This window comes from Pseudoalteromonas sp. NEC-BIFX-2020_015 (genome assembly GCF_012952265.1).
GTDB classification, from domain to species: Bacteria; Pseudomonadota; Gammaproteobacteria; order Enterobacterales; family Alteromonadaceae; genus Pseudoalteromonas; species Pseudoalteromonas neustonica.
Map to the genome: position 1 here is coordinate 57,672 of NZ_JABCJL010000018.1, position 46,334 is coordinate 104,005.

40 protein-coding genes, 5 tRNA genes and 2 pseudogenes (1 of these 47 only partly in view) are annotated in these 46,334 nt (G+C 38.7%); 34 read left to right on the forward strand and 13 right to left on the reverse strand.

Annotated features, from left to right (window positions below):
• Both HH219_RS13960 and bcp read left to right on the forward strand, forming a co-directional pair.
• Positions 1-229, forward strand: partial view of an ACT domain-containing protein gene (locus HH219_RS13960; RefSeq protein WP_054205743.1) — the final stretch only. It extends 305 nt beyond the left edge of the window; 229 of the gene's 534 nt are visible here — the last part of the coding sequence; its start codon lies off the left edge, out of view; its stop codon occupies positions 227-229.
• A 10-nt stretch (positions 230-239) separates the two neighbouring features.
• Positions 240-719, forward strand: coding sequence for a thioredoxin-dependent thiol peroxidase (bcp, locus tag HH219_RS13965; protein ID WP_054205742.1), 480 nt, complete (start codon positions 240-242; stop codon positions 717-719).
• Between the two features lie 435 nt (positions 720-1,154).
• Here the strand turns inward: bcp and HH219_RS13970 are convergent, their stop codons facing one another.
• Positions 1,155-1,307 carry a hypothetical protein gene (locus HH219_RS13970; protein WP_161803887.1) on the reverse strand — a complete coding sequence of 51 codons (153 nt, stop codon included), beginning with the start codon at positions 1,305-1,307 and terminating at the stop codon, positions 1,155-1,157.
• A gap of 694 nt (positions 1,308-2,001) precedes the next feature.
• On the opposite strand from HH219_RS13970, the gene HH219_RS13975 reads away from it, so the two are divergent.
• From HH219_RS13975 to HH219_RS14025, 11 genes are all read left to right on the forward strand, one after another.
• Positions 2,002-3,111 carry an ATP-binding protein gene (locus HH219_RS13975; protein ID WP_169327816.1) on the forward strand — a complete coding sequence of 370 codons (1,110 nt, stop codon included), beginning with the start codon at positions 2,002-2,004 and terminating at the stop codon, positions 3,109-3,111.
• Positions 3,112-3,246: 135 nt separating this feature from the next.
• Positions 3,247-3,852, forward strand: a complete 606-nt coding sequence (locus HH219_RS13980) for an RNA polymerase sigma factor (RefSeq protein WP_054205734.1) — start codon at positions 3,247-3,249, stop codon at positions 3,850-3,852.
• 208 nt (positions 3,853-4,060) lie between these two features.
• Positions 4,061-4,681, forward strand: a complete 621-nt coding sequence (locus HH219_RS13985; RefSeq protein ID WP_054205733.1) for a hypothetical protein — start codon at positions 4,061-4,063, stop codon at positions 4,679-4,681.
• 15 nt (positions 4,682-4,696) lie between these two features.
• Positions 4,697-5,317, forward strand: coding sequence for a hypothetical protein (locus HH219_RS13990; RefSeq protein ID WP_169327817.1), 621 nt, complete (start codon positions 4,697-4,699; stop codon positions 5,315-5,317).
• Between the two features lie 254 nt (positions 5,318-5,571).
• On the forward strand, positions 5,572-6,078 hold the full coding sequence (locus HH219_RS13995; protein WP_169327818.1) for a hypothetical protein: 507 nt from the start codon (positions 5,572-5,574) through the stop codon (positions 6,076-6,078).
• Between the two features lie 59 nt (positions 6,079-6,137).
• Positions 6,138-6,758 (forward strand): hypothetical protein, encoded by a 621-nt coding sequence (locus HH219_RS14000; RefSeq protein ID WP_169327819.1) that lies wholly within the window; start codon positions 6,138-6,140, stop codon positions 6,756-6,758.
• 62 nt (positions 6,759-6,820) lie between these two features.
• Positions 6,821-7,441, forward strand: a complete 621-nt coding sequence (locus HH219_RS14005; protein WP_054205729.1) for a hypothetical protein — start codon at positions 6,821-6,823, stop codon at positions 7,439-7,441.
• Between the two features lie 248 nt (positions 7,442-7,689).
• Positions 7,690-7,839 (forward strand): hypothetical protein, encoded by a 150-nt coding sequence (locus HH219_RS14010; RefSeq protein ID WP_169327820.1) that lies wholly within the window; start codon positions 7,690-7,692, stop codon positions 7,837-7,839.
• 261 nt (positions 7,840-8,100) lie between these two features.
• Complete coding sequence (locus HH219_RS14015; protein WP_169327821.1) at positions 8,101-8,337, forward strand: hypothetical protein; 237 nt, start codon at positions 8,101-8,103, stop codon at positions 8,335-8,337.
• Positions 8,338-8,579: 242 nt separating this feature from the next.
• On the forward strand, positions 8,580-9,437 hold the full coding sequence (locus HH219_RS14020) for a glycosyl hydrolase family 18 protein (protein ID WP_169327822.1): 858 nt from the start codon (positions 8,580-8,582) through the stop codon (positions 9,435-9,437).
• Positions 9,438-9,791: 354 nt separating this feature from the next.
• Positions 9,792-10,160 (forward strand): LysM domain-containing protein, encoded by a 369-nt coding sequence (locus HH219_RS14025; RefSeq protein WP_169327823.1) that lies wholly within the window; start codon positions 9,792-9,794, stop codon positions 10,158-10,160.
• 528 nt (positions 10,161-10,688) lie between these two features.
• Here the strand turns inward: HH219_RS14025 and HH219_RS14030 are convergent.
• Together HH219_RS14030 and queE are read right to left on the reverse strand one after the other, a co-directional pair.
• Complete coding sequence (locus tag HH219_RS14030) at positions 10,689-11,432, reverse strand: class I SAM-dependent methyltransferase (RefSeq protein ID WP_169327824.1); 744 nt, start codon at positions 11,430-11,432, stop codon at positions 10,689-10,691.
• 272 nt (positions 11,433-11,704) lie between these two features.
• A complete protein-coding gene (gene queE / locus HH219_RS14035; protein WP_169327825.1) occupies positions 11,705-12,370 on the reverse strand; it encodes a 7-carboxy-7-deazaguanine synthase QueE in 666 nt (221 codons plus the stop codon).
• 130 nt (positions 12,371-12,500) lie between these two features.
• Between queE and queC the strand changes: the two genes are divergently transcribed.
• A complete protein-coding gene (gene queC, locus HH219_RS14040) occupies positions 12,501-13,181 on the forward strand; it encodes a 7-cyano-7-deazaguanine synthase QueC (protein ID WP_269432724.1) in 681 nt (226 codons plus the stop codon).
• A gap of 349 nt (positions 13,182-13,530) precedes the next feature.
• Here queC and HH219_RS14045 read toward each other — a convergent pair whose 3' ends face one another.
• On the reverse strand, positions 13,531-13,980 hold the full coding sequence (locus tag HH219_RS14045) for an isoprenylcysteine carboxylmethyltransferase family protein (RefSeq protein WP_054205720.1): 450 nt from the start codon (positions 13,978-13,980) through the stop codon (positions 13,531-13,533).
• 203 nt (positions 13,981-14,183) lie between these two features.
• On the opposite strand from HH219_RS14045, the gene HH219_RS14050 reads away from it, so the two are divergent.
• A complete protein-coding gene (locus HH219_RS14050; RefSeq protein WP_054205719.1) occupies positions 14,184-14,426 on the forward strand; it encodes a hypothetical protein in 243 nt (80 codons plus the stop codon).
• On the opposite strand, the gene HH219_RS14055 is transcribed toward HH219_RS14050, so the two are convergent.
• From HH219_RS14055 to HH219_RS14075, 5 genes are all read right to left on the reverse strand, one after another.
• A complete protein-coding gene (locus HH219_RS14055; protein WP_169327826.1) occupies positions 14,421-15,437 on the reverse strand; it encodes a hypothetical protein in 1,017 nt (338 codons plus the stop codon). The genes HH219_RS14050 and HH219_RS14055 overlap by 6 nt on opposite strands.
• A 92-nt stretch (positions 15,438-15,529) precedes the next feature.
• Positions 15,530-16,204, reverse strand: a complete 675-nt coding sequence (locus HH219_RS14060; RefSeq protein ID WP_169327827.1) for a tRNA (adenine(22)-N(1))-methyltransferase TrmK — start codon at positions 16,202-16,204, stop codon at positions 15,530-15,532.
• Positions 16,205-17,140 carry a class I SAM-dependent methyltransferase gene (locus HH219_RS14065; RefSeq protein WP_169327828.1) on the reverse strand — a complete coding sequence of 312 codons (936 nt, stop codon included), beginning with the start codon at positions 17,138-17,140 and terminating at the stop codon, positions 16,205-16,207.
• Positions 17,133-19,133, reverse strand: coding sequence for an excinuclease ABC subunit UvrB (gene uvrB / locus HH219_RS14070; RefSeq protein WP_054205715.1), 2,001 nt, complete (start codon positions 19,131-19,133; stop codon positions 17,133-17,135). Before uvrB ends, HH219_RS14065 begins: the two co-directional genes overlap by 8 nt.
• The gene (locus HH219_RS14075) at positions 19,130-20,509 is read right to left on the reverse strand and encodes an MATE family efflux transporter (RefSeq protein ID WP_169327829.1); all 1,380 of its coding nucleotides are present in this window, start codon (positions 20,507-20,509) and stop codon (positions 19,130-19,132) included. The genes uvrB and HH219_RS14075 overlap by 4 nt, the downstream gene beginning before the upstream one ends.
• A gap of 1,086 nt (positions 20,510-21,595) precedes the next feature.
• Here HH219_RS14075 and HH219_RS14080 point away from each other — a divergent pair.
• The 13 genes from HH219_RS14080 (at position 21,596) to HH219_RS14140 (ending at position 32,400) form a co-directional block, all read left to right on the forward strand.
• Positions 21,596-21,672, forward strand: a tRNA-Asn gene (locus HH219_RS14080).
• Positions 21,673-21,693: 21 nt separating this feature from the next.
• Positions 21,694-21,770 (forward strand) — tRNA-Asn (locus HH219_RS14085).
• A gap of 23 nt (positions 21,771-21,793) precedes the next feature.
• Positions 21,794-21,870 (forward strand) — tRNA-Asn (locus HH219_RS14090).
• Between the two features lie 21 nt (positions 21,871-21,891).
• Positions 21,892-21,968, forward strand: a tRNA-Asn gene (locus HH219_RS14095).
• 157 nt (positions 21,969-22,125) lie between these two features.
• A complete protein-coding gene (locus tag HH219_RS14100; protein ID WP_054205713.1) occupies positions 22,126-24,069 on the forward strand; it encodes a GGDEF domain-containing protein in 1,944 nt (647 codons plus the stop codon).
• Between the two features lie 516 nt (positions 24,070-24,585).
• The gene (rsxA, locus tag HH219_RS14105; RefSeq protein ID WP_054205712.1) at positions 24,586-25,167 is read left to right on the forward strand and encodes an electron transport complex subunit RsxA; all 582 of its coding nucleotides are present in this window, start codon (positions 24,586-24,588) and stop codon (positions 25,165-25,167) included.
• Between the two features lies 1 nt (position 25,168).
• Positions 25,169-25,723 carry an electron transport complex subunit RsxB gene (gene rsxB / locus HH219_RS14110; RefSeq protein ID WP_054205711.1) on the forward strand — a complete coding sequence of 185 codons (555 nt, stop codon included), beginning with the start codon at positions 25,169-25,171 and terminating at the stop codon, positions 25,721-25,723.
• 8 nt (positions 25,724-25,731) lie between these two features.
• Positions 25,732-28,281, forward strand: a complete 2,550-nt coding sequence (rsxC, locus tag HH219_RS14115; protein WP_169327830.1) for an electron transport complex subunit RsxC — start codon at positions 25,732-25,734, stop codon at positions 28,279-28,281.
• A complete protein-coding gene (gene rsxD, locus HH219_RS14120; protein WP_054455009.1) occupies positions 28,278-29,336 on the forward strand; it encodes an electron transport complex subunit RsxD in 1,059 nt (352 codons plus the stop codon). Before rsxC ends, rsxD begins: the two co-directional genes overlap by 4 nt.
• Positions 29,333-29,971, forward strand: coding sequence for an electron transport complex subunit RsxG (gene rsxG / locus HH219_RS14125; protein WP_169327831.1), 639 nt, complete (start codon positions 29,333-29,335; stop codon positions 29,969-29,971). The genes rsxD and rsxG overlap by 4 nt, the downstream gene beginning before the upstream one ends.
• Complete coding sequence (locus HH219_RS14130) at positions 29,968-30,678, forward strand: electron transport complex subunit E (RefSeq protein ID WP_054455005.1); 711 nt, start codon at positions 29,968-29,970, stop codon at positions 30,676-30,678. The genes rsxG and HH219_RS14130 overlap by 4 nt, the downstream gene beginning before the upstream one ends.
• 36 nt (positions 30,679-30,714) lie before the next feature.
• Complete coding sequence (gene nth, locus HH219_RS14135) at positions 30,715-31,347, forward strand: endonuclease III (protein ID WP_169327832.1); 633 nt, start codon at positions 30,715-30,717, stop codon at positions 31,345-31,347.
• Between the two features lie 222 nt (positions 31,348-31,569).
• A complete protein-coding gene (locus HH219_RS14140; protein WP_169327833.1) occupies positions 31,570-32,400 on the forward strand; it encodes a DUF2971 domain-containing protein in 831 nt (276 codons plus the stop codon).
• A 75-nt stretch (positions 32,401-32,475) separates the two neighbouring features.
• Here the strand turns inward: HH219_RS14140 and HH219_RS14145 are convergent.
• Positions 32,476-32,878: pseudogene (locus tag HH219_RS14145) on the reverse strand (Mobile element protein); the annotation flags it as partial.
• A gap of 333 nt (positions 32,879-33,211) precedes the next feature.
• On the opposite strand from HH219_RS14145, the gene HH219_RS14150 reads away from it, so the two are divergent.
• Positions 33,212-34,690: a hypothetical protein gene (locus HH219_RS14150; RefSeq protein WP_169327834.1), complete on the forward strand. Its 1,479-nt coding sequence runs from the start codon at positions 33,212-33,214 to the stop codon at positions 34,688-34,690.
• Between the two features lie 486 nt (positions 34,691-35,176).
• Here the strand turns inward: HH219_RS14150 and HH219_RS14155 are convergent, their stop codons facing one another.
• Complete coding sequence (locus tag HH219_RS14155; RefSeq protein ID WP_169327835.1) at positions 35,177-36,073, reverse strand: MipA/OmpV family protein; 897 nt, start codon at positions 36,071-36,073, stop codon at positions 35,177-35,179.
• Between the two features lie 454 nt (positions 36,074-36,527).
• On the opposite strand from HH219_RS14155, the pseudogene HH219_RS22060 reads away from it, so the two are divergent.
• The 5 genes and pseudogenes from HH219_RS22060 to HH219_RS14175 form a co-directional block, all read left to right on the forward strand.
• Positions 36,528-36,653: pseudogene (locus HH219_RS22060) on the forward strand (endonuclease III); the annotation flags it as partial.
• A 170-nt stretch (positions 36,654-36,823) separates the two neighbouring features.
• On the forward strand, positions 36,824-38,734 hold the full coding sequence (locus HH219_RS14160; RefSeq protein WP_054206916.1) for an aminotransferase class V-fold PLP-dependent enzyme: 1,911 nt from the start codon (positions 36,824-36,826) through the stop codon (positions 38,732-38,734).
• A gap of 516 nt (positions 38,735-39,250) precedes the next feature.
• Positions 39,251-40,300, forward strand: a complete 1,050-nt coding sequence (locus HH219_RS14165; protein WP_169327836.1) for a serine hydrolase domain-containing protein — start codon at positions 39,251-39,253, stop codon at positions 40,298-40,300.
• Between the two features lie 53 nt (positions 40,301-40,353).
• On the forward strand, positions 40,354-40,752 hold the full coding sequence (gene gloA / locus HH219_RS14170; protein ID WP_169327837.1) for a lactoylglutathione lyase: 399 nt from the start codon (positions 40,354-40,356) through the stop codon (positions 40,750-40,752).
• Between the two features lie 440 nt (positions 40,753-41,192).
• The gene (locus HH219_RS14175) at positions 41,193-42,407 is read left to right on the forward strand and encodes a DUF642 domain-containing protein (protein ID WP_169327838.1); all 1,215 of its coding nucleotides are present in this window, start codon (positions 41,193-41,195) and stop codon (positions 42,405-42,407) included.
• Positions 42,408-42,666: 259 nt separating this feature from the next.
• Here the strand turns inward: HH219_RS14175 and HH219_RS14180 are convergent, their stop codons facing one another.
• Both HH219_RS14180 and HH219_RS14185 read right to left on the reverse strand, forming a co-directional pair.
• Positions 42,667-45,534: a pitrilysin family protein gene (locus HH219_RS14180; RefSeq protein WP_169327839.1), complete on the reverse strand. Its 2,868-nt coding sequence runs from the start codon at positions 45,532-45,534 to the stop codon at positions 42,667-42,669.
• Between the two features lie 686 nt (positions 45,535-46,220).
• A tRNA-Glu gene (locus HH219_RS14185) sits at positions 46,221-46,296 on the reverse strand.
• Between the last annotated feature and the right edge of the window lie 38 nt (positions 46,297-46,334).

A 46,334-nucleotide genomic window follows, 5' to 3' on the forward strand; every position in this document is an offset into this window, starting at 1 on the left:
TATAGACACCCCTGGCACACTTAGTAAAGTAACTCGCTTCTTTGCAGATAATCAAATTAGCATTTGTTCTCTAAAATCAGATACGTTTGATGAAGATGAGCATGTAAAAATGCGCTGTGAAATTGAGTTTAATATTCCCGTAGACGTTGACATTGATACCTTTAAAGTTCAATTTGAGGATCTATCACGCACCCTTAACGTAGACTATATTTTTAGACGCATTCGATAAGGAATAAACCATGAATACAATCAGTCCATTACAAGCAGGCGATAAAGCGCCTAGCTTTAGCTTACAAAACCAAGATGGTGAGCTAATCGTTCTTGAAGAGTTATTGAAAGACCAGCAAGTACTCGTGTACTTTTATCCAAAAGCATCAACACCTGGCTGCACTGTGCAAGCTGAAAACCTACGAGATGAAAAAGACGTATTAGCGCAATTAAATACCCGCGTTGTTGGTATAAGCCCTGATCCGGTTAAAAAATTAAAGAACTTTGAAACGAAAAAAGACCTTAATTTTGACCTACTCTCAGACGAAGATCACGCCATTGCAGAAGCATTTGGTGTATGGGGCTATAAAAAATTCATGGGCAAAGAATACGACGGTATTCACCGTTTAAGTTTCTTAATTGGTCAAGATGGCAAAATTACACACTTGTTTGATAAGTTTAAAACCAAAGATCACCATCAAGTGGTGTTGGATTATTTGACTAAAGACTGAGCTGTAAGCTGTTAAGAATATACATAAGCGTTGCCAATGTGCAGCGCTTTTTTATTGGCAATAGTAAAATAAGCCGTCCCTCTAAATTGATAGTTACAAAACAGAGTGGATGTTGAGCTATCGCTATCTAGCCACACAATCACGTATTTACTGTTAATGCCGGCTTGCGAATTGAATTTAATGATTAACGAGAAGTTATTAATACAAAACTCTCGTGTATCAGTCAAAATACAGTGATGATATTACCACCGTAGGTTGATTTGAGTAAAACCCAACGAAAATACAGGACCAAGCAACTTAATAGCATGAATAGGTGAAGTGTGTCGCGAGTAAAAGCGCAGATTCCCAGTGGTTATGATGTCTGAAGTCAAGATTTGTCACATTGGTCTTTTCCTCTTGGGGTCTACTTTATTCCTCTTATTTACTTAGCTACCGTTATTCACCAATAAACTCAATTGAGAAACCTTTGCCTTTTTCTCCTGACACATAAACTGTAATACTTTTTTCTTTATTCAAGAATTGATAATTGAGCTTTTTGGGGAAATCATTACTGGCAACTTTAGCAACATAGAAAATCTCCACAGACATTTCGACTAACCGTAAAGTTTCAGTACTTACAATTTTATCCTTTTCGATCGAATACTTTTAACCAGAGCCTTCAAAAGTTTTGTCACTTATCCGCTTCCATGATTCATTAATTTACTACTTTCAGAATTCCAATTACCAACAAGCCATGTTAATGATTCAACCGTATCACAAGCTTTTGATTCAATTAGTTACTCCTGTTTCACGTAAAATATAAAGTGAGGATTTGATGTTATTTTAGTTGGCATTTTGAAAGATATTACAGGTGCTTGAATGGCTTATTTGAGGTAAGTCAAACTTATGTAATGCTCTGTAATATTAAAAAACTCAACAAAAAAGTAGACTTATAATTCCAAAACTTTTGCACTATTAAGCGATCAATTATCGCTATTTTAATACAAATACAAGAGAGTTATGAGGAATAGCCTAATGGAAACGGAAACGCTTACGAACGGACGCATAAATATTAATGCGCATGCCCTACAGTTACTGAGAAAAAAAAGCTTTAAGTCAAGAGCAGCTGGCTCAAGAATGTACCGATAAAAGGCTGCCTATTTCAGTTTCATCAATAAAAAGAGCTGAAGCTGGGAAAAAAATACTCTTTAGAACATTATCTATATTTGCACGCTTCTTTCAAGTCAGCATTGACGTATTACTTCCTAATTCGCCTATCCCTGTTTGGTTATACACTCATTTAATGAAGCAATCAGTAGATCCCTGCCTAGGTAGAGAATGGGAATTACATCAATTACATTCATTATTGAGTTATGCTGAAAGTCAAAACTGCACCAAAACCATTTATATTTACGGTATAACTGGCAGCGGGAAAACCCATTTACTTAATCACTTTATTGATTGTGTTAAATCTGCAGGAAAACGTAATTTAGCGTTTAGCCAACCACATAATTGCCCTGCTCATAAACTCAAATTTTCGATCTTTAATTTTATAAAACAACTACTGCAAATTGAAAGTACTGCCACGGATATGGTGATTACAAAAAAAGTAAATTTAGTCGCAAGTTCTTCTCTAAGTTATTTAAGGACCCTGCAATTATTAGGGTTTTCTCTCAGTAAAAATCAACGTAACACGCTAGCAAAGCAAACACTCCAGCAAATGAATAAAATAGATCAGCAGATAGCCTATGATTTAATTGATTATGCAGTTCATAAAAGAATCGCACTAATTACTATCGATGATGTGCATCATTTAACCTATACACAGATTCAATTTTTACGCTTATTCATAGAAATACAATACGCACAGCCTATTTTATTTATTCTTATTGCCCAGCCAAAAGATCTACTGACCTCGCCACCTGATTGGTTGTCTCTTGCGCACACCATGCCATTAAAACAACTCAGTCTAGACGCCCAAACTCGCTTAGCAAAACATTGCCTTGCCAAAAAAGGGTTTGCTATTGCGAAATATCAAACTGAAGTAAAAGTGGCAATAGAGCGCGCTGCTGGCAACCCCGCTTTTTTACAGCAATTACTGCTCACTCCTGATTATCAAAGCTTCCAATCCACTAAGTTACAACAATTTATAGACAATACACTGGCCGATATGCCGGTCGAGCTTACTGAGCTTTTCCAATATGCGGCTTTACAAGGATTTCATTTTAGTGCCAGCCAATTAACTCAATTTACGCATAAAAAACATATTCATGCACCGCTGTGTTTAGCCCAAAAAATGTTGAGCAGCGGCTTAGTCGTACGTGAATCGGATCATTACAGTTTCTCACATCCGTTAATTTGGGAAGGCATTAAAAACCATCAGCCTCTATTGATTAAAAATTCAGTTAAATAATACAAGTGAGCCGGATCTGAGCCGGTATAAGCAACGATAAAAAAATATCTTTTCGTTGAACTAAACAATATGCGCATTCACATACCCAAAATTTTGCATGCGCATATTTACTTCTATTCAATGAAAGGAAAAATCATGTCTGCACAGTTGAAAACAACGCCAAATACGCTCTCTTGGATTGGCAATAATACTGATGACCTAAATTATAAACAAATTATTAGCCAACTCAAAACCGATCCCGAGCAGTTTTGGCAATACTGGTTAAGGTTGGAAAAAAAAGTATTTAATTACTGTTTGTATAGTTTAACTAAAAATTTCCATGATGCTGAAGATCTGTCTCATGACACCATGCTAAAAGCTTATCAAAAGTTGCCGGAAGCAAAATCAGATATAAAATTACAGGCTTGGTTATTTCAGCTTGCCCGTAATCATTATTTTGACCAATTAAGAAAAAATCAGACGTACTTTAAATACCAAACGGTGCTGTTAGCTGAAGAGCAAGATAACGAAGCTGAAATATTTAACGAGGTCGTTAATAAAAGCACCAGTTGTTTTATTGAAAAGACAATTAAAAATATGCCGGAGAAATATCGTATAGTCGCGTTAGATTATTTCTTTAATGACAAATGCTACAAGCAAATCAGTCAGGAACAAGCACAAACCGAATCTCAAATTAGAAAATTGATTTTTCGTACCCGCAAACATATCACTCCACTAATTGTTGATTATTTAGTTAATTAAGTTGGAACAGAACTTAAGTCTTAAACGTTTATATAACAGCACCACAAAACACTGAGTGAAATAAGATACTTTAAATTAAGTATCTTATTAATAACTTGGTAAAACGGCTGATTAATTATCCGAAACAGGATCTAGGTTCTAAACGCTTATATGACAGAGTAGTAAATGAACATAATCAGAAACTAATATTAACACTAAGGAATTCAATATGTTTTGTGATACTCAGATCACCTATATTAATAAATCATTGAATAAAGATATGCCTAAAATATTTGTCTTCGCGACTAACGAACTACCCTCGTTTAACGCGTTACAAGATGGTATTGCCTGGAAAGTCATTTCAAAGATAGGTAGAGAGTCAATGAGCCGTTTTACTTACCCGGCTCAAACTAAAATATTTGCAAGTTGGGGAGATGACTGTAACCAGACCAGATCTTTAAATTGTACCCAAGGTAAACGTTATACGGTGACAGAAACCAACACAGGAATAATATTAGTTGAAAATGGTAATGCCGTCAGAAGTGATGAAATAGAGCTAACCAATGAGATAAAAGTTCAAAATGGTGTAAGTGCTTACTTGAGTAAAAATGATAGCGTGTTAGTGCGGAAAAATATTGTTGCTTATGGTCAAAAAGCATCATTCCGTTTGTTACCTAAACTGTACTGGGGGATCGCATCTGAAATTAATCAATCGGATGCTATAGGTTCAGCCGTACTAGATTCAGATAACTTTTTTGTGCAAAACCTGGAAAGTGTTTCGATGGCTACTGTGTCATTAAACGGAAATGCAAAAGAAGGGTACACATTTAAGATCGAAGATCAAAAATAAAAGGTCGCACAGCTTATGAATACTCAGATCAAGTTCATTAATCAGTCGATGAATAAAAGCTTGCCACACGTTTTTATTTTTGCTGAAAGTGGCATGCATGATTTTAATCCAATTACAGACGGTATTGCCTGGCGGGTGCTGAAAAATGTTGGCCAAGGCTCAATCGCTTCACTTATTTATGAGCCTTATTTTACTATCAGAGCTGGTTGGAATAATGGTGCTGACATGACCAAAATGCTAGTTGCTGAAATTGGTAAACAATACCAAATAATTGAAGATAATACTGGCGTGATCTTGGAAAAATCCGGTAATGCCGCTACAAAAGACATCATTGAGCTTGTGAATAACATTCAAGTTGATAGCGGGATTTCTGCTCAACTTTGTAATGGTGGCAGAGCCATCATAGGAAAAAAAATAGTTGGTTATCAGCAAAGTGCCATTTTTAAACCAAGTAATAAACTTTATTGGGGATTAGCATCAGAAATTAGCGAAAGTAAAGGACTTGGGTCTAAATCGGTAGTGCTAAATTCAAATCGTTTTTTTGAGCTGGATTTAAGCGGTGCAACAGAGGTCTTAGTCTCACTCAATGGTAATGCCAAAGATGGTTATCATTTTCAGGTTGAGCAGTACAGCTAAAAAGACATAACAGATATGAATGCTTTTGAAATTAATAGACTTAACCCAGTTGCGCTTAAGCGACTATTAAACATGGATGGAACTTGGTATTACTGCCAATTAAAAAATGGTAATACAAAAATCAGCAGTCGACAACATAAACTGCCTATTACTCAGCTCAATGCGATAAAAAAAAAGTAACCCAATTGGGCGGTGAAATTGTGTCGTCCAATATTAAGCAAACCTTAGATAAACCCAACCAAAGGAAACAAAGAATGAGTAACTCTATTGTGATCACTTCGAGCTATAAAATTGTTGATCAAGGAGCTTTTAAGGCTTCATTGACTGAACATTTAGGCTCAGATGCTAATTTACAAAAAAATATTAAAACCAAACTGGATAAAGTCGCTGAAGAAGCGGAACAAAATAAGCTGGAAGGCAGCACTACTGTATCTATAGATTCAATGATTAAGACCGTATCAAGTGATGCTCAAGATGCTATTCAACTGACTGTTACAGATAGCACATCAACACTTACTATGTCTGAGTCATTTAATATGACACTGGAAGTTGTAGTAACCGATACGTTAAAAACCGCAAACGGTGTTGATTCTAAAGTTTCTTATACTAAAAGCTTCCCATTAAATGAGCCATCAGTTTCTGGCGTTACAAGTGTGATAGCTGCGTTAAATTCATTCCCTGAAGGGAAACTTTTTGATAAAACCTTAACGTCTGTGGAAGTAAAATCAGACGGCACAGATGTTAGCAGTAAAGCGAGTTAGCTGCCGTTTGCTAACCAAACTCATGTAAATAACCCTCAACAAACCCAAGTAGGAAAATTATGCCTTCAAATATTGAAATTACTTATGTAAACAATTCTATGAACAAAGACTTACCTAAAATTTTTGTTTTCACTAAAAACGAAACACCTACCTTTGATGCGTTAAAAGAAGGTGTGGCCTGGCGAGTGATCCCAGATATTGGCCGCGCATCTTCCAGCACCTTTGTTTTTCCAATTGAAACCAGTGTTGGAGCGACTTGGCAAGAAGGACAAAATAAAACGCAAGTTCTACCATCGGTGATTGGTAAGCGTTACACCGTCGATAAAGATGATACTGGCGTAGTATTAGCTGCAAATGGTAATGCGTCAGACACTAAGTCAATTGATGTTAATAACAGTGTTAATGTACCTAATGGGATCAGTGCTCAGCTATATAAAGACGGCAAGTTGATGATGGAAAAAAGAATCGTCGGGTTTGGTCAAAAAGCAACGTTTGTACTTAAACCTAAGTTGTACTGGGGCGTCGCTTCGGAAATTGAAGAAAGTCAGTTATTAAATTCAGCGGTACTTAATACCGATAGCTTCTTTGAGCAGGATCTGGAAGGTGTCACTAAAGCAACCATTTCACTTAATGGTAATGCCGAAGACGGTTACAGCTTTAAAATCGAAAGTCAACAATAAACCCATTATGGCAAAAAAGCCATTTATAATATTAAAACCACTTACTCAATGAGAGATAAATTATGCCTTCAAATATTGAAATTACTTATGTAAACAAATCTATGAACAAAGACTTACCTAAAATTTTTGTTTTCACTAAAAACGAAACACCTACCTTTGATGCGTTAAAAGAAGGTGTGGCCTGGCGAGTGATCCCAGATATTGGCCGCGCATCTTCCAGCACCTTTGTTTTTCCAATTGAAACCAGTGTTGGAGCGACTTGGCAAGAAGGACAAAATAAAACGCAAGTTCTACCATCGGTGATTGGTAAGCGTTACACCGTCGATAAAGATGATACTGGCGTAGTATTAGCTGCAAATGGTAATGCGTCAGACACTAAGTCAATTGATGTTAATAACAGTGTTAATGTACCTAATGGGATCAGTGCTCAGCTATATAAAGACGGCAAGTTGATGATGGAAAAAAGAATCGTCGGGTTTGGTCAAAAAGCAACGTTTGTACTTAAACCTAAGTTGTACTGGGGCGTCGCTTCGGAAATTGAAGAAAGCCAGTTATTAAATTCAGCGGTACTTAATACCGATAGCTTCTTTGAGCAGGATCTGGAAGGTGTCACTAAAGCAACCATTTCACTTAATGGTAATGCCGAAGACGGCTTCAGCTTTAAAATTGAAAGTCAGCAATAAACTTTTAAGTAAAGAATTAACCCATCACTAAACAATCAAATTAATCACTTACTTCCCCAACGTTATTTTACGTTCATCTTTGTAACAATAGAGCTGCAATTAAATTGCCTATTATTAATAAGAAAGGGCTACTCATCGCTCAAATATAGGGAAGGTATATCTTAAATTTGGTTGGTTAATGGGAGTTGATAGTGGCCTTTTAATGTTGAAAGGCCTGCAAATAAAACTAATTAATAGGAAAAATAAATATGTCACTCATCATCCAAAATAATCTAACCGAGATAGTAAAGCTAAAAACTAATTCAAAGGATGGTACCGGAGCAGCTACTTTAGCTCCTAGTAAACAAGCTACGTTCAAGGATGTTCCGACAGAGATGACCATTAATAAAGTGTATTAATACACTTTATTGCCTTTTAACGCTCAGTTACAGGCATGAAGAAGGTCTGTAGCTTTAAGCCAACAACCCCGTAGCAAGCTGTGGGGAATTAAACCCATAGAGATTAAATAAAATAATATATTGGTAATGCCAAAAAAATAGAAAACATAACTGATACCGGTTACGGAGTTTTAAACTTCTGTCGCTGGTTTTTTACACCCAATCGTTATAGGCAAAAAAAATAGTCTATAAATAATAAATAGTTAAAAAGAGGTAGATAAAATGGAAACATTAAAACCTGGTGAGTCATTTACTTTTCAAAAGACTTCAGATGTAACAGTAGAACATTTAGATCCCGTTCCTCATAATAAGCTTGCTGCATTTGAATTATCTACAGAACATAGCACGCCACACATTATCACTAATTCGCCATGGGTGGGAGGAGTAAGTGCGAATACAACATTGACAAATACTTCATCACCCGGCGTACGAATCACGGTTATATACAAATCGAGATAAACAATTCAAAGAATCTGTATGTGTTGTGATTTTCTAATAATGCCGTAAGCGAGTTTAGGTTAATCTATAACAAAACCTAAAACCCATTAAGACGGGTTTTAGGTAACTTGTCAAAACAAGTGGGTAAGTAATTCGACCCATTTTCCCCTTATTTGAACAAACTAGTACAACTCAATTCATTACAGTCAAAGTAAAACATCTAACATGCTTACTTGACCTAATATACACCAAAGGATATTTATATGAATAATAATGCACTTATGGTTGGCTATCTACAAAGCTGGTCAAACATCTCTTTTACACAAGCTGCAGAGCAAGGTTATACCGCGATTGTGTTAGCGTTTGGTAAAATTAATGGCTTAGATATTGGTATTGCAGACGGCGCTTCTTCCGTGTTTAGTTCACCAGCCCAGCTGAAAGCAGACATAAAAAAAGCCAAATCAAAGGGGGCAAAGCAGGTATTGTTTTCAGCCGGTGGTGCAAACAATACCTATAATCCAAATAACCTTCCAACAGTCGTGCTTGCTCAGAATCTAGTTGAATACCTAACAGATTATGGTTTCACTGGCGTAGATTTTGATTTGGAAATTAATGGTGATGGTAAATATTTGGATGAGCTTTGTCAGGCCATAAAACAACTTGCTCCAACATTGCTTATTACAGCTGCTCCTCAGGTAAATCAACGCGTTCCAGGTTCTGATTTATACTTGGTTTCGACTGGTCATTGTCGTATGTACGATCAGGCAATAAATAATAATCGTTTTGATTATTTGTTTATTCAGGCATACAACAATCCATCCCCTGATATTGATGGCAGTAAAGAAACAAATGTGGACTTTATATCTAAAAGTTTTATTAACTTTAAAAAGTCTATTCCTACAGAGACTCTAATTGTGATTGGTGAGCCAGCTAATAGAGATGCGGCCGGAACAAGTATTTTTACTGTTCCTGATGTTCCTGCAAATATTTACCCGTTAATTAGCGATCAATACCAAGCTATTTACAAAGACCCACAGTTTGGTGGTGCTATGGTTTGGAGTATTAATTTAGATGCACAAACAAACTATCAGTTTGTTAAAGCGGTAAAAGATACTATCTGACCTTTTGCTGTATTTCACAAATCCTATGCTTTACCGTAGTGTATTATAAGTAGGAACACTCCTTGTACACATTGATAACACAGTAAAGAAAAACACACTTCTCTTTTTTGCGTTTTTTGGTGTGTAAAATCAAGATTTAAGATCTGTGAATATTTCAGCCTATTTAATGAAGCAGAGTGGCGGGAAAATACGCAAAATGTCACTTTTACTAATAAAATCATTCATTTTACCATGTTGGTAAAATGAATGATTTATAGTAAACGCAGCTTATTAACCATGTGTAACCTAGCTCTTTGTTATCTTTAAAAATATATTTCCCCAACTAACTTTCCATACATATCAAGGATAAACGCTATGCATTCCGTATTACATTATACAGTTCAACCAGGTGACACCCTTACACTGATCACAATTTCAATAAGAGCCAGTGCAGGTGTTGGAGTTAAAGACGTTATAGCAGTTAACCCTGAAGTTAACTTCGACCCTCTATCAGAAAACACTTTGCTCAAAATACCTTACTACTCAGCAGGCGGGCATTTTATATATCAAACTCGGATAGGCGATACTACGAAGTCAATTTGTGAGGGGTTAGCCAATACTGCAACACTTACGGTACTCGATTTAATTAACCACAACTACGCAATAAGCAAACATAAAAAAACGCTAGATCTAAGCAAGTTAAAGGTGAACCAAGTTTTATCTATTCCCTACACACCGCATTGAATACCTTAACGGTAGCGCCATAATATACTAATAAACTACATCTATATACTAAGAGGAAATACACGTTTTTATACGCTAGACGAATAAAAACTAACTTAAATAAATGCTTTGTTGAAGAGTTTATTACTTAAGTTATTGATGGCACTGCAACTGCTCAGCCTACGCCTTTGTAGCATTTTACATCCTTGGTTGCGACTTCTAGTTTTAACTGTTGTTTACTACCTAAAAAACTTGAGTATTGATACCTAAATCATTTTATTGATTCAAGCCATTGCGCTTCCTCTATATTCAATATAGAGAGCTGTTTTTTTACGTTGCTTTTTTATATCTTTGGGCCTATATAATGGCCGCACCAGTCTACTATTCAATGCAGTCCTTTACACTGATCGTTGATGCTACTTAACTTAATTGCTAATAGGTAAGTATCTGATATGAGACTAACAAAGTTTGGCTTTACTTTTTATTTTCTACTTTCTACTTTCTACTTTCTACTTTCTACTTTCTACTTTCTACTTTCTACTTTCTACTTTAAATTTTTACACAAGCAAAAATAGCATTGCCTGATCTTTCATCCCAAGCGGTTATTTTTTCATAATCATGCGCAAACACATGTATTTCAAAGTAAGGCTTTAGGGCTTCTTTTAACTCGGCAAAGCCCAAAGCAACCATCGGATGTTCATCGTGCCATACGAGAGTGTCGTCTGCTGTTACTTTTGTAATACTGAGCTTTAATGACTGTTTTTCGCCACTGCCACTGTAGCTCCATCCTGAGCGAAATGTGAATAAACTATTTTCGTTTTCAGCGGTATGCTCTACAGATGAATCACTATCTATTTTATTTTTGTCAACGACGTTAAAGCAAAATATACCGCCATCTTTTAATGCCTTGTGTGCACTAACAATACATTCTTTTAATTTATCAATACCATCACAGTAATGGATTGAATACAAAAAGCAGGTAATTAAATCCAATTGCTCAGTGACAACAAATTCACTCATGTTTTGCAGTGAGAATTGCGCTTCTGGGCAGCGAATTGTTGCTCTGTCTAGCATTGGTTGATTTATGTCGAGTCCACTACTTTGATAACCGTAGTTAATAAAATGACGAACATGCGGGCCCGTGCCGCACGCTAAATCAAGATGCGTATTTCCCTTATTACCAAAGATTTGGTGCAACCTATGAATAGAAGAGCTTTGGGCTTGATAATCTATATCTGCGCACATTAAGTCATAGTAATCGGAGAGATCTGTGTATAGCGCGTTTGCGGACATATAAGCCTAGTCGTTTGTAGTGTGTATATTGAGTCGCGCATAATAAACTAATTATCACGATTTACGAAGTGGATATATCATACTAATCTGTATAAATATTCGAACAATTTAACGAATTAAGTAGACCCTATATCTAAGCTAGTTGGTATAAGTAAAGTGGTTTGTTGGGTTTCGTTGTACCCAACTCAACCTACTCAGCTTTATTTTAACACCAGGCTAAAATTAAGGCTTACGGATGAAAACTTACAGCCCCGCTAACCCGGCGCAGCCGCTTAGCTTATTCCTAAATATTTGTGTACTTGCACTGATAAGCGCCAGTTTTTTTCAATACAAGTTTCAATCGCCAGTTTTGTAGCTGATACCTTTTGGCTAATTGGTTGCAGGTAAACAAGTTTAGGGCTTACGCCTGTTTTAGCGAATAACTCTTCAAGTTCTTCTACGTGCTTTTGCATCGCGATGGGGTGTTTTATTTCATCAGCGCGCTTCATTGCTGCACTGAGCACCTCGTAGCCGCCACGCATATTAATTTTAGGTGAAACAGTAACCCACGTTTGTGCTGGGGCTAAAATCTCAAATGTGCCGCTGGTTTCAATCTGTGTACTAAAGCCATTTTCATGCAGTAAATTACAGACAGGATTTAAGTCGTACATACATGGCTCGCCACCAGTGATCACCACATGCTTTGCACGATAGCCACGCGCTGCAAATAGCGCTAAAATTTGTTCTGCAGATGCATCTGCCCAGTGATCTGAATCGGCTTTTTTTTCAACGGTTTCATCCAGAGAGACTTTAAATACATTGTCTACTTCCCACGTTTGTTTAGTATCACACCAAGCACAGCCCACAGGGCAACCTTGCAAACGCAAAAAGATCGAAGGCGTGCCTGTAAAACTCGCTTCACCTTGGATTGTTTCGAATATTTCATTAATTTTGTACAAAAGACATCTCACTTACTGCTTGGCATTTATTACGAGCACAGTACCCTGATTTGAAAAATCAAAAACCACGGTCAAAAATTGTTATTTATGCCCCAGCCGTGTAGTATATCGCGCCCTGATATAAACCTCTATTAAAACTAAGAGCAAAACAGTTATGACGCAAAAAGTAGTTGTGATTTATTCCGGCGGTATGGACTCATTTACCGTATTAAATAAAGCCCTGCAGCAAGGCCACGATGTTTATGCCCTGTCATTTGACTATGGTCAGCGTCATGTAAAAGAGCTTAAAGTTGCTGCAAATGTGTGTGAAAAATTAAACGTTCCGCACAAAATCGTTGATATTTCAGCAATTAATCAATTAATTGGCGGCTCGTCGTTAACTGACGATATTGAAGTCCCTGAAGGTCACTACGAAGCTGAGAACATGAAAAGCACCATAGTGCCTAACCGCAACATGATTTTGCTATCACTGGCCGTAGGTTATGCTGTATCGCTAAAAGCGAGCCAAGTTTATTATGGCGCTCACTCTGGAGATCATGCTATTTACCCAGATTGCCGTCCTGAGTTTGTACAAAAGATGGATGATGTTTGCCGTATTGCTAACTACGATGCAGTGGAAATTTTCAGCCCATACTTGAACAACACTAAAATAGATATTCTAACCGATGGTATCAAAATGGGTTTAGATTATAGCCAAACATGGACCTGCTATAACGGTCGTGAAAAGGCTTGTGGTAAATGTGGTGCTTGCCAAGAACGTTTAGAAGCATTTACTCTGAATAACATGACAGATCCAATTGAGTACGAATAACTAAATATTAGCCCAAGCAAGATTTATAAATTTACGATGTTTGGGTATATAGAGGCTATTATTTTATTATATACCCAAGCCACCTCAAGATGCAGTTTCAGTTGGAGTTAAAAGCGATTCAGGCAAGGCATTGATTGCAAATAATGGTTGTTCCCTTGTTAAAATCAATAACGCAGTATAAATCGCTTTTAAACCAACCCGTTGGGCGTTTCACAGGCGCTTACTCTCATCGTTGTTACTTCTTAAAAGGGACTGCCATTATTGCAAAGTAACGCCTTGATATTAAACACCTGTGAAACGCTGAAGTCTGCATATTGAGGTGGTTTGGGTATAACAATAGCCTTTTTACTTAAAGCCAACGCCTTACCCGCGCTTTGTAGTCACTGTAGTCTTGCCCAAATAACCTTTGTAGTGCATGTTCCTCTGGAATTATTTGAAACACCGTCAAATAAAAAACAAACCCAAACACACACAAAATAGCCCATAAAGAACCCAACCAGACACCCCAGCCTGCGAGTATAAATGCAAAACCAACATACATAGGGTTACGAGTGTATTTATAAATACCCTTGCTTACTAAGCGTGTGGCTTGCTCTGGCTTACTTGGATTAACCGTAGTTTTTGCTAAACGAAAACTCACTACACCCGCAATACAAAATATGCTGCCAATGACTACTAACACTACAGCTAAATAAACAATAAAAGTAGTAAAATCAATCACGCTGTAATGTGCAATGATCGCCATTAGTACGGCAAAAAACAGTACAACAATAACGGGGGGAATTTTATTTTTTAGCATAATTATTTATTCACTTTCGCTGATAAGCATAGATAAGTACGATTCAATAAATATGGGGCCATTGTATAATTTAACACGTGCTATTTCGCCAAAACCAGATCGAAACAAAGCATATTTACAAATTAAGTTACAATTGTCAGCTTTATACTCGCAAATATAAGGTTATACTTTGTGCTAACAACGGTATTTTAAGGAAAGAAGTTATGTCTGGTACTACGATGATAGTGTTAATCGTATTTATATCTGTAGGTTCAGGTGTGATTTACGATATGTATAAAAAGCACCTTGAGTTTAAACACAAGATGCAAAATAACAACAGTGATTCAAACAAACAACTGAGCGCGGTAAACGCTGAAGTGCTTGCACTCAAAGAACGAGTACAAACGCTTGAAGCTATCGTGACTGATTCTAGCTTTGCGGTAAAACAAGAAATAAATAAGCTATAACACGTTAAATTGGTATAAGTGCGCATTTTCTGGCTGCTCAATCCCATGAGCAGCTAAAAAACCACTGATAGCTTGATTACATCCTTGGGGCGCTCTACCACTGTCAATTTCAAAATTAAGTTGATTTGCAGACTGCTTACCTAATGAACACAAATTTAGTGCATTATGAGAGCGCAGCACAACACTTAGCAGCCCTATTTGCTCAGCTACAACGTGCTGGCTAAAACGCGCAAATCCATTGTATTTAAAATGCTCGTTAACATAATCATTACTGATTTTAATTAACGCATTTATTAAGCCATGTAAAAAACCGTTTGCTGAGCTATCTGATGCCAAAAATACAACCGTCTTAGCATTAAACTCACCTAACTGACACTCATCGCACGTAAGTTGTACTGTGTATAAGTAGTTATCGCTATTGATAGCCTGTATTGCAATTAAACGTAACTGCTCACCTGCAAATATACATCGCGCGACAATGGCATCAATGTCATTAACTTGATCATTTTGATTACAAATCAATTCCGAATTTTGCGCCATTAAAGGCAAATCATGATGGTTATTAAATGGCGTACTTAAACCACTTTCGTGTGTTAACTGAAAAAGTTCACGTACTTCGTGCTCTCTTGCAACTTTTAAAGCCAGCAAAACAGTTTGAATCAGCTCTGACGTAGGCAAGTTTTCTTCAACATACCAACGCCTACCAAACAGCAGTTTTTTAGCTTTGTTGCCGCTTTGGTAATTATCAGGGCTAAGTATCGCAACTTGCAGATAAATTTGATTGTCTTTTTTGGCTGCTAGTACCCTAAAGTGAGCTGAAAACTCAATATTACTTAGTACTTCATTAACACTGTCGAGAGAGTGTTGATAACGTAAAAAGTGCTGCGGTACAACCCAATTTTTATTAGCAAGTTGTACCAACGGTGCATATGAAATTGGCTGCTCAAAGCTTTGTGGCCATTTAGTGTTATTTTTTGGATGTGAACCAATCTGTGTGTTTTTATCGAGCATAAATAAACCAAATATATTTGCGCAAGGCAGGCGTAAATTATATGTACTCTACGAGAGTAATATGACAAATAGATCACACAAGACCTGTTATTTTAGGTTTTTAATTCAACTAATTGTTGATAATCATTAAGCACGTTTTGAAAATATGCAGGGTCTTTATTTATCATACGTGTGTAATGCTTAATTAACTGGCAAAGATACATTCTATGAGCTGTGTTGTTTTCTTCCCACATAATTGTACCTGTTGAGCTAATAGGTTGTTCGCTTTCAAAACTAACGTGTAAAACTTCATAAAAACGTTTATTTTCTAATACTATTTGCTCTGTAACTAAGCCTAAGCCTAATTCATGCAGCCCTTTTCTCAAGCTATAAGTATGATGTACTGGGCATAAAATAAAGCTTAATTTTGATAAATCATGATTGGTGTTATTTATTATTATTTGCTGTACTAACTTAAGCAATAATTCCCCTCCCACACCAGCAATAATAACAAGTTGCTTTGCTGAAGGAGTTAGTTCAAGACTGCCAACGTCCTGACACTTTACCTGCCACTGTTTAGCTGTTTGCGCGCAGCTAAAACGAGTTAATGTTTTGCTCAAATCAGCCATTAATGCAGGCACAATATCAACAAAAATAATTTTATCCGCAAGATTGCGCTTTAAAATCGCCATACCTAAAAACCCATGATCACAGCAACAATCCCAAATGACATCGTAAGACTCTGTGATCAATGTGTTTATAGTATTAAGGCGGTTACTCAATTTCATTTATAGTGACGATTGCGACGTTTTATAGATCAACACTTTTAAGCTTCTATCACTGTCTACATCAACAAAACCTTGCGTAGGTGCTAAACGTTTAACAAACTCAATTGCACCTTGCGTATGCTCGCTAATGAGCATTTTAAACGACTCTTCGCTTAATTCTGGGCTGTTAGCGCATAACAATAGCTGCGTGTTGCTATTGAGTACCTCTGGCAAGCGACGCAATACTTTTTGATAATCTTTAGTGAGTATAAAGCTGCCTTTTTGAAAGCTGGGTGGATCAACAATAATTAAATCAAAAGGCCCTGCTTTTTTGAGCTTGCCAAACGATTTTAAAATATCGTGCGGTAAAAAACTTACACCGCGATCAAAGCCATTTAATTGGTGATTTTGTTTGCCAGTGCGTAGCACTCCTTTATTCATATCCATGTTTACAACACTATCTGCACCACCATGCATTGCCGCCACTGAAAACCCACACGTGTACGAAAATAAGTTAAGCACCTTAGCGTGTTTACTCTGCGCTTGCACAAACTCTCGACCACTGCGCATATCAGGGAAAATACCGGTATTTTGGCGGCTCATTAAGTCAACTAAAAAGGTCGCAGCGCCTTCTTTTACTGTATGCGGTTGTGGTAACTCGCCATATAACAAGCTGTTTTTTGTTTGTAGGCCTGCGCGCTGTTGAAACACCAGCGACGTAACGAGTTCTTTTGCGTGCGTTTGTGACCACTGCCATACAAGCTCGCTTAACTGCGATAATGTTTGCTCATCCACTTCTTCATACGATACTAAAAATAAACATGGCGGATAAAAATCAATATTTAAATGACTTAATTGCGGCGTAGTGTGCCCACGGCCATGAAAAACACGGCAAAGTTCATTGTTTGCCAAAGGCGCACCTTCGAGTGCTGTAATAAGGGGTGTAAAATTATGCATTTTTAATTAACTGTTGTTGTAGTTCATGGATTTCATCACGTACAGATGCGGCTTTTTCAAATTCTAAGTCACTGGCATAGGCATGCATTTTTGCATCAAGTTGCTTGATTTGCACTGCAATCTCTTTAGCGCTTAGCACTTGTTTACTTTCTTTACGGATCAGTTTTAAATTGTCTTTTGGACCCGCTTGTTCGCCGGTATCCATAATATCGGTGATTTTCTTAATTAACGCTTGTGGCTCAAGGCCATGCTTTACATTATAAGCATGTTGGATCTCACGGCGGCGCTGCGTTTCGTCAATCGCTTTAGCCATTGATTTAGTCACGCGATCGCCATATAAAATTGCACGACCATTAAGATGACGAGCGGCACGGCCAATCGTTTGAATAATTGCGCGTGCTGAACGTAAAAAGCCTTCTTTATCTGCATCAAGTATCGCAACAAGCGACACTTCTGGCATATCTAAACCTTCTCGAAGTAAGTTAATGCCCACTAACACATCAAATACACCGGCCCTAAAATCACGAATTATCTCAATCCGCTCAACAGTATCTATATCCGAATGCAAGTAACGCACTTTTACATCATGCTCAGCAAGGTAATCGGTTAAATCTTCTGACATACGTTTAGTCAACGTGGTTACTAATACCCGTTCATCAATCTCAACGCGCTTGTATATCTCCGACAGTAAATCATCAACTTGTGTAGCTACTGGACGCACTTCAATTTGTGGGTCAAGTAAGCCCGTTGGGCGAATAACTTGCTCAGCAATGTCATCACCGCAGCGTTCAAGCTCAAAATCACCAGGGGTTGCTGAGACATAAATAGTTTGCGGTGCAATTGCTTCAAATTCTTCAAAACGCAGTGGTCGGTTATCCATTGCTGATGGCATACGAAAACCATATTCTACGAGGTTTTCTTTACGACTACGGTCGCCTTTATACATGGCGCCTATTTGCGACACTGTAACGTGGGACTCATCGATGATCATCAATGCATCATCAGGTAAATAATCGAGTAAAGTTGGTGGTGGATCGCCCGGTGTACGTCCTGATAAATAGCGACTGTAGTTTTCTATGCCTGAGCAATAACCCAGCTCGGTCATCATTTCAATATCGTACTGAGTGCGTTGTGCAACTCGCTGCTCCTCGACTAACTTATTCGCACTGAGCAACTGCGCACGACGATCTTTTAATTCAGCCTTGATATGCTCAACCGCATCAAGAATTTTTTCTCTAGGTGTCACGTAGTGCGTTTTAGGATAGATAGTTGCACGGACAATGTGTTTCTCAACAGCGCCCGTTAATGGGTCAAAAATGCTCAAGCGTTCTATTTCATCATCAAACATTTCTACTCGTACTGCAAACGTGTCTGACTCCGCAGGAAAAATGTCCACAACTTCACCACGAACGCGGTAAGTACCACGACTAAAATCAATATCGTTACGTGTATATTGAATTTCAGCTAAGCGACGCAGCATATCGCGCTGATCAACTTTTTCGCCTACTTTTAATAACAGCATCATCTTCATATATGATTTAGGATCGCCCAAACCATAAATAGCTGATACCGATGCCACAATAATCGTATCCCGGCGCTCTAATAACGCTTTTGTTGCACTGAGCCGCATTTGTTCTATGTGTTCGTTAATTGATGCATCTTTTTCAATAAATGTGTCACTTGAAACTACATACGCCTCAGGCTGATAGTAATCATAATACGATACAAAATATTCAACTGCGTTATGAGGAAAAAACTCTTTCATCTCGCCATATAGCTGCGCTGCTAACGTTTTATTATGTGCCATGATGATCGTTGGACGATTCAAATCACTTATTATGTTAGCCATTGTAAACGTTTTACCCGTGCCCGTTGCGCCTAACAAAGTTTGATGAGCAAGGCCAGCTTCTAGCCCTTCACACAACTGAGCAATCGCGCTTGGTTGGTCGCCACTAGGGGTAAATTTTGATACCAATTGAAAATGGTCACTCATGCATGGCACTCCTTAATTGGTTGATTACTTATTGCATTAAGCTCTTTCATAAACCATTTATATGCCACTATACCGGTAAAAACATTACCAATAGCTGCACCAATTAATAGCCCCTTCAGACCTGCAAGCTCATTACCTAAATAAGCAAAAGGGATATAAAATATAAATAATCTAATCACACTTAAAAACAATGCATTCATTGGTTTATGCAACGCGTTGAATGACGAATTTGATAAAATAATAACACCTTGAAAACCATAACTCAGCGGCAAAATATATATAAATAATTGTATAACATCGATAACCACTTGCTCTTTACCGAACAATTGACTGATTACCCCCGCGCATGCAATCAATACTAAATAAATAATAAATTGCCAGATCATCACAAACTTTAAAGTTGTTGTATAAGCTTCTTTAACTCGTCCAAGTTTACCTGCTCCAAAGTTTTGGCTGATAAACGGCGGTAAAGTCATCGATAAAGCTAACACCACTAAACTAGCAATTGACTCAATCCGACTTCCGACCCCAAATGCCGCAACGGCCTCTGGCCCATGAAACGCCACAAGCATCGTCATGATCGCCATTGCAATAGGAGTAAGCATATTAGCGCCCGCTGCTGGTAATCCAATTTTTAAAATTTTACGAATTGAACTTATCGCAGTTTGTTTTTTTGCTTTTAAACTGAGAAGCCTTTTTTTTACGGCTAGTAAATATAAAATGATCACTACAGCCACAGACCACGCAATGACACTGGCTATTGCTGCGCCTTGAATACCTAGTGCGGGAATGGGTCCGAAACCAAAAATAAGCATTGGATCAAGCACCGCATTAATCAGCCCTGCCCCGCCCATTACAATACTGGGTGTTGTTGTATCACCACTGGCCCTCAACACTGAGTTACCAACCATTGGCGTAATTAAAAATACACTACCAATAAACCAAACACTCATATAATCATGGATAAACGGCAATACCTGTTCACTGGCACCTAATAAAGTAAATATTGGATTGATCAGCACATAACCCAGCAACGATAAACACAACACCATTACCACTGCAATTAACAATGCCATGCTGGCATCAAAACGTGCTTCTTCTAATTTATTACTCCCCAGCGCTTTAGCAATAACAGCTGATGTACCAATGCCAAGCCCGATCGCCAAACTAATGACGGTAAACGTAACCGGAAAGGTAAAACTCACCGCAGCTAAGGGTTCTGTTCCAAGTAAACTAATAAAAAATGTATCAACGATATTAAACATCATTAACGTGATCATGCCGAATATCATCGGGATCGTCATTTTTTTCAATGTTGGTAATATGGGGGTATTTAATAAATCGGGAGATGTTTTGGTCTGCAAGGTTGCACGCATGAGAATAAATAAGCCTCTTTTACTAAGCAGACTATTTTAAAGCATCATCGCTTTGCAAGCCACGCATTTATACACTGAATGTAAATTGAGTTAGAAAACCGCTGATAAAGTAAGGAAAACTTACTTTTTTACGCCCTTCATAAATAAATTTGTATTAAACCCCTATTAAAACAATAAAAATACATTTAGATAACTAAAATTACAAAAACGCTGCGTGAAACGCTGATTTTTTACACAATAATTTTGTATATCAAATCGTCACGAATAAATTTACTCATCAAAGGCGCTACTTTTACAATGCTTTATTAAATCACTGTTTTATAAGTATTAAAAAAAACTGATTTTAATGCTTGATATCCTTACAGAGCCCTAGAACAGTAGTCCCGCAGATGTTCTTAAAGTTTCATAAACAGAGTTATCCACAGAAACCGTGGATAACTCTCTCAAAGCCGCATTTATAAAGGCTTCTGAAGCAACCTCAAATACTACTCTATAACTTAGTTGGCAAATACTAACTTTAACAGAATTGACTTAAACAGCTCAAAAAACAAACTTAGCGTGTAAATACACTATCTTTGAGTCTCACTAAACCTCTTTTCTATACACTCCATATAAGCTAGTTAGCTGTTTTTAAATATAACTACCACAATAATTTGAAATGAAAGCATGCCACCGCGTTACTAACGTATTTTTATTAAGGCTCTCTTTATTTTACTTGTTCATCTATAAATACAGTTCGGAACAAATCAAGAAGTTAATATTTAATCAATAAAAAGTACTGAACACATTATTTTAATTCTCATAGAAAAAGACTGGTTTTATAAATTTGACTCCATTTAAGTATCCAAATAATCATTTACGTGATTATTCAATTATCGCGTTTGTTTAAATAACAGCCGCTTTTGTGGTTTTGCCTGTTTTTAAACCGCGGGTAACTAATCAATAAACAGGCAATCTCTGTCATAAAACCATCAGATCGAACATAAAAACATCGAATAGACTTCTTTTTTTAATTTATGACTTTTATGTGTTGACAGTTTGCGGCGCGGTCATTAATATTTCGCCCCGTTGAAAGGCATATACGCTTCCCCCTTAGCTCAGTTGGTTAGAGCGACGGACTGTTAATCCGCAGGTCCCCCGTTCGAGTCGGGGAGGGGGAGCCAAGTTTTTCAACCATAAACGATTCCCCCTTAGCTCAGTTGGTTAGAGCGACGGACTGTTAATCCGCAGGTCCCCCGTTCGAGTCGGGGAGGGGGAGCCAAGTTTATGTAATATGATTGTAGTTCCCCCTTAGCTCAGTTGGTTAGAGCGACGGACTGTTAATCCGCAGGTCCCCCGTTCGAGTCGGGGAGGGGGAGCCAAATCATATAAGTTATTGTAGTTCCCCCTTAGCTCAGTTGGTTAGAGCGACGGACTGTTAATCCGCAGGTCCCCCGTTCGAGTCGGGGAGGGGGAGCCAACTTAACTCGAACAAATCAAATAGACTTTCCTGTATAATTCCACTACCCTACATATATAAAATTAATACACTCTGTTAATCATACTAACAAGTATAAGAAATTTTGATTGATCAAGGATTTGACTCCTTCCCTTTTGGACGACTGAAAGACTAAGACATGGCTGGCTTTAAAAAACTTATATTTATACAATTGTTATCTTGGCTACTATTTGCAAGTGTTGGCGGTTATTTTATAGCTGCGGCCTTCGACGGTGCTGCAAGTAATGCCCAAAAAAAAGCACAACTCGTAGTTAGTAACTATATTAACTCTCATTCTATCTCTGAAATAAACCCAGAGAAAATTCAGCGCGCACTTGCTGATGGAAATACATTTTCTTCTTTTATATTGCGTGATTACGACGGTAAAGAAGTAATCAATATCCAATCCCCTATTCAACTACCCGCTTTTGCTAAGTTTGTTGAATCAAGATTTAATTCTATCCGGCCACAATTTGCCGTTAATAGCGCCGCTGACATCAAAGTAGAATTTACAATCAACGCTGTTAGCCTTGCTTCCCTGTTACAACAAGCCCTATTTATCGTTATTTTGATTTCAGGCATTGTAGCAATCATCCCTGTTATTTTTATGAAAGCGATGTTCAAACGCTTAAATAGAAATATCAGTATGACAGTAGCAGAAGTTATTGATGTTTATATTAATCAAAACCAAGTAGAAGCAGGTCTTGAAACAGCGATTGATAACAGTAAGATAAAACGACTGGGCGCAGATTTAATTCCGAGCTTTAATCGTTTATCTCACTTTTTACAAAGTAAACATGACGATATTGAAAATGCCGCTCATTCTATAAAACAAGAAGCATATAAAGATGTAGTAACTGAGCTGGGCAATCGTAATATGTTTGTAGAGTATTATGAAAAGAATATCGAAAGCAGTGAAAAGAGCACCTTTGGTTCGTTAGCCATGATACGTTGTAGTGAATTACAATCAATAAACCAAACACGCGGTTACCAAAGAGGTGATGAATACATCAAAGCTGTTGCTGATATTATCAAGCATATTAGTGGCACATACACTGACAGCAAAGTGTTTCGCTTAAATAGCTCTGATTTTGCGGTTGTTTTACCCAATGTCCCGCTTAAAGAATCGGAACGTTTTGGTGATAATTTACAATCACGCTTTACTCAATACCAACAAAACCAAGAACTAAGCTCGGTGGCAAACACAGGTATTGTTGGTTACGAGAAAGGTAAACCATTGGGAGAGTTACTCTCAATTGTAGATAATGCTATGAGCATGGCACAATCAAAACAAACAAATGCATGGCATGTACAGCGCGAAACTGATTTAGTAAATAATGTGAGTGCTGGTTTTGGTAATCAAAATTGGCGTAAAGTTATAAATGAAGTAATAGAAGCCGAACGTGTTCATTTAGTAATGCAGAATATAATGCCAATTGGTAAAAGTATTAAAGCCTATGCTGAAATACAAGTGCGTTTTAAAACCGCTGAAAACCAAGTTCTTCCTACGGCCTCATTTTTAGCGATGGCTGAAAAACTGGATATGGCGATTGAAATTGATCGTTTAATTATTGATACTTCTCTTGAAAAAATCAAAAGTCGTAATTTCTCTGAAAAATATTTTGGGCTCAACGTTACTGCATCCAGTGCCCATAATGATCAATTTGTTATTTGGTTAGAAAGGCGCTTACTTAAAGAGACGAATATTGCTTCAAAGCTGGTATTTGAAGTCAGTGAGTTTGGCTTACAACAAAATATTAAAGCCAGTAAACGCTTTATTGATATGATACATCGTGTTGGTGCGCGTATTACAGTTGAGCGGTTTGGTGTTGGTTTAACCTCATTTAAATTTTTCCGTGATTTGAAACCTGATTTTATCAAAATGGATGCAAGTTATACTCGCGGCCTTGAAGAAGATAAAAACAATCAGTATTTCATGCGTTTAATGGTAGATTTAGCACACCGAATTGGGGTTAGCGTTTTCGCTGAAGGTGTTGAAAGCCAAGAAGAAAAACACATTGTTGAAACTTTATGTTTAGATGGCGTACAAGGTTATTACATCGAAAAACCAAAAGATATATAGAAACACCTTAAAAGATTCAACGCTTAGTTATATAAAAAGGGCTCCAGCATATGCAGAGCCCTTTTTGCTATCTCAGGGTTAAGATCCCCCTCTGTAGCAAAATCGTATCTAACTTTTAACGCACTCGTTAGCTTAATCCAATAGCTATACCCAAGCCACCTCAAGATGCGAGTTTCAGTTGGAATTAAAAGCAATTTAGGCAAGGCATTGATTGCAAATAATGGTTGTTCCCTTGTTAAAATCATTCCCTTATAAAAGTAACGCAGTATAAATTGCTTTTAAGCCAACCCGTTGGGCGTTTCACAGGCGCTTACTCTCAGCGTTGTTACTTCTTAAAAGGGACTGCCATTGTTGCAAAGTAACGCCTTGATATTAAACACCTGTGAAACGCTGAAGTCTGCATCTTGAGGTGGCTTGGGTATATATTGCATTGGTTTTGTATATTTGCCTTCTACGTGTTGTTAAACAGCCAATAAAAAAGGATAATGTCGACGTTTATTATAGCTTGAGGCGAACATGACAGAATATGTCTTGCTGTTGATCGGCACTGTGTTGGTTAATAACTTTGTATTAGTACAGTTTTTAGGTTTATGCCCATTTATGGGGGTATCTGGCAAGCTAGATACCGCTATAGGCATGTCACTTGCAACCACTTTTGTATTAACTCTTGCCTCGGTAACAAGCTATTTAGTCAATCAATATATTTTGATCCCGCTTGATATTACCTTTTTGCGTACTATGAGCTTTATTTTAGTCATTGCTGTGGTCGTTCAATTTACTGAAATGGTCGTTAGAAAAACCAGCCCGACACTTTATCGCTTACTCGGTATATTTTTACCTTTGATCACCACCAACTGTGCAGTATTGGGTGTTGCCTTGCTAAACATCAAAGAAGATCACTCATTTTTACAATCAGCGGTATATGGCTTTGGTGCTGCCGTTGGCTTTTCTATGGTACTTGTTTTATTCGCAGCACTGCGTGAACGTTTGGCTGCTGCAGACGTACCTACCCCTTTTAAAGGCGCATCAATTGCCATGATCACAGCTGGTTTGATGTCTATGGCCTTTATGGGCTTTACAGGATTAGTGAAATTTTAACATGACCTTGTTTTATGCATTAATTGCGCTTGGTTCACTTGCGCTCATCTTTGGGTTGATATTAGGGTTTGCCGCTGTGCGCTTTCGTGTACAAAGTAACCCTATTGTAGAACAAATTGACACTATTTTACCGCAAACCCAGTGTGGTCAGTGTGGCTACCCGGGTTGCCGTCCTTATGCTGAAGCTATCGCCAACGGTGACGAGATTAATAAATGCCCTCCAGGTGGTGAGTCAACAGTAAAAAAACTAGCTGATTTAATGGGTGTTGAAGCCAAACCATTAGCTGGCGGCGAACAAGCTGAGCCGGTTAAAACTGTTGCCTATATTCGTGAGGATGAATGTATTGGTTGCACAAAGTGTATTCAAGCCTGCCCTGTAGATGCCATTGTTGGTGCTACACGCCAAATGCATACAGTGCTTATTGATGAATGTACTGGTTGCGACCTGTGTGTTGAACCCTGCCCTGTAGACTGTATTGATATGCTACCCATTGAGCAAACTAAGCAAAATTGGAAATGGCAGTTAAATACAATTGAAATCACGCAGGTAGATTAGGAAGCCACATGGAACAATTACTAAATCAAATAAAAAAAGGTAAAGTGTGGCCATTTCCAGGTGGGATCCACCCACCTGGGCAAAAAACACTGTCTAGCACACAGCCTATTACTCGCCTACCCCTGCCTGATAAACTTGTTGTGCCTCTTAAGCAACATATTGGTGCCAATGGACAGCTTATAGTTGAAAAAGGCCAACGCGTATTAAAAGGACAAGCGCTTACACAACCTATCGCTAATTGGTCAGTACCTGTTCATGCACCTACATCAGGCGTGATAGAAGATATTTGCCACGCCCCATCTGCGCACCCTTCTGCACTGCCAGAACTCAGTGTAATTATAATACCAGATGGCGAAGATACCTGGTGTGAGCTGCATGTAGCTTCCGATCCGAGTAAATTATCGCATGAACAACTTATAGATATCATTCATCAAAGTGGTATTGCTGGTATGGGGGGAGCTGGTTTTCCTACTTACATCAAAGCCGATAGCAGAAAGGCCATTGAATATTTAGTTGTCAATGCTGTTGAATGTGAACCTTATATAACCGCTGACGATCTACTTATGCAAGAACATGCACAAGGGATCATTAACGGAATTGAAGTGATGCAGCAATTACTCACTCCAACCCTTACTATTGTTGGCATCGAAGATAATAAACCCGATGCAATTGCAGCGATGAAAAAAGCCGCACAGCACGCTGATAACATCATCGTTCAGACTGTGCCGACTATTTATCCGTCAGGCGGCGAAAAACAGCTGATTAAGTTGCTCACAAACAAAGAAGTACCTAGCGGTGGGATCCCTGCTGATATTGGCGTGCTCGTACAAAATGTGGGTACTTTATTCGCGATTAATCAAGCCGTTTATGAAGGTAAGCCACTTATAGAACGCGTGATCACCGTAACAGGTAATACGATTCATAAGCCCGGCAATGTCTGGGCACTCTTGGGCACAGAGATAAAACACTTACTCGACTGCCAAGGTTTCTCACCTGTACCACAGCAACGTGTTGTAATGGGTGGCCCAATGATGGGGTTTACATTACCCACCGTGCGTATTGGTGTAGTCAAAACGACCAACTGTATTTTAGCCCCTGATCATAATGAACTTGCAGAGCCCGGCCCTGAAAAAGCCTGCATTCGCTGCAGCGCATGTGCAGATGCTTGCCCTGCCTCTTTATTGCCTCAACAATTGCAGTGGTTTGCTAAATCTCAAGAGTACGACAAGTTAAAAGAGCACAACTTATTTGACTGTATTGAATGTGGCGCATGCGCCTATGTTTGCCCAAGTGAGATCCCTCTTGTTCAATACTATCGCGTTGCAAAAGCTGAAATTAAAGAAAAACAAGAAGAGCAAATTAAAGCTGAACGCGCAAAAGTACGTTTTGAATTGCGTAATGCCCGATTAGAACGCGAACAAGAAGCCCGAAAAAACCGTCATAAGCGTAAACCTGCCACCGAAAAATCAGCCGATGAAAAACAAAAGATAGCCGATGCGTTAGCTCGCGTAAGTAATAAGCCCGCAAAAGACGATGAAAAATCGGCTGTTGCCGCTGCAATTGCTCGCGCTAAAGCAAAAAAACAAGGCGATCAGCTAGAGCCTGATAATAGCGAAGTAGCAAAAGAGCGTGCCGCACGTAAAGAGCAAGCGCGTCTTTATAAAGAACAAAAAGCCGCTGATACTAATGAGGCTACACATTCAGATGCCCCTGTTGATGACAAAAAGTCTGCTGTGGCTGCCGCCATTGCGCGCGCTAAAGCTAAAAAAGCCGCACAAGCTGATGCATCAACAACTACCGGGGATGCCCCTGTTGATGACAAAAAAGCGGCTGTAGCTGCCGCCATTGCGCGCGCTAAAGCTAAAAAAGCCGCACAAGCTGATGCATCAACAACCACCGAGGATGCTCCTGTTGATGATAAAAAAGCGGCTGTAGCTGCCGCCATTGCGCGCGCTAAAGCTAAAAAAGCCGCGCAAGCAGAGCAACTCGCTGCATCAGAGAATAATAATACTGAAGAAACGACAGTAGAAAAAACACCAGCGGATGACAAGAAAGCGGCCGTGGCCGCCGCCATTGCGCGTGCTAAAGCTAAAAAAGCAGCGCAAGCTGAGCAACTCGCTGCATCAGAAAAGGTAAATACTGAAGAAGCAACAGTAGAAAACACACCCGTTGATGACAAGAAAGCCGCAATAGCTACCGCCATTGCGCGTGCTAAAGCTAAAAAAGCTGAGCAACTCGCTGCATCAGAAAAGGTAAATACTGAAGAAGAAGAAACAGTAGAAAATACACCAGTGGATGATAAAAAAGCGGCAATAGCTGCTGCCATTGCACGTGCTAAAGCTAAAAAAGCCGCGAAGGAGCAAGCTGATGAGGCAAATCCTCAAACTGAGACAAGTGAAACATCCGCAACATTCGAGCAAAATATAGAAGCTCAAGCACCCGTAAAAGAAAAACCTGAATTAACAACAGCTCAAGAGAAGAAAAAAGCCGCTGTAGCTGCCGCCATTGCGCGTGCTAAAGCAAAAAAACTACTAAAAGAAGGAAGTGATAAGTCATGAAGCTAACTATGGCCAGCTCGCCCCATAGCCACAGCCATAAATCACTCAGCAGATTAATGCTCACGGTGATTTTAGCCTGCATTCCTGGACTTATTGCCCAACTGTATTTTTTTGGTACTGGTGTCTTAATTCAACTTATTTTAGCGTTAGTGACCGTCAGTGTGTGTGAAGCTATCATTATGCGTATTCGCAAGCGCGCTATTTGGCCTGCACTTAGTGATGGTAGTGCATGGTTAACTGGCGTGTTGTTAGCCCTAAGCATTCCGCCATTAGCCCCATGGTGGGTAATTGTAATAGGTTGCTTTTTCGCTATCGTTATTGTCAAACAGCTTTATGGTGGCCTTGGTTTTAATTTATTTAACCCCGCTATGGCTGCGTATGTGCTATTGCTTATCTCTTTCCCTGTGCAAATGACAAGCTGGCTCCCCGTTAACGAATTACTTGGTAAATCAATCGACTTAAGCCAACAGCTAGCACTGATTTTTAATGGTTTTACGAGCAGTGGTTTCAGCCTAGATCAGATGCGTGTTGGCGTTGATGGCGTAACAATGGCCACACCGCTTGATACGATAAAAACCGACGTAGCCCACGGATTAACCGTGTCAGAGAGTATGCAAAACCCACTATTCAACCAATGGACAGGCCTTGGTTGGGGATGGGTTAACCTTGGTTTCTTAGTCGGTGGTTTATACCTAATTAAAGCAAAAATAATTAATTGGCATATTCCTGTTGGTATAATTGCCATGCTTAGCGTATGCAGTGCGATAGGTTATATCGCATCCCCTGGCACCGAGCCTGGAGTGGTATTTCATTTATTTAGTGGCGCGACAATGATGGGGGCTTTTTTTATTGCAACTGATCCCGTATCGGCCGCCACAACAAATCGCGGGCGTTTAATTTACGGCGCATTTATTGGTTTATTGGTGTATTTAATTCGTACTTTTGGTGGTTTTCCTGATGCCATGGCGTTTGCCGTATTACTGCTTAATATGGCGGTACCATTAATTGATTACTACACCCAACCACGCACTTACGGACACGGGGTAAATAAATGATTTTATCGTCGATGGGAAAAAATGGCGCCATTTTAGCCTTGTTTGCACTGTTAACCACAGGTGCAGTCGCCACTATTTTTAGCTTAACCAAAGACAGCATTGCAGAGCAAGAGCGCAAACAGCTCTCTTCACAACTGCAAGAAGTGCTTGATGCCCACTTATATGATAATGCCCTCTACGAAGATTGTGCACTAATCGAGAATGATTTACTCAGCGCACGTGACTCGCAAACCGTGTATCGCGCGCGTAAAAATGGCCAAAACATTGCACTCGTTATGCGCCACGTTACGCCTAAGGGCTATAGCGGAAATATACATTTATTAACCGCGGTATTTGCCAATGGTGAAATCGCAGGCGTGCGTGTAACAAAGCATGAAGAAACGCCCGGTTTAGGGGATAAAATAGAACTTAGAAAATCACCGTGGATCACCGTTTTCAAAGACCAAACAGTGTTAAGCACAGACGATAACCGTTGGGCCGTAAAAAAAGACGGTGGTAACTTCGACCAGTTTACAGGCGCTACCATCACCCCTCGCGCCGTTGTAGGTTCAGTGAAAGACGCAGTGCTATTCGCTCAACAACACTTTGATGACGTTTTTGCGGCAGAAAACGCATGCTTGGCAGGTCAACTATGAGTCAAACAAATAACCCGTTAAAAGAACTAATCAACGAAGGCATGTGGAAAAACAACCCTGCTCTCGTTCAACTTCTCGGTTTATGCCCATTACTGGCAGTCACCTCCACAATTACCAATGCGCTAGGGCTTGGCTTAGCCACATTACTGGTACTTGTGGGCTCAAACGTTACTATTTCAGCCGTGAGAAATTGGGTACCAAAAGATATTCGTATCCCTGTTTTTGTGATGATCATTGCTGCATTTGTAACGATTATTCAATTATTAATGAACGCATACACATTTGGTTTGTATCAGTCATTGGGGATCTTCATCCCATTGATTGTCACTAACTGCGCCATTATTGGCCGCGCTGAAGCGTATGCCTCTAAAAATCCTGTGCATTTATCAGCGTTTGACGGCCTAATGATGGGCTTAGGGTTTATGGTTGTGCTAGTTGTTTTAGGCGCCATGCGTGAATTAATCGGCCAAGGCACTCTATTTGATGGTGCTGATTTATTACTTGGCCCATGGGCATCCGTTTTACGTATTGAAATTTTTAGTTTTGATAACCAATTTTTGTTAGCTATTTTACCACCCGGCGCATTTTTAGGCTTAGGTTTACTGATCGCCGCTAAAAATGTGATTGACGCACAAATAAAATCAAAGCAAGTTGCTCCACCAGAGCCAGAAAAAGGGCCGCGAGCAAGGGTCACCAGTTTAACTTAAGGGGAAGCGCATTATTTTATAATGCGTTTAAGTTGCATGAATAAAGAAAAACGTCACCAAATACTCACGCGCCTGCGCGACGATAACCCACATCCAGAAACCGAGCTTGAATATTCAAGCCCGTTTGAGCTACTTGTTGCAGTAACGCTATCAGCGCAAGCAACCGATGTGGGCGTAAATAAAGCCACACGTAAGCTGTTTCCGGTGGCCAATACACCACAAGCTATTTTAGATTTAGGTCACGATACACTGCGTGATTACATTAAAACTATCGGTTTATTTAATTCAAAAGCCGCCAACGTTTATAAAATGTGTGAAATTCTCGTCAATCAACATAATAGTATTGTGCCTGAAAATCGCGAAGCCCTAGAAGCCCTACCCGGCGTTGGCCGTAAAACTGCGAATGTAGTGCTCAACACCGCCTTCGGCTGGCCCGTAATAGCGGTAGACACACATATTTTTCGTGTTTCAAACCGTACTAAACTCGCCATGGGTAAAGATGTAGTAGCCGTTGAGCAAAAGCTTGAAAAGGTAGTCCCAAAAGAATTTAAAGTAGACGTGCACCATTGGCTCATACTGCACGGACGTTATACCTGTGTAGCGCGTAAGCCTAAATGTGGCAGCTGTATTATTGAAGACTTGTGTGAGTTTAAAGATAAAACAGAGTAAATTAGTGACTGCTTTGAGCGATCAGAGGTCATTAACTTAGTCATAATAAGAGGATACTTTCCTCTTTTGTACATGTTAATATAAGCTACAGTAAGCATAATATTTATAGTTGGCAATAAGTTACACTATTTGCTATTAATAGAAGTACATAAAATAAGGATGTTTTCTCTCTAAAATAGGGAAAGTGTCCTCTGATAAAGTGTTATATTTTTTGAGGTAAGTATGGTGTTTCCAACAGATAGGTTGTATAAATTTGCTTCATTCAATGAAAATTCACTATCAGCTTTAGCTGATCAAACGGTCTGGTTTTCCGATTTAGATTCTTTGAATGATCCATTTGAAGTATCGGTCCGATACGAAGTCCCTAAAGAAGAATGTGATAAAATTGTTCAATACATAAACGCCGCTGCAATCGATAGGAAAAAGGTGTTGAATATTTCTGAGGCAGAAGCTTTAGAATTAGCTAATAAAACCTATCAGCAAGATCCTAAAGGGTTTTGTGAAAAATTTGAATTGGCTATCGAACACGTTAAGAATGAACATTCGGATTTGTTAAACTCTCTGAATATATTTTCAACTTCTTTAGATTTACCAGACGATGTGCCACATAGTGAAAATATTCTAATGTGGTCACACTATGGCGTGGGTTTTACTGGTTTCTGTTTACAGTTTTCTGCGTCAAACTTTCTCAATTCAACTAAAGAATTAAATCCCGATAGCAAAATTGGATACTGTAAAGTTGATTATGTAACTGAATCACATGTAGTTAATCCAGTCGATTATGTTCCTTTTGTAAACGAACAATATTTTAGTGCTATGCAATTTAAGCATGAACAATGGAAGTATGAAGGTGAGTTACGTTTTATAAGTGGTACACGGGGTTTGCACCATTATTCTCCTGATGCTCTTGATAACGTATATATTGGCTTTAAAATGCCAATAAATAAGCGAAAGGTACTTATAGCCATTATTCGCCAATATTTTCCAAATACTAAAATATACCTTACAGAAATAGATAAAGCATCGTACAAAATTGTCGCAAAAAAAATATAATCGGGTAGCCGGAGGTCTCTAACCTCCAGCCCCCACACCACCCATCAAAAAATGTGTGCCTGTCCTTTTTTACTGTGCTAAGCGCTCACGGTATTGGTTCACTGTTTGATTAAAAAAATATGCGCTCTGTTTTACTTAGCTTTTCACCTTGCATATATTTTTGAGTAAGCAAAGTGCCCTTACAGAGTTTATGCCAGCGGATAATAATGGCTTTATCATTCAGCCTCTTTGCTTTTTTATCATCAACATAGAGCACTAAGTGCGTGTGGTTACTCATTACTGCATAAGCACATATATCAATACAAAATACCTTGGCTAGACTCAGTAGTTTCTCTTCAACCCACCCTCTGCGGTACTCATAAGACTTCCCTGTAAAGCGGTCTTCACCGCATAAAAATGCTCGGCGTACACAGCGAGAAATACAATGATAGTATTTTGTATCAACCAAGCTTATTTGACGCTTTCTTGCGATAGCCATAGGACACCTTGTTTGTTTTTCGCACTAATTAAAAGTTAGTGCAAAATATAAAAAATACAAACTTTAGAGTGGGTGTCATCTTTGTTTCATAAAGAATGCTAGCGGCTTCCTCCAGACTATCTCTCGCGATTTAGCCCTTGCCATTTGCGAGTGTCTATCGTTTAATAACAGTGTGTTATTTAAACGGTGATCTTCCTACAGAGGACTTTCACCTCATAAGTCAATGCCCATATCGGGCGTACACAAGTTACTTAAACGCAACTGAAACAGTGGGTTACGTTCCGCTTCGCTACACAGTATAACCCACAATTTTAGGTATCGAGGAATTGTGAATTGAGTTACGCAAGAAAGTCTAAAAAAATTAAAAGTCTACTAAGAAAACACGATCCTATTGATTTATTAGAAAACCTTGTTCGATATATGAATGTACCTGAAGAAAATGATATAGATAGAATCCGTAGGCACCCGTGGTTAATTATGCTCCTGATTAAGTGGAGCTTTATTGAAAATAGAGACTATCCATCAATTATTGAACATTTGACAAGTATAAAGTTCAATAAAATATTACAACTAACTCATGATTTAGGTGCTTTAGTACGAATGCCTGGTGATGGTACACATGTACACAATTTCATGAGAAATATGGCGTATCAGCAATTTATTTATCAACATTCGTTTTCTGTTACTCATTTTGCATCAATCAATATGATGTTTTCTGCTTTAGAAAAAAATCATAGGTTAAGAGTTAAGTTTAAAGAAAACACTGGTATTGATTGCGTATTGTTTCATCAATGCTGTATTGCAATCCATGCTCTCGTTGCCAATAGACAAATCATTAGACTAAATGATTTTTCACCTATCTTTGATCGAATTGAAAAAAATGACTTAGATCGAGTTTTAAATTGTCTTTCAATAGACCTTCGTAAAATAAGAAGTAGAGTCATAGAAGATAATGAATCAAAAGGTAGTTATGCTGAATACTATGAGCAAACATCATTTTTAAACTACCCATTTATTAAGCATAACGACAAGTATATATGCGTTAATGTTTATGTGTTTATTCGGTGCATAGAGAATTTTATATACAATAGTTTAAAATCTGAAAATCCAGAGTGGTTTATGGATAGTTTCGGTAAAATTTTTGAAAGTCACTTAACTAAAGGCTTAAACTATTCAAATGAAACTTATATTTCTGAGCACTCATTAAAAAAGCAACTTCCTAAAAGATCAAATCTGGTTGATTATTTAATTTCAGGTAGTGATTATAATGTTTTCATTGATGCTAAAGCTGTTGAATTACCATACTTAGGCAAAGTTTCAGATAATCCAAGTGTGATATTAGGTAAAGTAAAAACTAGTGCCTTAAAAGCAATTAAACAAGCATATGAGGTCAACAACAACTTACTAGAACTCCAGAGCGACTCTCTACCAAAGTTTAAAGATAAAAATTATGTGTTGGTAGTAACCTACAAAGAACTTTTTCTTAGTAATGGTAAGGTTTTCTATGAATCGATAGCAGGCGATAAAATTGATATTTTAAAAGAGAATATTGCTAAACGAGCAATAATCCCAATGGAGAATATATATTTCATAACGTTGGAATCTTTCGAGCTTTTATGTTCTGTTTTAAATGAGTCTAGCTTGAATATTGCTCAAGTAATTGAAAGAGCCAAGCAAAATGATAGTGAGCCTCAAACAAGAAAATTTGAGTTCAATCAACATATATACTCGTTAAATATAAATGTGAGACGACCTGATTATTTAGACGTTTCTGTTGACGAATTGACGAGTGTATTAAACCAAAAATGCTAACAAATAAGGATCGGTGTCGCGAAGCCGACACCTATCCTGGGTGTTGAACAAGTCCTGCGTCGTTGCGTGATGAATTTAAGATGACACCCATCTTAAGTTTTAATCGCTGTTAAGTGATGAATTTAAGATGACACCCATCTTAAGTTTTAATCGCTGTTAAGTATTGTTTAAGGAATATGTTCATATGATAGATGAAGCCAAAAGGTGTTAGCTTCTTTACCAAGTCAACCTATCTACTTGGCTAGCAGAACACTCTTACCAACACGCTAAACTAATCCGACCCCAACACTGTAGGTAACATCCTTTTCATCGCAGTTAAGTGTTGTTTAAGGAATAGTGTTCGTCTATCGATTTTTTGGAGAAATAATGTTCATATGTGACCTTTTAGCTTAAAATCTCACCTCGAACGTTCAACTGATCCTAGCGAATATGTTCATATGATAGATGAAGCCAAAAGGTGTTAGCTTCTTTATCAAGTCAACCTATCTACTTGGCTAGCAGAACACTCTTACCAACACGCCAAACTAATCCGGCCCCAACACTGTAGGTAACATCCTTTTCAAATAGTGGACTGTTTTGATTTGCTGCGCCATGATGGAAATTGATACTACCTCCAGCAAAGCCCCTAATATTGTCATAAATAGGAAAGGATACTCCTGCAGATAGTTCGGCGCCTAAATAACCACTAGATGCATCAAAAGCAGCCCTATCAATTGTTACAAATTCAGGAGACACACCGTAAAAATAATCTTGTAACTTGTTAGAAGCAAACATCAAGCTTAATGAGGCGTCCATTGCAGTATTGTTAAACAGTACGTTTCGTTGTTGGTAAGATATTTCCGGTTCGAATACATAACCACGGCTATCAATGGACTCAAAATCGGTTGAAAATACGCTACGTAATTGCAATCTTAAATTCAATCTGCCTTTCCCCCCTTTTGTAAAGTTGACATCTCTTAGCCGATAAATTAATTGCGGTCCAACTTCAAATAAAAAATCGAGCTCTGGCATACCATCACGAAGGGAGTTATTGTCAGCATCCGCAGCTAAGGCTCCATCTATGGACAAATCAAGTTCGAATTTCTGCTCTTCTACTACAACAGCTCTTGCACCTTCTTCTCCTATTCGAAAAGTATCTCCACGATAAATGAAATAAGGAAGTGCTAGCGGTGTAAAGTTTCGCTCCGATGACGAAGGGTAGTTAGGTGTGTCGATAACACCCGTGGCTAAACCATACTCCCATTTTGGTTGCGCCACATCCACATCTTCAAAGCCAGTATAACTGCGATCAGGTGATTCTGTCGTTTGAGCAATGGCTGTGAGGTGAGTAATACAAAATAAAGATAGTGCTAATGAATAAGATAAGTATTTTAAATATGACATTCGTTTCTCTAGATATAAGGAAATACCACTGCAGTCTAAATACATTTTACTTGGGCATATTGAATAATTACGCCAAATGCATAACAAGTGAATTACCTATACCTTTAAGTCAGACAGACTAAATGAAAAAATGATCTCAAAGAATCGAGGGGGTCAAACCTTGCCTTCAGACACCATATTACTGAGCAGCTTATCTGAGCTGATTTAAAACAACCGATAATGCTAAATACTGGTGCTAATTTGGTTGAATATTGTTTCGTTGAGTTTCGTTATCTTCAATCCAACCTACGTCGCTTAATTTAACACTCAGTAAACTTAATGCTTACGACTTACAGCATAAAGCTCTTATTGTGACATAAAGCTAAATCTAGACTTCATACATCACATTATTGACCGTGTGCTACTGGCACAAACCAGCCTTGTACAATTAGACATATTTTTATATCTACCTTAATCATTCTATGGCTGGCTAACTAAAGCCGTAAATACGCATATTTTCCGTCTATTTAATCGTACAAAACTTGCTATGGATAAAGATGTTGCTGCGGTTGAACAAAAACTTGAAAAAGTTGTACATAAATAATTTAAAGTTGATGTGCACCATTGGCTCATACTCCATGGGCGTTACACCTGCGTGGCGTGTTAGTGAAATAGCATAATTAATGAAACATTTTAAAAGTATTAATTTCACAAGTCTCATTCCTTTCGTTATGCTGTTGAGCATTATGAAATTCTATTGCGAAAACGCCTATGTTACCTTTACTTCGTATCTTGTTAATTGAGCAAGACCCTGCCACCTTGCAAGAGCTTTCTACGAATCTGTCGAAAACGATCCCTAATTTTGAACGAAGTGATGTTCATATTGATATAATTGAACGTCTTGAACTTAAGCAAGCATTGGAATGTGTTGAGGAAGATGGTGATATTCAGGCCGTTGTTCTCAGTTGGGATGTACACAACAAAGTTGGCGAACGAACGTATAGCCGCTTTATCGAGCAGTTAAAAGGGATCCGCCTTGAATTGCCGGTTTATGTTATCGGTGACGATACTAAAGGACTGGAGATAGTCAACGAGTCGGGGGAGATCGAATCATTTTTCTTTAAAGATGAGGTGATTTCTGATCCAGAAGCGATTTTAGGTTATATGATCAACGACTTTGATGACCGAGCAGAGACCCCATTCTGGACGGCGTATCGCCGTTATGTTGGCGAATCTAACGACTCATGGCATACACCTGGACATAGTGGCGGTTCTAGTTTTAGAAACTCCCCTTATATCAAAGATTTTTATCAGTTTTATGGCCGCAATGTATTCGTTGGCGACCTGTCGGTGTCGGTTGACTCGTTAGGTTCATTGTCAGATAGCACAAACACCATTGGTCGGGCTCAGGAGTCCGCTGCGGCAACATTTGAGGTTAAGCATACTTATTTCGTGACGAACGGGTCGTCAACCTCAAATAAAATCATCTTGCAGACGCTGCTGCGCAAGGGCGATAAAGTGATTATCGACCGCAATTGTCATAAATCTGTGCATTATGGCATCTTGCAATCAGCCAGTTTCCCTATTTATTTGTCGAGCATTTTAAACCCTAAATATGGCATCTTCGCGCCGCCGTCGTTGGCCGACATTAAACAAGCGATAGAACAGAACACCGATGCTAAATTACTGGTTCTCACTGGTTGCACCTACGATGGCCTACTGAGCGATTTAAAACAAGTGGTAGAGTTTGCCCATCAACATGGTATTAAAGTGTTTATCGATGAAGCCTGGTTCGCTTACTCTCTTTTTCACCCTAGCTTACGTTATTATTCTGCTATTCATGCTGGGGCGGACTATATCACCCATTCAGCGCATAAAGTGGTATCGGCGTTTTCTCAGGCGTCTTATATTCATGTAAACGATCCTGATTTCGATGCCGATTTCTTTCGAGAAATTTACAGTATTTACGCCAGCACATCGCCAAAGTATCAGCTGATAGCGTCGCTTGACGTGTGCCAAAAGCAATTGGAGATGGAAGGCTATAAATTGCTTAATGCCTTGTTGAACCACGTGGAAGAATTTAAACAACAGATGGCCTCGCTCAACCACATTAAAGTGCTAGGTAAGCAAGACTTTATGGAAATATTTCCGCACTTTAGTGGCGATAACATGGGCCACGATCCACTAAAAATTCTCATCGACATTAGCGAATTACCTTATTCATTAAAAGATATTCATAAATTTCTGTTAGATGAAATTGGCCTAGAAATAGAGAAGTACACTCACAGCACCATCTTGGTTTTACTCACGCTTGGCGGCACGCGTTCAAAGATCATTCGTCTGTACAATGCGCTAAAGAAGCTCGACAGCGGTAAGGTAAAACTGTCAACATCGACGAGACGCTCTCGTTTACCAGAGAGTTTACCCGCCATAGATTTGGCGTGTATTCCAAGCGATGCTTTCTATGGAGAGCGCGAATCTGTGCCTATTAGCAAAAGCAACAACCGTATTTGTGCCGGCTTAGTTACGCCCTATCCACCGGGCATTCCACTGTTGGTTCCGGGTCAGCATATCACTGAAGATCATATAGAATATCTGAAGGAGCTGGCGGGACAAGGGTTGACAATTCAGGGGAGTTTTGAGGGCGAGATCTATGTTCTTAAGGGCAAGGTTAAGAAGTAAAGATACCCTTTAACAATCACAACTCTTATAGCTGTGCAGCAGTGTCGCTAGGGCGTGTTCACCTTTCGTGATTAATTTTGCAGCAGTATGTTTGGTATTTAGGCAAGGCAGCGCCTATGCAGTGTGGTTGTTCCCCATAAATAGGCGATAACGCAGTATAAATGCCAAACATGCGCTGCCCAAAGGGTTCTCCTAGGGGCGATTAACTCTTTGTTACCTACACGGATGTAGGTAAGGGGCGTGAGCAGGACGCGGAAGCTTTGCTCGGTTTTTACTTATTCTCACATGGATGTGAGCCAGTAGAATAACGCAGGAGCAGTTATCGAGCCCGCTAGGTTACAAACCTCGCGCCGCGATTAAATCGCCTCTAGATTGAACAAATTTCAATCCACAAAGGTCAACACGCCCTAGGCATTGCTGTTACTAAGTTCGTGCCATCAATAGCTGATAAAGCTATGTCTAGTACATTAAGTAACGTCATCCACACACTAAAATAATAAATGAAGCGGGAATACAATGATGCCATTAAAGAACAAAAAAACGCTCACACTTATGCGTATTACTGCTCTGATTGTTACCCTCACTAGCATCTACTTTTTTGCCCCTTGGAAGTTTGCTTTATATTATTTATCCCCTTTGCCCACGACCGTTCAAGATCAAACAATCGATGCTATTGAGCAAGGGATGGATGGCATTATTGTCTATGTTCAAAAATCAGGGCAACAACCTGAATATTTTGTGCAAGGCTGGCATGATCGAGATAAAAAAATAGCTGCCTACGCTCACGCATTGTTTAAAATTGGCAGCATTCGTAAGCTGTATGACGCATCGGCATTAACTAAATTGGCTGGTGCTGGGCTTATTGATGTGGATAAAACCCTGGCTGACTATCTACCCTCGTTAAATGGCCGAATAGAAAACGCAGATAAAATCACACTGCGCATGATGGCACAACATCGCAGTGGTATAGCTAATTACACAGATACACCTAACTATGATTGGTCAGTTTCATACCCTGATCCCTTAGCCTTGATACTAGACACTCCTGCTGATTTTAGCCCCGATACTGATTACGGTTATTCAAATACCAATTACCTACTACTGCGTAGGATCATGTCTAATGTGCTGGGTTATGATCACAATCTATTTATTAAAGCTGAAATATTAATTCCTAATGGCTTAACGAATACGTTTGCTTCTATTAATGACGTAAATACAGATCAGCTAATGAGTGGCTATTATGTTGGCTATAAGAATGATTTTAAAACACTTGATCAAGGCTATGTTGCTACTGCTAACGATGTGGGCCGCTTTATACTTGCATTAAATAACGGCACATTTTTCACCTTTGAAGAGCAAGTATTATATGCTTCGCTTTACGAATATGAGCATACAGGCTGGGTTTTAGGGTATTCAAGCATTGCGCGTTATCATAAAGATATCGACACTGTTGTTGTGCAATTTATAAATACTAATGGTAATGATACTGTCATGCTCTCAGGTATTATTTATAATCGAATTATTGATATTTTAAGAACACGAAGAATTCAGAGCTCTGAACTATAAGTTATGGATTTGATGTTATTAAAATAATTTAAATACAAAATAAGGATGCTTAAATGCGTTTATTACATACCATGTTACGGGTCGCTGATTTAGACAAATCCATTGCGTTTTACACTCAAGTATTGGGCATGAAAGAATTACGTCGTGCTGATAACCAAGAATACCGTTACACGCTTGCCTTTGTAGGCTATGGCGATGAAAAAGATAACACTGTGTTAGAGCTAACCTACAACTGGGATACAGACAACTACGACTTAGGCAATGCATATGGTCATATCGCGATTGAGTTTGACGACATTTATAAAGCCTGCGCAGATATAAAAGCCGCGGGTGGTAATGTTAGCCGAGAGCCTGGCCCTGTAAAAGGTGGCACGACTGAAATTGCTTTTGTAAAAGATCCTGATGGCTACGCCATTGAGCTGATCCAAACAAAAGATAACACGACCCTTTGATTCAATCAGGTAAAGATATTTACGTACCTTTACCTGTTCGCCTTAGTATAATTATACTAACAACGTATATAAGCATTGCACAAAACATCAAACTCAAGCGACTCTCACACCGACCCTACCCGCAACAGGTTAAGCAAAGTTCAACATTATTTAGTTACTAATAACCAGTGTATATTAAACAGCCCATCCTAATGGCTCACTCGTTATTCTCCCTTGCTTAATTGCCTATAAAAACACACTATTCTTTTTATATTTTTTGCCCTCTCTAACCTACTGTTTCAGATAGAGTGTTTAGTCAAAAAATAAAATAAACCCTTATTATTGCGAAAACAACCATGTTTAACATTTGACCAACACTTAAAGATACAGCACAATAGTACTATATTAAGTAATTAAATTGTTAACAAAATCAGATTTATTAGTCTGGCAGGAGAAATACCATGAAAAAACCAACCTTTAAGTTTGCAGCTCTACCTTTATTACTTGCGTCAACATTGACAATGGCCGGCCCTAATCTAGTTGCAAACGGTTCTTTCGAAGACACTGCAGACTTCTCTGGCTCTTGGAGCTTGTTAGATGATCTTTCTGGATGGCAGCGCTCAGCTAACGCTAAATTTGAAATCCAAACAAATGCACTTAACATTGTTGCAGCCCAACATGGTACTAAATACATCGAGCTTGACTCAACGGCTAACTACAGTGCATTTCAAACACTTGTTACTGAAGAAAACCACAGCTATGAAGTAAGCTTTTATTACTCAGCACGTATAAACGGTAACGAAACAACAAATGAAGCTGAAGTTTATTGGGATGGCCAGTTACTTGACACTCTAAATGCAACAACGAAAGGCTGGAAAAAATTCACGTACACTGTAAAAGCAAGTTCAACAGCAACTGAGCTGAAATTTGTAGGTGCGGGTGATTCTGATAAGCTGGGTGCATTTATTGATGATGTAAAAGTAACTGCAACATGCGCATCAGGCTTATACGGTATTAATAACTTTGGCTCTAACGAAGACGGGTTTGTTTACCATTTCGATACACAAGATAACACGTACTCTACTGTTGCCGGTTTATCTAATACAGCATCAAACATTGCATCACATGATGGCGTGTTGTACTTCATGGAGCAGTTAGATAAGTCGACTAAAGCGTCACAAATCCTGTCACTTGACCTTGCCACTAACGAACAAGCACTTGTTGCATCTGCTACGTCATACCCTATCTACCGCTCTGCAATGAGCGCTGATGGCATGAACTTACGTGCAACGAGCAAAACGTACATGTATGACTTTAATATCGAAACGGGTGATAAAACAGTTTTGGGTAAATTAACATTCCCTGGTGATTCGTTCGCTGATGGTGATATCGCTTACTCTGCTGATAACAACGTATTGTATGTATTAACGGGTAAAGCGTTGTATACCCTTGATGAAGGCGCTATGGAACTTGCATTAGTGGGTGAGCATGGCGTTGCACAAGCATCCGGTATTGCTATTGCCACTGACGGAACTATCTATGTATCTGGTCGTGTAAAAGGTGAAAATGCAAACATCTTCAAACTAGACCAAAATACAGCGGTAGCAACATTTGTAATGGATGGCCCTTCACACGTTAATGACTTAACATTTGTTGATGGTAACTATTGTAACTAATACACGCCCTCTTCATCACTAAGCCAGTCTATGACTGGCTTTTTTTTGCTTACTTACTTACTGTAAATCGATTTGGATCTAATCTCCTTATACGGTAGTAATCCCTCTAATCTTAATGCGATTAGGATAAGTTTTTGTCACTTAAATTGAGATAATAAAAAAGCAGCGAAAGGCTGCCTTTTTATTACTGTACCCAAGTCACCTCAAGATGCAGAATTCGCATATTGAGGTGGTTTAGGTATACGAATGACTACTTAGTTTAAAAAGTATAATCAACTACTTTCATACCCAGTTTTTCTAGCTGAGGTTTAAGTGTCTTAGCATCGCCTACTACTAAGTAAACCATCTCTTTGGTATTTAAATGCTTTGCAGCCAACGCGTTAATTTCGTCTTTGCTTATTGTGCTTACGATCTCATTACGGTCTTTAACAAAGCTTGGCTGTAAATCATGTTCCAATATCTGAGCAAGGAAACCTAGCTTAGCATTAGGTGTTTCATATTTAAGCGCATCTTTTTGATTGATCGCTTGACGCATAAAGCTCAACTCATCATCTGTAATACCATTTTGAGCATAATTATTTAGCTCATTAGTAAATTCAACAATAGAGGCTGCTGTAGAGTCTGCACGTACTGCAGCAGATGCTGTAAAACCACCTGATGTTGCATCGCCCCAAAAACGCGTACGTGCACCGTAGGTGTAACCTTTATCTTCGCGTAAATTTAAGTTTATACGACTATTAAAATTGCCACCAATTGCAAAGTTCATTAGGTTAGATTTAAAGAACTCACCAGTTATGTCTTCAATCATACCGCGCTTACCAATGCGAATTTCAGACTGAGGTGCATCTGGTTTATCTACTAAGTAGATTACATTTCCTGCAATTTTTGGCTCTTCAAACTTAGCTGTAGATACAGGCGCTTTGCCTTGCCAATTATCTAGCGTATTTTTGATTTTGCCTTGTAATGCAGATTGATCTAAATCAGATACTACGATTACTTCACTGCCCTGAGGTTTAAAGTTTGATTGATAAAACCCTTTTACATCATCAAGGTTAATAGCGGCTAAACTTTCTAACGTGCCACCATTTGGCAATGCTGCAATGCTATTGCCATAAAGCAATTTACTGTACGCGTTACTTGCTAAATAACCTGCATCTTTCATTGCATGTTGAATGTTCTGGATGCTTTGTTGTTTGTTACGATTAAAATCATCTTCACTAAAAGCTGGATTAAATAACTTCTCTTCAACCAAAGCTAAAGTCGCATCAAGGTTTTTTGTTAAGCTTGAAACAAATATATTTGTGTGCGTGCTATTTGCAGAGATACGAATGCTGCTTCCAAGTTTTTCAAGCGCGTTACTCATTTCCTCTGTTGTATAATTTTGTGTTGATTCACTTAACAATGCGGCGGTCACAGAAGCAAGTCCCACTTTTTTAGCTTGCTCGTTATATTGGCCACCAGGCACTTTAATAAGTAAAGAAGTCGTTGGCGTTTCAGTACTTTGAGTTCCTAATACCGCAATCCCATTGTTGGTCGTGGTTTGCCATAATGTAGGTACATCCACAGCTGGGTTTTTACCTGCCGTTGGTTGTTTACTTCTATCAAATGTATCAACTGCCTTACGAGCAACTAAGTCGTCTGCACTTGTTGATGATGGACCACCGAAATCATGAGAGATTGGAGTGAAATTATCTTTAGCTGCAATTAACTGAGGTTGCCCTTCAGGCACTACACTCATGATCACTGCAAATTTGTCTTTAACATATTCATTAAATACACGCATTACATCCGCTTTTGTAACGCTATTATAGCGAGCGATGTCATCTTTAATGTAATTAGGGTTACCCGTGAAGGTTTCAAATGCTGCAAGCTGAGAGACTTTACCTGAGACGCTTTGCAATCCAAAAATTGCACCCGATTCTATTTTTGCTTTCACTTTATCTAAGTCATCTTGCGTTACACCGCGTTGTTCAAACTCAGTAAATGAATCACGAACAATTTTTTCCATATCAGCCAGTGTTTTTCCTGATGCTGGATTTGGTAAAGCATAGATACTTAATGAACATGCAAGCTCACGACATGGGTGGCTAACGCCCGCCTGTACTGCAAGTTGGGTTTTTACTAAGTTTTTATATAAGATTGAATTATTACCGCCACCAATAATCTCAGCGAGTATATCAAGTGGTGCTTCATCTTCGTGACGTGCATAGGCTGTTGGATAATTAATACTCAACAATGGTAAGTGAACCTTATCTTCCATTGAAATATAACGATCAGCATCAAGAGTTACCGCTCGTTTTTCTGCATTATCAACCTCTGGTCCACGCGGGATCGGTGCAAAATATTTGCTAACTAACGGTAATACTTCTTCCGCGCTGATATTACCACCAATTGTAATAGTTGCGTTATTTGGACCATACCAACGTAAAAAGAATGCTTTGAGATCGTTAACATTGACGCGATTTAAATCGTCCATAAAACCAATTACCGGCCAAGAATATGGGTGACCGTCTGGGTAAAGAGCTTGTGACACGCGTTCATTTAAACGACCATACGGGCGATTATCTACACGTTGGCCACGTTCATTTTTAACTGTTTCTCGTTGTACTTCAAACTTTTCTTGCGTTACAGCATCAAGTAAAAAACCCATACGGTCAGCTTCTAACCACAACATTTTTTCTAACTGATTTACCGGTACTGTTTCAAAATAGTTAGTGCGATCTGAGTTAGTCGTACCATTTAGCGTACCACCGGCTTCAGTGATAATTTTAAAATGCTCTTCATCCGCTACATTTTCAGAGCCTTGAAACATCATATGCTCAAAAAAATGGGCAAAACCTGATTTACCAAGCTCTTCACGGGCTGAACCAACATGATACGTCACATCCACATGAACTAAAGGATCTGAATGATCTTCATGAACAATCACCGTCAGGCCATTGGCTAGTTGGTATTTTTTATATGGGATATTAATCTCAGCTGCATTTGCTGTAACTGATTCTATAAGTGTAATACCTGGGAGTACACTCGCTGCGGCTTGTGTATTTTTATCTGTTGTATCTGTGCTATTACAAGCAGCCAGGCCTGTAGTGAGTAAAACGGCTAGAGCAATTTTTGTGAGTTTCATTTTTTTATCCATTTTTAATTAACTCATGGAGTTTATGATTTAATTAAGCTGGGTACAAGTGAATGAAAACGAACAACTGCCGTAGTTTGTAACTAAGTGTGACTGTAATAAAACATGATTGCTCTAGGGCGTGTTGACCTTTGTGGATTGAAATTTGTTCAACCTAGGGACGATTTAATCGCGGCGCGAGGTTTGTAACCTAGCGGGCTCGATAACTGCTCCTGCGTTATCGCCTATTTATGGGGAACAACCACACTGCATAGGCGCTGCCTTGCCTAAATACCAAGCATACTGCTGCAAAATCAATCACGAAAAGTCAACACGCCCTAGTACACAAAATAAATTTAAATTAATACATCAATAAGGGGTTTGATAGATAAGTAAAATCTAAATTAGTATTATTTATCGGTGTTTATTTATTATTTTTCAAGAGATTAAATTTATTTTACTTTTGAATTAAATAGAATGGTTTTAAAGCGTATTGGTTTTAAAGCGTATTGGTTTAAAAATATTATATAGATAGGATATATAGCTAATTGGTGTTGTTCTTAATAACACTTGACTTGCTGTTCATTTATATAAAAATATAAAAAGCAAGTGGCGTCCGCAAGAGATTAGTACTCTTGTTAACGTCGGGCATAGAGAGTGTGGTGTCACACTGCTTTATACATACTAAAATAAGTAAGTGGCGTCCCCAAGGGGATTCGAACCCCTGTTACCGCCGTGAAAGGGCGGTGTCCTAGGCCTCTAGACGATGGGGACACATAAATGTGTCACTAGGACAACTGAATAGTTAAACT

Coding starts and splice junctions, on each gene's coding strand:
- HH219_RS14060 (WP_169327827.1), bottom strand. CDS start 16,204: ATGAAATTGAGTAACCGCCTTAATACTATAAACACATTGATCACAGAG.
- rsxB (WP_054205711.1), top strand. CDS start 25,169: ATGACCTTGTTTTATGCATTAATTGCGCTTGGTTCACTTGCGCTCATC.
- bcp (WP_054205742.1), top strand. CDS start 240: ATGAATACAATCAGTCCATTACAAGCAGGCGATAAAGCGCCTAGCTTT.
- HH219_RS14010 (WP_169327820.1), top strand. CDS start 7,690: ATGTCACTCATCATCCAAAATAATCTAACCGAGATAGTAAAGCTAAAA.
- HH219_RS14020 (WP_169327822.1), top strand. CDS start 8,580: ATGAATAATAATGCACTTATGGTTGGCTATCTACAAAGCTGGTCAAAC.
- HH219_RS14015 (WP_169327821.1), top strand. CDS start 8,101: ATGGAAACATTAAAACCTGGTGAGTCATTTACTTTTCAAAAGACTTCA.
- HH219_RS14180 (WP_169327839.1), bottom strand. CDS start 45,534: ATGAAACTCACAAAAATTGCTCTAGCCGTTTTACTCACTACAGGCCTG.
- HH219_RS14000 (WP_169327819.1), top strand. CDS start 6,138: ATGCCTTCAAATATTGAAATTACTTATGTAAACAATTCTATGAACAAA.
- HH219_RS14155 (WP_169327835.1), bottom strand. CDS start 36,073: ATGTCATATTTAAAATACTTATCTTATTCATTAGCACTATCTTTATTT.
- HH219_RS13995 (WP_169327818.1), top strand. CDS start 5,572: ATGAGTAACTCTATTGTGATCACTTCGAGCTATAAAATTGTTGATCAA.
- HH219_RS13975 (WP_169327816.1), top strand. CDS start 2,002: ATGAAGCAATCAGTAGATCCCTGCCTAGGTAGAGAATGGGAATTACAT.
- HH219_RS14025 (WP_169327823.1), top strand. CDS start 9,792: ATGCATTCCGTATTACATTATACAGTTCAACCAGGTGACACCCTTACA.
- HH219_RS14045 (WP_054205720.1), bottom strand. CDS start 13,980: ATGCTAAAAAATAAAATTCCCCCCGTTATTGTTGTACTGTTTTTTGCC.
- HH219_RS14055 (WP_169327826.1), bottom strand. CDS start 15,437: ATGCTCGATAAAAACACACAGATTGGTTCACATCCAAAAAATAACACT.
- uvrB (WP_054205715.1), bottom strand. CDS start 19,133: ATGAGTGACCATTTTCAATTGGTATCAAAATTTACCCCTAGTGGCGAC.
- HH219_RS14165 (WP_169327836.1), top strand. CDS start 39,251: ATGATGCCATTAAAGAACAAAAAAACGCTCACACTTATGCGTATTACT.
- rsxC (WP_169327830.1), top strand. CDS start 25,732: ATGGAACAATTACTAAATCAAATAAAAAAAGGTAAAGTGTGGCCATTT.
- HH219_RS14100 (WP_054205713.1), top strand. CDS start 22,126: ATGGCTGGCTTTAAAAAACTTATATTTATACAATTGTTATCTTGGCTA.
- HH219_RS13985 (WP_054205733.1), top strand. CDS start 4,061: ATGTTTTGTGATACTCAGATCACCTATATTAATAAATCATTGAATAAA.
- HH219_RS14005 (WP_054205729.1), top strand. CDS start 6,821: ATGCCTTCAAATATTGAAATTACTTATGTAAACAAATCTATGAACAAA.
- HH219_RS14075 (WP_169327829.1), bottom strand. CDS start 20,509: ATGCGTGCAACCTTGCAGACCAAAACATCTCCCGATTTATTAAATACC.
- gloA (WP_169327837.1), top strand. CDS start 40,354: ATGCGTTTATTACATACCATGTTACGGGTCGCTGATTTAGACAAATCC.
- HH219_RS14130 (WP_054455005.1), top strand. CDS start 29,968: ATGAGTCAAACAAATAACCCGTTAAAAGAACTAATCAACGAAGGCATG.
- HH219_RS13970 (WP_161803887.1), bottom strand. CDS start 1,307: ATGTCTGTGGAGATTTTCTATGTTGCTAAAGTTGCCAGTAATGATTTC.
- rsxA (WP_054205712.1), top strand. CDS start 24,586: ATGACAGAATATGTCTTGCTGTTGATCGGCACTGTGTTGGTTAATAAC.
- rsxD (WP_054455009.1), top strand. CDS start 28,278: ATGAAGCTAACTATGGCCAGCTCGCCCCATAGCCACAGCCATAAATCA.
- HH219_RS13980 (WP_054205734.1), top strand. CDS start 3,247: ATGTCTGCACAGTTGAAAACAACGCCAAATACGCTCTCTTGGATTGGC.
- HH219_RS14050 (WP_054205719.1), top strand. CDS start 14,184: ATGTCTGGTACTACGATGATAGTGTTAATCGTATTTATATCTGTAGGT.
- HH219_RS14175 (WP_169327838.1), top strand. CDS start 41,193: ATGAAAAAACCAACCTTTAAGTTTGCAGCTCTACCTTTATTACTTGCG.
- nth (WP_169327832.1), top strand. CDS start 30,715: ATGAATAAAGAAAAACGTCACCAAATACTCACGCGCCTGCGCGACGAT.
- HH219_RS14065 (WP_169327828.1), bottom strand. CDS start 17,140: ATGCATAATTTTACACCCCTTATTACAGCACTCGAAGGTGCGCCTTTG.
- HH219_RS14030 (WP_169327824.1), bottom strand. CDS start 11,432: ATGTCCGCAAACGCGCTATACACAGATCTCTCCGATTACTATGACTTA.
- HH219_RS14140 (WP_169327833.1), top strand. CDS start 31,570: ATGGTGTTTCCAACAGATAGGTTGTATAAATTTGCTTCATTCAATGAA.
- HH219_RS13990 (WP_169327817.1), top strand. CDS start 4,697: ATGAATACTCAGATCAAGTTCATTAATCAGTCGATGAATAAAAGCTTG.
- rsxG (WP_169327831.1), top strand. CDS start 29,333: ATGATTTTATCGTCGATGGGAAAAAATGGCGCCATTTTAGCCTTGTTT.
- HH219_RS14160 (WP_054206916.1), top strand. CDS start 36,824: ATGTTACCTTTACTTCGTATCTTGTTAATTGAGCAAGACCCTGCCACC.